At 69.1% G+C, this 53,100-nt stretch carries 59 protein-coding genes and 1 pseudogene (1 of these 60 cut by a window edge); 25 read left to right on the forward strand and 35 right to left on the reverse strand.

Annotated elements, in window-relative coordinates; all coding sequences use genetic code 11:
• Positions 1–378, forward strand: the 3' portion of a protein-coding gene (locus tag ACP96_RS05200; protein ID WP_050032497.1) for a YfcE family phosphodiesterase. Its footprint begins 228 nt before the window's first position; only the last 378 of its 606 coding nucleotides appear in the window; its start codon lies beyond the left edge, outside the window; its stop codon occupies positions 376–378.
• Between the two features lie 107 nt (positions 379–485).
• The gene (locus tag ACP96_RS05205) at positions 486–1,331 is read left to right on the forward strand and encodes a hypothetical protein (RefSeq protein ID WP_050032498.1); all 846 of its coding nucleotides are present in this window, start codon (positions 486–488) and stop codon (positions 1,329–1,331) included.
• Between the two features lie 39 nt (positions 1,332–1,370).
• Here ACP96_RS05205 and ACP96_RS05210 read toward each other — a convergent pair whose 3' ends face one another.
• Both ACP96_RS05210 and ACP96_RS05215 read right to left on the reverse strand, forming a co-directional pair.
• Positions 1,371–2,906: a GAF domain-containing protein gene (locus tag ACP96_RS05210; protein WP_050032499.1), complete on the reverse strand. Its 1,536-nt coding sequence runs from the start codon at positions 2,904–2,906 to the stop codon at positions 1,371–1,373.
• A 2-nt stretch (positions 2,907–2,908) separates the two neighbouring features.
• Positions 2,909–3,697 carry a DUF5806 family protein gene (locus tag ACP96_RS05215; protein WP_050032500.1) on the reverse strand — a complete coding sequence of 263 codons (789 nt, stop codon included), beginning with the start codon at positions 3,695–3,697 and terminating at the stop codon, positions 2,909–2,911.
• A gap of 119 nt (positions 3,698–3,816) precedes the next feature.
• Here ACP96_RS05215 and ACP96_RS05220 point away from each other — a divergent pair, with 119 nt between their 5' ends.
• The 4 genes from ACP96_RS05220 (at position 3,817) to ACP96_RS05235 (ending at position 6,519) form a co-directional block, all read left to right on the forward strand.
• The gene (locus ACP96_RS05220) at positions 3,817–4,185 is read left to right on the forward strand and encodes a universal stress protein (protein WP_050023934.1); all 369 of its coding nucleotides are present in this window, start codon (positions 3,817–3,819) and stop codon (positions 4,183–4,185) included.
• Positions 4,182–4,775 (forward strand): GNAT family N-acetyltransferase, encoded by a 594-nt coding sequence (locus ACP96_RS05225; protein ID WP_050032501.1) that lies wholly within the window; start codon positions 4,182–4,184, stop codon positions 4,773–4,775. The genes ACP96_RS05220 and ACP96_RS05225 overlap by 4 nt, the downstream gene beginning before the upstream one ends.
• A 92-nt stretch (positions 4,776–4,867) precedes the next feature.
• On the forward strand, positions 4,868–5,491 hold the full coding sequence (locus ACP96_RS05230) for an adenylate kinase (RefSeq protein WP_050023938.1): 624 nt from the start codon (positions 4,868–4,870) through the stop codon (positions 5,489–5,491).
• Positions 5,492–5,601: 110 nt separating this feature from the next.
• Positions 5,602–6,519 carry a DUF106 domain-containing protein gene (locus ACP96_RS05235; RefSeq protein ID WP_050023940.1) on the forward strand — a complete coding sequence of 306 codons (918 nt, stop codon included), beginning with the start codon at positions 5,602–5,604 and terminating at the stop codon, positions 6,517–6,519.
• Between the two features lie 529 nt (positions 6,520–7,048).
• Here ACP96_RS05235 and ACP96_RS05240 read toward each other — a convergent pair.
• Entirely contained in the window at positions 7,049–8,416 is a 1,368-nt protein-coding gene (locus ACP96_RS05240; protein WP_050032502.1) for an MFS transporter, read from the reverse strand.
• Positions 8,417–8,565: 149 nt separating this feature from the next.
• On the opposite strand from ACP96_RS05240, the gene ACP96_RS05245 reads away from it, so the two are divergent.
• A complete protein-coding gene (locus tag ACP96_RS05245; RefSeq protein WP_050023943.1) occupies positions 8,566–8,811 on the forward strand; it encodes a hypothetical protein in 246 nt (81 codons plus the stop codon).
• Between the two features lie 24 nt (positions 8,812–8,835).
• On the opposite strand, the gene ACP96_RS05250 is transcribed toward ACP96_RS05245, so the two are convergent.
• Both ACP96_RS05250 and ACP96_RS05255 read right to left on the reverse strand, forming a co-directional pair.
• Positions 8,836–9,489 carry a helix-turn-helix domain-containing protein gene (locus ACP96_RS05250; RefSeq protein ID WP_050032503.1) on the reverse strand — a complete coding sequence of 218 codons (654 nt, stop codon included), beginning with the start codon at positions 9,487–9,489 and terminating at the stop codon, positions 8,836–8,838.
• Between the two features lie 48 nt (positions 9,490–9,537).
• Positions 9,538–10,404, reverse strand: a complete 867-nt coding sequence (locus tag ACP96_RS05255) for an alpha/beta fold hydrolase (RefSeq protein WP_237561615.1) — start codon at positions 10,402–10,404, stop codon at positions 9,538–9,540.
• A gap of 189 nt (positions 10,405–10,593) precedes the next feature.
• Between ACP96_RS05255 and ACP96_RS05260 the strand changes: the two genes are divergently transcribed.
• Positions 10,594–11,451 carry a hypothetical protein gene (locus ACP96_RS05260; RefSeq protein ID WP_050032505.1) on the forward strand — a complete coding sequence of 286 codons (858 nt, stop codon included), beginning with the start codon at positions 10,594–10,596 and terminating at the stop codon, positions 11,449–11,451.
• A 47-nt stretch (positions 11,452–11,498) separates the two neighbouring features.
• Here the strand turns inward: ACP96_RS05260 and ACP96_RS05265 are convergent, their stop codons facing one another.
• From ACP96_RS05265 to ACP96_RS05280, 4 genes and pseudogenes are all read right to left on the reverse strand, one after another.
• A complete protein-coding gene (locus ACP96_RS05265) occupies positions 11,499–12,650 on the reverse strand; it encodes an Mrp/NBP35 family ATP-binding protein (protein WP_050032506.1) in 1,152 nt (383 codons plus the stop codon).
• Between the two features lie 117 nt (positions 12,651–12,767).
• Positions 12,768–13,058, reverse strand: a complete 291-nt coding sequence (locus ACP96_RS05270; RefSeq protein WP_050023952.1) for a hypothetical protein — start codon at positions 13,056–13,058, stop codon at positions 12,768–12,770.
• A pseudogene (nrfD, locus tag ACP96_RS19870) lies at positions 13,055–14,379 on the reverse strand (NrfD/PsrC family molybdoenzyme membrane anchor subunit). Before nrfD ends, ACP96_RS05270 begins: the two are co-directional and overlap by 4 nt.
• A complete protein-coding gene (locus ACP96_RS05280) occupies positions 14,376–15,638 on the reverse strand; it encodes a 4Fe-4S ferredoxin N-terminal domain-containing protein (protein WP_050032507.1) in 1,263 nt (420 codons plus the stop codon). The pseudogene nrfD and the gene ACP96_RS05280 overlap by 4 nt, the downstream one beginning before the upstream one ends.
• A gap of 301 nt (positions 15,639–15,939) precedes the next feature.
• Between ACP96_RS05280 and ACP96_RS05285 the strand changes: the two genes are divergently transcribed.
• Positions 15,940–17,232 (forward strand): AGE family epimerase/isomerase, encoded by a 1,293-nt coding sequence (locus tag ACP96_RS05285; protein WP_050032508.1) that lies wholly within the window; start codon positions 15,940–15,942, stop codon positions 17,230–17,232.
• Positions 17,233–17,272: 40 nt separating this feature from the next.
• Here ACP96_RS05285 and ACP96_RS05290 read toward each other — a convergent pair whose 3' ends face one another.
• On the reverse strand, positions 17,273–18,040 hold the full coding sequence (locus ACP96_RS05290; RefSeq protein ID WP_050032509.1) for a DICT sensory domain-containing protein: 768 nt from the start codon (positions 18,038–18,040) through the stop codon (positions 17,273–17,275).
• A gap of 123 nt (positions 18,041–18,163) precedes the next feature.
• Entirely contained in the window at positions 18,164–18,913 is a 750-nt protein-coding gene (locus ACP96_RS05295) for a competence/damage-inducible protein A (RefSeq protein WP_050032510.1), read from the reverse strand.
• Between the two features lie 155 nt (positions 18,914–19,068).
• Between ACP96_RS05295 and ACP96_RS05300 the strand changes: the two genes are divergently transcribed.
• On the forward strand, positions 19,069–19,923 hold the full coding sequence (locus tag ACP96_RS05300; RefSeq protein ID WP_050032511.1) for a DUF7260 family protein: 855 nt from the start codon (positions 19,069–19,071) through the stop codon (positions 19,921–19,923).
• 741 nt (positions 19,924–20,664) lie between these two features.
• Here ACP96_RS05300 and ACP96_RS05305 read toward each other — a convergent pair.
• Genes ACP96_RS05305 through ACP96_RS05315 form a run of 3 tightly spaced genes read right to left on the reverse strand, consistent with a single transcriptional unit; the run spans position 20,665 to position 23,086 of the window.
• A complete protein-coding gene (locus ACP96_RS05305; protein WP_050032512.1) occupies positions 20,665–21,417 on the reverse strand; it encodes an amino acid ABC transporter ATP-binding protein in 753 nt (250 codons plus the stop codon).
• A complete protein-coding gene (locus ACP96_RS05310; protein ID WP_152663323.1) occupies positions 21,417–22,133 on the reverse strand; it encodes an ABC transporter permease in 717 nt (238 codons plus the stop codon). Before ACP96_RS05310 ends, ACP96_RS05305 begins: the two co-directional genes overlap by 1 nt.
• 2 nt (positions 22,134–22,135) lie before the next feature.
• Complete coding sequence (locus ACP96_RS05315; RefSeq protein ID WP_050032513.1) at positions 22,136–23,086, reverse strand: substrate-binding domain-containing protein; 951 nt, start codon at positions 23,084–23,086, stop codon at positions 22,136–22,138.
• A gap of 237 nt (positions 23,087–23,323) precedes the next feature.
• Between ACP96_RS05315 and ACP96_RS05320 the strand changes: the two genes are divergently transcribed.
• Positions 23,324–24,109, forward strand: coding sequence for a TOBE domain-containing protein (locus ACP96_RS05320; RefSeq protein ID WP_050023970.1), 786 nt, complete (start codon positions 23,324–23,326; stop codon positions 24,107–24,109).
• Between the two features lie 100 nt (positions 24,110–24,209).
• Positions 24,210–24,419, forward strand: a complete 210-nt coding sequence (locus tag ACP96_RS05325; RefSeq protein WP_237561616.1) for a hypothetical protein — start codon at positions 24,210–24,212, stop codon at positions 24,417–24,419.
• A 55-nt stretch (positions 24,420–24,474) separates the two neighbouring features.
• On the opposite strand, the gene infB is transcribed toward ACP96_RS05325, so the two are convergent.
• Positions 24,475–26,268 (reverse strand): translation initiation factor IF-2, encoded by a 1,794-nt coding sequence (gene infB / locus ACP96_RS05330; protein ID WP_050023975.1) that lies wholly within the window; start codon positions 26,266–26,268, stop codon positions 24,475–24,477.
• 212 nt (positions 26,269–26,480) lie between these two features.
• On the opposite strand from infB, the gene ACP96_RS05335 reads away from it, so the two are divergent.
• Both ACP96_RS05335 and ACP96_RS05340 read left to right on the forward strand, forming a co-directional pair.
• Positions 26,481–26,726 carry a PRC-barrel domain-containing protein gene (locus tag ACP96_RS05335; RefSeq protein ID WP_050023990.1) on the forward strand — a complete coding sequence of 82 codons (246 nt, stop codon included), beginning with the start codon at positions 26,481–26,483 and terminating at the stop codon, positions 26,724–26,726.
• Positions 26,726–27,184, forward strand: coding sequence for an NOB1 family endonuclease (locus tag ACP96_RS05340; protein WP_050023977.1), 459 nt, complete (start codon positions 26,726–26,728; stop codon positions 27,182–27,184). Before ACP96_RS05335 ends, ACP96_RS05340 begins: the two co-directional genes overlap by 1 nt.
• A 37-nt stretch (positions 27,185–27,221) precedes the next feature.
• Here ACP96_RS05340 and uppS read toward each other — a convergent pair whose 3' ends face one another.
• A complete protein-coding gene (gene uppS, locus ACP96_RS05345) occupies positions 27,222–28,244 on the reverse strand; it encodes a polyprenyl diphosphate synthase (protein WP_050032515.1) in 1,023 nt (340 codons plus the stop codon).
• A gap of 64 nt (positions 28,245–28,308) precedes the next feature.
• Here uppS and lwrS point away from each other — a divergent pair, with 64 nt between their 5' ends.
• Both lwrS and ACP96_RS05355 read left to right on the forward strand, forming a co-directional pair.
• Complete coding sequence (lwrS, locus tag ACP96_RS05350) at positions 28,309–28,674, forward strand: LWR-salt protein (RefSeq protein ID WP_050032516.1); 366 nt, start codon at positions 28,309–28,311, stop codon at positions 28,672–28,674.
• Positions 28,675–28,739: 65 nt separating this feature from the next.
• Positions 28,740–29,393, forward strand: a complete 654-nt coding sequence (locus tag ACP96_RS05355; protein ID WP_050032517.1) for an HAD family hydrolase — start codon at positions 28,740–28,742, stop codon at positions 29,391–29,393.
• A 40-nt stretch (positions 29,394–29,433) separates the two neighbouring features.
• Here ACP96_RS05355 and ACP96_RS19720 read toward each other — a convergent pair whose 3' ends face one another.
• Positions 29,434–29,568, reverse strand: a complete 135-nt coding sequence (locus ACP96_RS19720; RefSeq protein ID WP_268762283.1) for a hypothetical protein — start codon at positions 29,566–29,568, stop codon at positions 29,434–29,436.
• Positions 29,569–29,791: 223 nt separating this feature from the next.
• Here ACP96_RS19720 and ACP96_RS05360 point away from each other — a divergent pair, with 223 nt between their 5' ends.
• A complete protein-coding gene (locus ACP96_RS05360; RefSeq protein WP_050023992.1) occupies positions 29,792–30,130 on the forward strand; it encodes a PadR family transcriptional regulator in 339 nt (112 codons plus the stop codon).
• 25 nt (positions 30,131–30,155) lie between these two features.
• A complete protein-coding gene (locus ACP96_RS05365) occupies positions 30,156–30,641 on the forward strand; it encodes a CopG family ribbon-helix-helix protein (RefSeq protein ID WP_050023983.1) in 486 nt (161 codons plus the stop codon).
• 26 nt (positions 30,642–30,667) lie between these two features.
• Here ACP96_RS05365 and ACP96_RS05370 read toward each other — a convergent pair whose 3' ends face one another.
• Both ACP96_RS05370 and ACP96_RS05375 read right to left on the reverse strand, forming a co-directional pair.
• On the reverse strand, positions 30,668–31,609 hold the full coding sequence (locus tag ACP96_RS05370; RefSeq protein ID WP_050032518.1) for a rhomboid family intramembrane serine protease: 942 nt from the start codon (positions 31,607–31,609) through the stop codon (positions 30,668–30,670).
• A gap of 9 nt (positions 31,610–31,618) precedes the next feature.
• On the reverse strand, positions 31,619–33,922 hold the full coding sequence (locus tag ACP96_RS05375) for an AAA family ATPase (RefSeq protein ID WP_050032519.1): 2,304 nt from the start codon (positions 33,920–33,922) through the stop codon (positions 31,619–31,621).
• Between the two features lie 105 nt (positions 33,923–34,027).
• Here ACP96_RS05375 and endA point away from each other — a divergent pair, with 105 nt between their 5' ends.
• On the forward strand, positions 34,028–35,218 hold the full coding sequence (gene endA, locus ACP96_RS05380; protein WP_050032520.1) for a tRNA-intron lyase: 1,191 nt from the start codon (positions 34,028–34,030) through the stop codon (positions 35,216–35,218).
• Position 35,219: 1 nt separating this feature from the next.
• On the opposite strand, the gene ACP96_RS05385 is transcribed toward endA, so the two are convergent.
• Together ACP96_RS05385 and ACP96_RS05390 are read right to left on the reverse strand one after the other, a co-directional pair.
• Positions 35,220–35,600, reverse strand: coding sequence for a type II toxin-antitoxin system VapC family toxin (locus tag ACP96_RS05385; protein ID WP_050032521.1), 381 nt, complete (start codon positions 35,598–35,600; stop codon positions 35,220–35,222).
• The gene (locus ACP96_RS05390; protein WP_050032522.1) at positions 35,597–35,854 is read right to left on the reverse strand and encodes an AbrB/MazE/SpoVT family DNA-binding domain-containing protein; all 258 of its coding nucleotides are present in this window, start codon (positions 35,852–35,854) and stop codon (positions 35,597–35,599) included. The genes ACP96_RS05385 and ACP96_RS05390 overlap by 4 nt, the downstream gene beginning before the upstream one ends.
• Positions 35,855–35,970: 116 nt before the next feature.
• Between ACP96_RS05390 and ACP96_RS05395 the strand changes: the two genes are divergently transcribed.
• Positions 35,971–36,573 (forward strand): LURP-one-related/scramblase family protein, encoded by a 603-nt coding sequence (locus ACP96_RS05395; protein ID WP_050032523.1) that lies wholly within the window; start codon positions 35,971–35,973, stop codon positions 36,571–36,573.
• Positions 36,574–36,604: 31 nt separating this feature from the next.
• Here the strand turns inward: ACP96_RS05395 and serS are convergent, their stop codons facing one another.
• The 3 genes from serS to ACP96_RS05410 form a co-directional block, all read right to left on the reverse strand.
• The gene (gene serS, locus ACP96_RS05400) at positions 36,605–37,975 is read right to left on the reverse strand and encodes a serine--tRNA ligase (protein WP_050026544.1); all 1,371 of its coding nucleotides are present in this window, start codon (positions 37,973–37,975) and stop codon (positions 36,605–36,607) included.
• Between the two features lie 97 nt (positions 37,976–38,072).
• Positions 38,073–38,312 carry a hypothetical protein gene (locus ACP96_RS05405; protein WP_050026541.1) on the reverse strand — a complete coding sequence of 80 codons (240 nt, stop codon included), beginning with the start codon at positions 38,310–38,312 and terminating at the stop codon, positions 38,073–38,075.
• 90 nt (positions 38,313–38,402) lie between these two features.
• Entirely contained in the window at positions 38,403–38,975 is a 573-nt protein-coding gene (locus ACP96_RS05410) for a hypothetical protein (RefSeq protein WP_050032524.1), read from the reverse strand.
• A 132-nt stretch (positions 38,976–39,107) separates the two neighbouring features.
• Between ACP96_RS05410 and ACP96_RS05415 the strand changes: the two genes are divergently transcribed.
• Entirely contained in the window at positions 39,108–40,469 is a 1,362-nt protein-coding gene (locus ACP96_RS05415) for a dihydroorotase (protein WP_050032525.1), read from the forward strand.
• Positions 40,470–40,480: 11 nt separating this feature from the next.
• Here ACP96_RS05415 and ACP96_RS05420 read toward each other — a convergent pair whose 3' ends face one another.
• Genes ACP96_RS05420 through ACP96_RS05430 form a run of 3 tightly spaced genes read right to left on the reverse strand, consistent with a single transcriptional unit; the run spans position 40,481 to position 43,848 of the window.
• Entirely contained in the window at positions 40,481–41,407 is a 927-nt protein-coding gene (locus tag ACP96_RS05420) for a DMT family transporter (protein ID WP_050032526.1), read from the reverse strand.
• A 45-nt stretch (positions 41,408–41,452) separates the two neighbouring features.
• Complete coding sequence (gene idsA3 / locus ACP96_RS05425; protein ID WP_050026087.1) at positions 41,453–42,499, reverse strand: geranylfarnesyl diphosphate synthase; 1,047 nt, start codon at positions 42,497–42,499, stop codon at positions 41,453–41,455.
• On the reverse strand, positions 42,496–43,848 hold the full coding sequence (locus tag ACP96_RS05430; protein ID WP_050032527.1) for a ribonuclease J: 1,353 nt from the start codon (positions 43,846–43,848) through the stop codon (positions 42,496–42,498). The genes idsA3 and ACP96_RS05430 overlap by 4 nt, the downstream gene beginning before the upstream one ends.
• Before the next feature lie 299 nt (positions 43,849–44,147).
• Between ACP96_RS05430 and ACP96_RS05435 the strand changes: the two genes are divergently transcribed.
• The 3 genes from ACP96_RS05435 to ACP96_RS05445 all read left to right on the forward strand — a co-directional run bounded on the left by ACP96_RS05435 (position 44,148) and on the right by ACP96_RS05445 (position 45,741).
• Positions 44,148–44,390 (forward strand): LSM domain-containing protein, encoded by a 243-nt coding sequence (locus ACP96_RS05435; RefSeq protein ID WP_008006650.1) that lies wholly within the window; start codon positions 44,148–44,150, stop codon positions 44,388–44,390.
• Positions 44,387–44,563 (forward strand): 50S ribosomal protein L37e, encoded by a 177-nt coding sequence (locus ACP96_RS05440; protein ID WP_050026084.1) that lies wholly within the window; start codon positions 44,387–44,389, stop codon positions 44,561–44,563. The genes ACP96_RS05435 and ACP96_RS05440 overlap by 4 nt, the downstream gene beginning before the upstream one ends.
• A gap of 143 nt (positions 44,564–44,706) precedes the next feature.
• Complete coding sequence (locus ACP96_RS05445) at positions 44,707–45,741, forward strand: LLM class flavin-dependent oxidoreductase (protein ID WP_050032528.1); 1,035 nt, start codon at positions 44,707–44,709, stop codon at positions 45,739–45,741.
• Positions 45,742–45,779: 38 nt separating this feature from the next.
• On the opposite strand, the gene ACP96_RS05450 is transcribed toward ACP96_RS05445, so the two are convergent.
• The 6 genes from ACP96_RS05450 to ACP96_RS05475 all read right to left on the reverse strand — a co-directional run bounded on the left by ACP96_RS05450 (position 45,780) and on the right by ACP96_RS05475 (position 50,776).
• On the reverse strand, positions 45,780–45,995 hold the full coding sequence (locus tag ACP96_RS05450) for a hypothetical protein (RefSeq protein WP_050026080.1): 216 nt from the start codon (positions 45,993–45,995) through the stop codon (positions 45,780–45,782).
• Positions 45,992–46,192, reverse strand: a complete 201-nt coding sequence (locus ACP96_RS05455; RefSeq protein ID WP_050026078.1) for a hypothetical protein — start codon at positions 46,190–46,192, stop codon at positions 45,992–45,994. The genes ACP96_RS05450 and ACP96_RS05455 overlap by 4 nt, the downstream gene beginning before the upstream one ends.
• Before the next feature lie 480 nt (positions 46,193–46,672).
• Positions 46,673–47,776 carry a deoxyhypusine synthase gene (locus ACP96_RS05460; protein WP_050032529.1) on the reverse strand — a complete coding sequence of 368 codons (1,104 nt, stop codon included), beginning with the start codon at positions 47,774–47,776 and terminating at the stop codon, positions 46,673–46,675.
• A gap of 59 nt (positions 47,777–47,835) precedes the next feature.
• A complete protein-coding gene (locus tag ACP96_RS05465) occupies positions 47,836–48,132 on the reverse strand; it encodes a ubiquitin-like small modifier protein 1 (protein ID WP_050026076.1) in 297 nt (98 codons plus the stop codon).
• Between the two features lie 23 nt (positions 48,133–48,155).
• Complete coding sequence (locus tag ACP96_RS05470; RefSeq protein ID WP_050032530.1) at positions 48,156–49,508, reverse strand: cation:proton antiporter regulatory subunit; 1,353 nt, start codon at positions 49,506–49,508, stop codon at positions 48,156–48,158.
• The gene (locus ACP96_RS05475; protein ID WP_050032531.1) at positions 49,505–50,776 is read right to left on the reverse strand and encodes a potassium channel family protein; all 1,272 of its coding nucleotides are present in this window, start codon (positions 50,774–50,776) and stop codon (positions 49,505–49,507) included. The genes ACP96_RS05470 and ACP96_RS05475 overlap by 4 nt, the downstream gene beginning before the upstream one ends.
• A 130-nt stretch (positions 50,777–50,906) precedes the next feature.
• Between ACP96_RS05475 and ACP96_RS05480 the strand changes: the two genes are divergently transcribed.
• Positions 50,907–52,094 carry an NAD-binding protein gene (locus ACP96_RS05480; protein WP_050026072.1) on the forward strand — a complete coding sequence of 396 codons (1,188 nt, stop codon included), beginning with the start codon at positions 50,907–50,909 and terminating at the stop codon, positions 52,092–52,094.
• Positions 52,095–52,131: 37 nt separating this feature from the next.
• Here the strand turns inward: ACP96_RS05480 and ACP96_RS05485 are convergent, their stop codons facing one another.
• Together ACP96_RS05485 and ACP96_RS05490 are read right to left on the reverse strand one after the other, a co-directional pair.
• On the reverse strand, positions 52,132–52,767 hold the full coding sequence (locus ACP96_RS05485) for a uracil-DNA glycosylase (RefSeq protein ID WP_050032532.1): 636 nt from the start codon (positions 52,765–52,767) through the stop codon (positions 52,132–52,134).
• 85 nt (positions 52,768–52,852) lie between these two features.
• Complete coding sequence (locus tag ACP96_RS05490; RefSeq protein WP_050032533.1) at positions 52,853–53,080, reverse strand: TrmB family transcriptional regulator; 228 nt, start codon at positions 53,078–53,080, stop codon at positions 52,853–52,855.
• Positions 53,081–53,100 lie beyond the last annotated feature (20 nt).

Below are 53,100 nucleotides of genomic sequence, written 5' to 3' on the forward strand. Positions count from 1 at the left end.
AACGACGGGGAGTGGGCGGTCCAGTCGACCGTCGAATCGTTCGGTACGTATCTCGGCGAGGCGGGGACGCTCTCGTTCGGCGCCGCCGACGTTGGCGACGCTGGCGACGGCGCCGTCGACGTCGCCGTCACCCACGGTACGAGCGCGGTCGTCGTCGACGCCCTCGTCGACTGCGGGGACTACGACTACGTGTTCCACGGCCACACCCACGCGCACGGCGTCGAGGAGCGCGGCGGCACGGTACGGGTGAACCCCGGCGGGCTCCCCATCCCGGTCGACGGCGCAGACGACGCCTTCCACGTCGCGGTCCTCGACACCGACATCGCCGACGGGTCTGCGGACCCCGACGCGGTGACGCACTGCGAACTCGACGTGTAGGATCGCGAGCGAGCGATCCGAGAGGCCCGTGAGCGGACCCGACAGACGCGCAAACGCGGGTTTGTTCTTTCGTTGACCTTTTGAGGGGCCCGCGCGGAGACACCGTCATGGACAGGCGCGCGTTCCTCCAGCGGGCAAGCAGAGCGGTCGGGGCGATCGGTGTCGGCGGCGGACTCGCCGGCTGTGCGGACCTCGTCGGAGGCGGAGACAAGGGAGGTGTCGCGGAACGCGACCCGCCGGAGCGGCCGGACGAGCTCGGGCCGGAGTCGGTCGCGGAGTACGTCGCCGCGTACGAGGAGATCCGCACGCACAACCGTCACGCCGCGGAGGGAGCCGTCGAGGTGACGGTCGACGCGGTCGCGACTTTCGATCACGCCTCCGGAGACAACCACTACGCGACCGCACAGCACGCCGGATCGGTGTCCCACGAGAACGACGACGGCGACCGGTCCGTGGGCGAACTGCACGGCGACCCGGTCCCGTACCTGGTGACGCCGGACCGGACCCTGCGGCTGGACGTGCGGCGACGTGCGGTCGAGCGCGTCGGTCAGCGCGACGGCGAGGGAACCACCCGCAACGGCAGCGCCACCGACCCCGACGACCGCACTGCTCCCCCGCTCGGCGTCCGTCTCCTCAACGTCACCGACGAGGGGCGCGATCTCGCACTGACCGTGACGCGACGGGCGACGGGCGACGACGGCGGGACCGGGACCGACGAGACGGTCGCCGACCTCGACGTCGGGATCGACCCGGAGACCGCCGTCGAGGTCAGGTCGGTCACCGACGCACGCGGGGGCTACCGCGTCACCGCTCGCATGGAAGACGACGGCGTGACCGGTCAGGGCCGGATCGAGGTCGGGCTCCCGAGCGCTGACCGCGGGGCGAACGTCGACGTCGTGCTCGACGGAAACGGGGTCTCGACGTGGCACCTCCCCTCCTTCGAAGGGGTCTGAGCCGCCGAGACGTGGGGTCGGCTGTCCGGCGCCCGCGTGTCAGGCGTCGGCGTCGACCGTCTCGACCCCGCGGAACTCGAACCGCGCGCCGCCGTCAGTGGCGTCGACGAGGTCGAGCGTCCACCCGTGCGCGCCGGCCACCTCGGCGACGATCTTGAGGCCGAAGCCGGTCCCCTCCGGGTCGGTCGAGACGCCGGCGTCGAACACCTCGTCGCGGCGGTCCGCGGGGATTCCGGGCCCGTCGTCTTCGACGTAGAAGCCGTCGCCGTCGGAGAGGGCGCCGACCTCGATGCGGACCGACTCCCCGACGTGGGCGATCGCGTTGGCGAACAGGTTCTCTACCGCCTGCCGCAGCCGGCTCCTGTCGGCGCGGAACTGGAGGTCGCCGGCGATGACGAGGTCAGCGGCTGTGGTGTCCACGCTGTCCCAGCACTCCTCCGCCAGCGCCGCGAGCGAGACTGACTCGGTCTCGTCGATCGCGGTTCCCTGCCGCGCGAGCGCAAGCATATCCTCCACGAGCGCCTCCATCCGGTCGAGCGAGCGGGCGACGGTGTCGATCTCGGTCATCTCCTCGTGCTCCGCCTGGAGCCGGTCACGGATCAGATCGAGGTTCCCCGTCGCGACGTTGAGCGGGCTCCGGAGGTCGTGGGAGACGAGGCTGGCGAACTCTTCCAACCGGTCCCGCTCGCGGGCGATCTCCTGTTCGCGAACCCGAAGCTGGCGCTCTCGCTCGATCCGGACGAACACCATCGTGACGGTGGCCGCCCAGAGGCGCGCGACGGCGAGGTCGGACTCGTCGAACGCGTCCCGCTCCGTGGCCCCGATGTTGATGAGTCCGTACCGACCCAGCGGGAGGATCAGCTCGCTGCGGATCGGCGAGTCGGAGTTGTGTCGGTCCGGGTCGTCGTACGTGTCCGCCACGTACGCCGGATCGCCGGACTCAAACACGTCCCACGAGATGCTCGCGGAGTCGGGAGCGAACGTCGGGTGGTCGCCGACGAGCTCGTCGGCCGCGTCGGTCCAGACGACCGGATCGAGCAGGTCGCGTCCCTCGTCGTACAGCCAGATCGCCGCGATCGGATGACCGAGCACCTCCTCGACGTACTCGACCGCCGCCTCCGCGGCGAACTCCCGATCGGTCGTCTTCAACAGGTGTTGTGTCGCCTCGTGGAGCGCCTCCAGCGTCCGCGTCCGGCGGTGAAGCTCGGCCTGCTGGGCGCGCTCCTCCCGCACGTCGACGATCGTCACGACGAGGAACGTCTCTCCGTCGTGGTCGAACGGGCCGAGGCTGAGCGTCACGGGCACCTCGGTCCCGTCGGCGCGGCGCGCGCAGAGGTCTAGGCTCGCGGCCATCGAACGCGGCTCGGGGTCGACGACGTAGCGGTGGAGCACCTCGCCGGCTGCGCCCTCGTCCGGGTCGTACACCAGCGTCTCGAAGTCGGTCCCTTCCACCTCCGCCGGAGTGTATCCGAGGATCTCCTCGACGCGCTCGTTGCCGGCTCGGACGACGCCGTCGCTGTCGACGATCACGACGGCGTCAGGGATGCCGTTGAGAGCCTCCGGGAATCGTTCCATCGCTACTCTCCGCTCGGTTCGTGGACGTGTCCGCACTCAGGACACCGGACCTCTTCGCCGCGGAGGTCGGCGGACGAGGCGCGCACCTCGCGCATCACTTCGCTGATTCGGTCCTCTGCCTCCAACTCGTCGGCGACCGCGAGATCGACTCCTTCGACCTCCAAGAGGAACTTCGCGACCTCCGTCACCTCGTACATCATCTCGTCTAAGTCCTCCGCGGTGAAGAATCCGGACATCGCGCCGTAGAGGAACGTCGCGCCCGCCTTCGTCACCTTCTCCTCGAAGGAGTAGCGCGCCTGATTGACCGCCTGCGGCGTGTACGTGTCGGTCATAAACGGGACCAGCTCGGGGAGGTTCTCGCCGATCTTCGTCATCTCGACGCCGGTCTCGGTGCGGAAGTCCGCGCAGAGCCGCGCGATCGCCCACTCGCGGGCCGTGATGTACGTCCGGTCGCGGAGGAACTCGTTGACGCGCTCGTAGCGCGCCCCGTCCATCTTCTTGAACCGCTCGTACTTGCGGACTTCGGGCGGGACCTGTTCCTGGTTCTGCCCCTGCTCCTGTTCCTGCCCTTGCTCCTCCCGCTGATCGGTTTCCTCGGCGTCGTCATCGTCGCCGCGGTTCGCGGCGTCTCCGGCGTCACCGTCGCTCACAGCGCGCTCGTCAGCCTCGTCTTCGAGCGTGTCGCTCTCCGTCTCGTCGACGCCAGATCGAGACTCGTCGGCCGGCTCCGACGCCTCCGCCTCGGCGTCGTCCGATCCCCCGTCCGACGCGGGATCGGTTGGTTCGTTCATGGCTTTAGTAACCATACCCCCGAACAAAAGGGTTGTCGGTGGGCGTCGCGAGCCGGGAGGGTCGGAACCGGCCCGCGATCGGAGATCCATTTTTGTACCGGGGTGCGGACGTGAGACGTATGAAGGTGCTCTGCGGGATCGGCGGCAGCGACGACTCGTTCCGCGCGCTCGATCGGACGGTCGAGCGCGCGGCGGTCGCGAACGACGACCTGACGATCGCCGTGGTGGACAACGAGGACTCCTCGGTGTCGCCCGACAAGGTTCTCGACCGCGCCGAGTCCGCGGTTGACGAGGCGGGGATCGACGCCGAGGTGCGACGCGTCGAGGGCGACCCGGGAAGCCGGCTGATCGAGATCGCCGAGACGGAGGGGTTCGAGGAGATCGTCCTCGGCGGGGGCCACACCAGCCCGATGGGGAAGATCACGATCGGATCGATCGCCGAGTTCGTACTGTTGAACGCCAAGACGTCCGTCACGCTGGTCAGATGAGCGACCGTGGATACCCCGAGGCGGTGGCGGACGAATTCATCGTTCCCCCCACGGAGTTCACCGACCGTGAGGGGCGCACCGTCGAGATTCGTCCCTTCGAGGGCGAGGAGGGGTACGAGGCGCTCGTCGAGATGTACGACGCCTTCGATCCCGCCGACCGCGCGCAGGGGATCCCGCCGGGCGGGGAGAAGCGCATCCGCGAGTGGCTGGACGCGATCCTCGGCGACGACTGCCTCAACGTGATCGCGTGGTGCGGCGACGAGGTCGCCGGGCACGCGACGCTGGTGCCCGACGGCGACGCCTACGAGCTCGCGATCTTCGTCCACCAGGAGTACCAGCGTGCCGGTATCGGCACGCAGCTGATCCGCGGGCTGCTCGGCCACGGGCAGTCCGAAGGGATCCGAAAAGTGTGGCTCACGGTCGAGCGCTGGAACCGCGCGGCCGTCTCGCTGTACAAGAAGATCGGGTTCGAGACCTCCGACGCCGAGAGCTTCGAACTGGAGATGGGGCTCCGACTGAATCCGGACGCGAACTCAGGCGACGATTCGGACGGGCGCGACGACGCCGACTCAGACGCGAACGACGAATAGCATCTCGCCGATTCGTCTGGGTCGCTCCGGACGATCTCGTAGCGTTGGCCGGGATCTTCAAGCCTTTATGTGCGGCGGGCGAGCGCTCCGGTATGAGTCATCGAATTCTTCTGCTGGGAGCGCCGGGCGCCGGAAAGGGAACGCAGAGCGCGAAGCTCGCCGAGGAGTACGGCGTCGAGCACGTCACCACCGGCGACGCGCTCCGCGCGAACAAGGACATGGAGACGGAGTACGGAACGCCGCGCTCGTTCATGGAGGCCGGAGAGCTGGTTCCCGACCCGGTCGTCAACGAAATCGTCCAGGCCGCGCTGGCGGACGCCGACGGGTTCGTGCTCGACGGCTACCCGCGCAACCTCGATCAGGCGGAGTACCTCTCGGAGATCACGGATCTCGACGCCGTGATCTACCTCGACGTCGACGAGGAGGTGCTCGTCGACCGGCTCACCGGCCGCCGAGTCTGCGACGACTGCGGCGCGAACTTCCACGTCGACTTCCAGCCGCCCGAGGAGTCGGGCGTCTGCGACGAGTGCGGCGGCGAGCTGATCCAGCGCGACGACGACACCGAGGAGACCGCCCGCGAGCGGCTCGAGGTGTTCTACGACAACACCGAGCCCGTCATCGAGCACTTCCGCGACGAGGGCGACCTCGTCGAGATCGACGGCGAGGCGACGCCCGACGAGGTCTTCGACCGCATCCGCGGCGTTCTCGACGAGTAACGGTCGGACCGACGAGCAGGGGCCGAGTCGCCGTCGCCGGTCTCGCGGCGACGATCCGGTCGCCGGCGATCCTGCAAGGTTCTTAACCGTCCGCCGACAACCGAGCGGTAATGAGCAAGGTCGAACGGAGAGTTCGCTCGCTGGTCGGCGACGACGGCGAGATGCGAGACGCGGTCGAGGTCGTCCTCGATAACGCCACTGACGGCGAGGTCCAGTGGGTCGACGTCCGCGACGAGATCACGAGCGGCCAGTGGGGCCGGCTTATCGAGAAGGAGATCCTCGTCGACGGCGACACCGGCTTCGCGCTGGCGGACCGCGACGCTATCGAGGCGGGGCTGGAGGACGACGACGACGGCGATCTGACCGGCGGCGGCGACGTCGAGACCCCCGAGACGACCTCGTGGACCAAGTGGGACAAGATCGCCGGGGTCGCGACGCTCGGCGCGTTCGTCGGCTACGCGGTCAACCCGGTTCGGAACGCGATCGCCGGCGCCTTCGACCTCGTGTTGGGGCCGCTTCTCAACGTCGTTCCCTTCTACGTCGTGGTCATGGTGATCGCGCTCGCGACGGGGCTGTACTCGACCCTGTTGCGCGCGGGGCTCATGGACATGGACAAGATGAGCATGTACCAAGACCGGATGAAGGACATCCAGGACCGGCGGAAGGAGGCGAAGGAGCGCGACGACCAAGAGGCGCTCGACGCCATTCAGGAGGAGCAGATGGACGCGATGGGCGACCAGCTCGGGATGTTCAAAGAGCAGTTCCGCCCGATGGTGTGGATCATGTTCCTCACGATCCCGGCGTTCCTCTGGATGTTCTGGGTGATCGGCTACCGCGGCTCCGACGCCGCGTACCCCGCCATCGCCACACAGGAACTCGTGGTTCCGCTCGCCGGCACCGTCACGTGGGACACGGGCATCGTCGGCCCGATCCAGATGTGGATCGTCTGGTACTTCCTGTGCTCGATGGCGTTCACCCAGCTCGTCCAGAAGAGCCTCAACATCGAGATGTCGCCGTCGTCGTCGTAAGCCGCTCTTCCTCGTTCGACAGTTTTGCTCTCACTCCGGTGCGTCAGTACGCCGAAGACCGATTGCTTCCGGGAGTGGGTATATCGAGTTGGGGGTGTGGGTGTTTATAAGCGATCGAGTGGAGTTGCTGTCGGCTGTTTATAAGCGAACAACGACTCTGCGGTGAAGACCTCCAAAGCCCCAGCCGACGAGGCGGGCGCACGCTCGTTGCGGTCCTCAGTCGTTCGCTTCGCTCACTCCCTGCGGTCCTTACGTCGCCTGCGCCCGCCTCGTCGGCTGCCCCTTTGAGTCCCACCCGACCCGCACAGCACCGCACCTCACGCCTCCCCAGCCTCGTCGCTGGCGCCGTCGGCGCCAGCGACTCCCTCGTGCGGGCTGCTCGCGCCCTTATCAGGGCGCTCGCAGGCGCACGCCACCGCACCGTTCTTTATAAGTGATCGTCGCTGTCGCTTATGTCCTTTTAAATGTTCTCTTGCCGCCATCGATCTGCAATACCCACTCCCGCCATCGATCGATACGCTCACCGACCTCACGCGTACGCCTCGAATTCCTCGCCGAAGACGAGGAAGTAGCCGGTGCCGGCGATTCCGATCACGGCGGCAACCGTAAAAGCGACTTCCGGGCTCACGAAGTCCCACAGGTACCCGCCGATCGCGGCGCTCGGGATGACGATCGTGTTCCGGAGCAGGTAGTAGGTCCCAGTGACCCGGCCGCCGGCGCCCCGTTCGGCGGGCCCGACGATCAGCGCCTTATGCGAGGGGAGCCCGGCGAACCGGAGCCCGGAGAAGGCGAAGGAGAGGACGAGCGCCGCCTGAGTCGAGACGACCGGCGAGAGGAGCTCGGGGCCGAAGACGAGGACGACCGGGAACACGCCGTACACGAGGAACCCGAGCGCGACGACCGGCTTGAGCCCGACCCGCTCGGCCAGCTTCGCCGCGGGGACCATCGTGATCAGCGCGACGACCATCTCGACGCCCAGCAGGTACCCGAAGAAGGCCTGTGGCGAAAGATCCACGGCGTAGGAGAACCCGCCGACCGCGACCGTCGTCTCCAGCCCGACCGAGAAGATCCGCGTGACGACGAGCACGAAGAAGACGTACACCATCCCGTTCGCGAACCGGACGAGCGTGTCGCCGATCAACAGCGGCCGGAGCGGGGCCGGCATCTCGCGGAGGTCGTTCCGGATCTGGGCGACGCCCTCGAACCGCCCGCCGCCGACGGTATCGCCGCTCGCGTCGTAGAGGACGTGTTGCGCGAGCGTCCCGACGACGCCGAAGACGACCGCCACCGCGAGCACGTATCGGAAGCTTACGGTGAACGCCGGGTGAAGCCCGATGAGGACCGCGGCGAGGACGGGCCCGATCAGGAACGCGGTGCGGCGGAACGTCTCCGTGCTCGCGAACCCGGCGGCCAGCCGGGACGGGTCCGTCGCCTGCTTGACCACGGCGAAGGTCGCGCCGAGGCCGAACGACTTCCACGCCTGCGCGAGCACGAGCCCGACGAAGACCCAGATCCACGGCTCGATAGTCACGCCCGCGACCGTGACCGCCCCGACGTTCGGGGCGACCAGCCAGACGGCGAAGCCGACGGTCGAGATCAACCCGAAGACAGTCAGCGCGTACCGCGATCCGATGCGATCCGATATCGCACCCCCCGGATACGGGTACAGCGCGGAGATGACGTTGCCGAAGGTGCCGAACAGCCCGACGACGAACCCGGACGCCCCCAGCGCCACCATGTACTCCGGGAGGAACCGGCTCGTCATCTGGAAACCGAGGCTGAACGCGAACATCGCGAGCGAGACCACCAGCACATCGCGCTCCAACGCGAAGAACTGCCGGAACGTCTCCAGCGGACCCGTTTCCTCCGGGTCGGTGGGGGCTTGATCCGTGCTCATCGTGGGAGAGACCGACGCCGCGACATTCGTGTGGGTGTTTTCTCACGCGGACAAATAGGTTCCCACCCGCGCCGTCCCCGAGGCTTACGCGAGGAATGAGAAGTGGACCGACCCGAGTTATATATTCGACGGCGGAGAAGGCGCGATCGATGCCTGCCTTCTCTCCGTTCGGAATCGTCCTGTTCGCCCTCCAAGCCGCCGTGGGATACGCCGCGTACAGGTCGCTGAGCGGCGCCGGCCCGGCCGCCGTCGTCGTTGGCGTCTGCGTGACCCTGTTGGGGGTCGGCGTCCTGTTCGAGGCCGGCTTGATCGCCGCGCTCGTCGTCGACCTCGCCGCTCTCGGGCTCGCTGCGGTCGCCCGCACGCGGGTCGACGCGGGTCTCACCAGAACATGAACGGAGGAGGAGACGAGCGATCCGTCAGTCCTGCTCTCCGGCCGCGACGAATTCGCGGATCACCGCGGCCTCGGCCTTCCGGACCAGCTCGCCGGCCGTGCTCGTCGAGCAGTCGAGGGCCGCGGCGACGTCCGCGACCGTCCCGTCGCGGGGCACCTCGTAGTAGCCCGCCTCGACCGCCGCCTCCAGCGCGGCTCGCTGTCGGTCGGTGAGCCGCGACGGCGACGCCGACCGCTCGAACTCGCGGACCCGCTCGATGGCGACGTCGCGGAGGTCGGCGAGCGACTCTCGGAACGCGCCGAGCGCCGCCGTCTCCCCGACCGCCTCGAACCGCACATCGCCGGTCTCTAGAAAGACGACCGGCGGGAGGAAGACCACGCGTGCGGCCGCGATCGCGTCCAGCACCGCCGGCGCGAACTCGTAGCCGTCCTGCCGGAGGAACGCGTACGTCCCCTCGCCGTCCTCAACGAGTTCGCTGTCGACGAGCGAGTCGACGCCTCGGACGACCGACGCCGTCGCGTCCGCGTCCGCGTCACACCAGAACAGCGTCGTCGCGTCCGCCGTGGGGCTCCACGTCAGCAGCTCGGCGCGGGTGACCGGCCCGGGTTCGATCACCCGCCGGTGTAACGGATGCACGAGCCGGTCCGGATACGTCGCTGAGAACTGGACGCGTTTCATTCTCCCGTCGCACGCCCTTCGGGGAGTCGACGTTTCAAATCCCGTGTTTCAGTCGCTGAGGATCGCGGGGACGGAGCGAAGCAGCGTCCCGAGGTGGTCCGCGCCGTCGAGAACCTCCAAACGGGCGGCGGGGAGCGACGCCTCGAACCGCCGAACCGACTCGATCGGAACGTTCGCGTCGTCGTCGCCGTGCCAGAACCGCACCGGCGCGTCGATCGCGTCGAAGTCGACGTTCCAGTCGCTCGCGATCTGCCCGAACTCGGTCACCGCGCCGCTGCGGTGTCGGTCGAGGGCTTCGAGGAGGTCCGCCCGAACAATCTCGGCCGCGCGGTCTGACACCGCGGCGGTCGGATCCCCGGTAGTGTACTGCGCGACGACGAACGAGGGGTCGCGGCGCTCCGCGACCCACCGCTGGGTGCGGAACAGCGCGGCGAGCACCGGAGGCGCTGTCGACCCGATCCGGCCCAGAATTCGCGGTACTGCGGGGGGATCGTTGATGTACTCCGGCGGGGTCGCTCCGGCGACCACGTCCAGCCGATCGATCCGACTCGGTAGCGTCGTCGCGGCTGCGAACGCATACGGGGCACCGCCCGAGAACGCGACGAGACGCGCGGTATCGATCCCGGCGTGATCGAGCACAGTGCTGACGGTCTGATCGCCGTCCCGTATCGACCGATCGGGCCACGGGTCCGATCGGCCGTATCCGGGACGGTCGGGTGCGAGCAGCCGGACGCCGTTGTCCCGCGCCGACGACTCGAACAGCTCCGCGAGCCGACGCGAGCCAGGAGTCCCGTGGAGAAACACCACCGGTGATCCGGTTTCAGTCCCGTATTCCGCGTACGCGACCCGCCTGTCGTCGTCTCCCTCCATCGTTGCGAACCGCACGTCCTCTCTCGCCGACGATCGCTCCGACACCGGAGGAACCTGCGCCGTCATTGTATCCAGAGACGGGTCCGCCCCCTGTGGAATTAGTGCCGGACTCATCCGGCAGTTTTTAAATGGACCAACCGACCGGCGCTCTGATCGACGCCTGGGCTTTCCTGGGGCGCTACCACGTCCCACGGAACCGCAACGCTTTCCTTCCGTTTTCTTGTCAGGTACGACATGCGACGACGTCGATTCCTCGCGGGCGGAACCGCCCTCCTCTCGGTCGCCCTCGCCGGCTGCGGCCACCCCTCCGTCGTCCTCGATCTGACCGAGGCGACCGCGGACGACATCGCCGACGAGGTGTCAATGAACGCGGATCCCGAGTCGGAGGAGTACGAACTCGTCAGGTCGGCGCTCGAAAATGGGTCGGCCACGCGCCGCGGGCGCTACGAGCTGTTCGACCGCACCGACACCGTTCGAGTCGACGGGGCGTTCTACGAGGTCACGGAGACCCGGGTCGCGAGCAGCGAGGTGACCGTGTACGAGGTGCTCGTCGACCTCGATCCGGAGGACACGACACCCGAACTGGGCGAGATCGCGTTCGACGACCTCCCGGAGACGGACCGGCGGAAACTCGAACCGATCCTCTCCGAGGCGGATCCGCCCCAGGGGGACGGCTACGACATCGGCGCCAGCTACGGGAGCGCCGAGGAGGTCGGGAACGGCTCGGTGTTCGTTCCGGAGCGAGAGTACGACGTGCTCGTCTACGAGGGGGAGCGGTACCGCGTCGCGGTCGACTCGCGCACCGCGCCGGAAGTCGAGTATCGGTACGAGGCGACCGAGGTCGCACCCGACGTGGAGACGTTCGCCGATCAGGTCCGGGACCGGTACCTATTCGTCCTTTCGGGGCTCTCGGACGCCGAGCGCGAGGTCGTCGAAGAGTCGATCGACGGCGCGTACTTCGAGGACGACGACGCCTTCCAGTCGGTGGTCGAGCGGATCCGAGAGCACGAGGGGATCCGGGAGGACGACTTCTACGGGACGTGGCTGCTGGAGTACGAGGGCGCGGAGTACCTCGCCTACGTCGAGTGGTAGGCGCGGTCGGGTCGGTCGGTGGGCGTCCGCCGACTAGGGGGCGCCGGTCACTCCGGCTCCGCTCCGGCGGGGACGCGGTCGGCGGCCTCTCCCTCGTCCCCGCCCTCACCGTCGTCGTCGCCCTCCCACTCGCCGACGCGCTCCGCGACCTGCCGGCGATTCACCTCGCCGACGCGGTCGGCGACCTCGTCGACCATCGCTTCGAGGTCGGCCTGAACCGGGCTGTCGTCGTCGCGGACCGTCGGCCCGTCGGCGGTCTCCGTGTCAAAGTCGGGGTGGACCGGGAGGCTCCCGACCACGGGCACGTCGTAATCGGCGTGGATCTCGTCGGCGCCGCCCTCGCCGAACACCCGGTGGGTGTCGCCGCAGTCGGGACAGTGGAACGCGCTCATGTTCTCGACGACGCCGAGGACGGGCGCGTCGTGGTCCGCGAACAGTCGGAGTCCCTTGCGCGCGTCCGCCACCGCCATCTCCTGTGGCGTCGTGACGACGACGACGCCGGCGATCGGCAGGGTCTGGAGCAGGTTGAGCGAGGCGTCGCCGGTCCCCGGCGGGAGGTCGACGATCAGGTAGTCGAGCTGACCCCACTCGACGTCGTTGATGAACTTCATCATCACGTTGTTCACCATCGGCCCGCGGAGCACGGCCGGGTCATCGCCGTCGGGCAGCAGGTGCTCCGTGCTCATCACCATGACTCCGTCCGAGCGCGGCGGAACGATGTCGCCCTCGGGCAGCATGCCTGGCTCGTTCTCGGTCGGGAGCAGGCGCGGGACGTTCGGCCCGTGTACGTCGGCGTCTAAGATTCCGACGCGGGCGCCGCGCTCCTTGAGCCCCGCCGCGAGGTTGGCCGCGACGGTGGTCTTGCCGACGCCGCCCTTCCCGGAGGCGACGGCGATCACGTTGCGGACGCCGGGCAGCACGTCGGCCTCGAAGCCGTGTTCCTCGCCGAACTGCGCCCGGATCTCGGGGTCGAGGCCGGCGTCGGAGGCGGCGTCGCGGACCGCGTTGCCGATCTCGATCTCGGCGGGCGCGTACGGGGCGTTGAACGCCAGCGACACCTCCGCGGCGTCGCCGTCGACGGTCACGTCGTTCACGAGGCCCATCGAGACGATGTCGTCGTCGTTCCGCGGGTCCTCGACGGTCGCGAGTCGGTCGAGCAGGTCGGATTCGGTCGCGGTGTCGGTGTCTGAGTCGGTCATGGTGGTGTTGGGGTGGCGGCGGTCGATCGGGTGTCTGTGTCGCGGTCGGCGGTCAGTCAGCGGTTCGCGGTCGGCGGTTGGTTGGCGGGCGATACACCTGCAGGGCGGGAGCGGCGTTCAGAAGAACACCGCCCCGATGACCAGCGTCGCGACGAACAGCCCGCCCCACAGTACCGTCGTCAGGCCGGCGAGGTACCCGACTCCGAGCAGGCCCTTCGCGCGGTCGCTCGGGTCGCCGATGAACCACGCGGCGACCATCGCGTACACCGGCGCGAGCACGATCCCGAAGATGAGGTACGTCCCGGGGCCGACGAACGGCAGGGTGTACTCCGGCGAGCCGGCGAGCGGGACCGGGGACGCGGCGAGCGCGAGCGACGCCGCCGCGAGCGCGTTCAGTGCGAGCGTCATGGGTTCACCTCCTCGTGGTCGTCTTCGATCGCGTGCAGCTCGACGACGGGGATCACCTTCGAGACGACGAGGAAGAACAGCACGACGATCCCGATCGTCCCGAGCAGCGCCGACAGCTCGGTGGGCGAGGGGACGTACGCACCGGGAACCCCGTCGTACAGGGCGAAGTGCGCGTGCTGGAGCCCCTCAACGACGAACAGCACCTTCTCGGCGAGGGTGCCGGCGAGCACGCCCACGGAGAGGGCGACCATCGTCCGAATGTCAAACAGGTCCGGGCGCAGCGACGTCGCGAACGCGTACAGCATGGCGAGCGCGACGAGCCCGATCGCGACCAAGTACAGCGGCGTCGAGATCTTCACCTCGGTCGCGTGCTGCAGCGTCGTCGGCGCGGCGAAGATCCCGGTGATCACCTGCTGGAGCTGCAGCCACAGGAAGATGAGGCTGAAGAAGCCGAGCCACTGGCTCAGTCCCTGGAACACCGCGTCAGGGATGAGCTCCTCCCAGCCGTACGCGTACCGGAACGCCGCCGCGATGATGATGATCCCGCTGACCGCGGAGGTCAGCGCGATGGAGAGGAACGACGGCCCCTGGACCCCGCCGGCCCAGCCGGCCATCGAGGGCAGCAGCGCGAACAGCCACGGGATCACCCCCCGTGGAGCAGCAGCGGCGCCATGATGATGATCGCGAACGCGATCCACCAGACCATCCGCTCGACGATCTCGTCCTCCGTCTCGGAGTAGCCGATCATCAGCACGTTGTACAGCGGATCGAGCAGGCTCGGCAGCCGGTCGCGGAGCCGGTGGATGTCGTAGCGGATCGTCAACGCGAGGTACGTCGCGGTCAGCACGAAGTACGCCGTGATGACGGTCACGTCCCACATCAGCGGCGACCACTGGACGCGGGTTGGCCACGCCGGGATCACGCTCGTCACCAGCCGGTCGGGGCGACCGACGTGGATGAGGATGAAGAGTCCGGCGCAGGTCAGCGCCGCGATGGTCAACAGCTCGGCCAGTCGCGCGACCGGCTGGTAGGTATCCATCCCCAGCAGGCGGACCGCCGCCGACAGGATGATTCCGCCGTGAGCGATGCCAACCCACCAGATGAACGCGCCGATGTACAGCCCCCACGGCACGCCGCCGCCGGAGCCCCAGTCGGAGAGGTTGGTGACGATCAGCCCGTGTTGGAGCTGCTGGAGGTAGAACGCCAGCCACACGCCGATCAGGCCGAGCCCCACCGCCAGCGCGGCGAGGTAGCGCTTGGAGAACGACTGGATCGGCCGAACGAGCGTGTCGCGGTCGACGCCCGTCACGTCGACGCTCACGCGCTCTCACCTCCTTGGGTCGCGGACGCCCCCTCGTCGAGCACCTCCTTCCGGTTGTCGGTGAGCCCCACGTCCTCGTAGGCGACGGGACCCTCCACCTGTTCGGCGTGCGGCGACGGCTCGTTGCCGATGAACCGGACGTTCGGCTCGGTGCCGCGCTCCTCCATCAGCTTGAACGTCGAGGCCGTGTGCCCCTTGCGGTTGGGGTACTCCGAGAGGTCGTTCTCCTGCCCGTCCCGGTACTCGTTGAGGTGCTGGTTCGGCGGGCTCTCCGGGTCGTTGAGGTCGCCGAAGTGGACGGCGTCCATCGTACACGCCTCCTCGCAGGCGGTAGTACCGATCTTCTCTTCGCCCATCTGGCCGTCCTGTCGGTCGACGCAGAACGTGCACTTGCCCATGACGCCCTCGGGCGGCCGGGAGCCGACCCACCGGCCGCGGTCGTCGATCTGGTGGTCGTCGTCGACCTCGGACTCCGGCACGTCGGGCTCGCCCCACTGGAAGTAGTTGACGCCGTACGGACACGACACCTCGCAGTACCGGCAGCCGATACAGATGTCGTAGTCGGTGAGCACCAGCCCGTCCTCCTCTCGGGTGTGGCGGGCGCCCACGGGACACACCTTCGTACAGGGGGAGTCCGTGCAGTGTTGACAGGTGCGCGGGAGGAAGTTGGTCTCGTCGCCCTGCCCCTCGTCCTCGAAGGCGAAGACGTACATCCAGTTGGCCCCGCGCGAGAGGTTGTGCTCCTGGTTGCACGCGACCATGCAGGCGAGACACCCGTCGCAGTTGTTGAGGTTGATCGTCATCCCCCAACGGGTGCCCTCGCCCTCGTCGCCGCCGGCCCCGGCGCCGCCTCCCCCTCCGTCGCCCTGGCCCGCGGCGTTCTGCGCGGTTCCCCAGCCGGCGAGTCCCATCGCGCCGGCCGCCGCGGCGCCCTTCTTCATCACCGAGCGCCGAGATTCGTCGCTGTCGGGATCGATCCCCTCCAAGGCGGAGCCGATCCGATCGAGGAACCCCACGTCGTCCGGGTCGGCCTCGTCGGGGTCCGGGAGGTCGATCTCCCGGTCGTCGATGTCGAACTCCTCGACGATCCGGTCGTGGTACCGCCGGTAGAACTCGAGTTCGGAGAGCTCGCCGGCCGACACGCGCTGGGCGTCGCGACCCATCTCTAAGCCGAGCTCCGTGTCGTACTCCGTCTCGTCGAGGAGACGCCTGTTCCGTTCCTCGTCGTCTCCGGATGGTGGTGACTCGTCTGTGCTCATAAGCTTGTGTTCTGGTGATCGTGGTTGTGTCAGCCTCCGGCTGTGGCCCCTGCTCTCAGCGGAGGGACCGGTGTCGACCCCGCGCCGCCGCTCCCGACCGCAACGGGTGTCGGTGTTCGCGGGCTTCGTCTGGCGGCGGACACGGCGTGACGACCCCGTGCCGATCCCACGGGACCAGCCCCGTGAATCGTGATTCGCGTTCCAATCTGTTGAGAAGGCGCCCGAACGAGTTCGCCAAGGTGGTGATAAACGCCGGGCGGGACGCACCGGCTTTACCCGGTGGCGGCCCAATCGGCCGTCGATGAACGAGACCTCGCGCGAGGCGGTCGAAACGCGAGCGCGATCGAACCGGGCGCGACTGCTCTCGGTCCTGCGCGTGCAGTACCCCGACGCGCTGGCCGAGCACGGCTACCGCCTGCTTCACCCGACGACCGGGGACCCGTACCCGGGGGACCGGCGGCACCTCGTCGCGACCTGTCGATCGGTCGCCAACTTCGCGACCGGCGCGCTCGCCGACGGCCCCGACTGGTGTCTCGACGCCGCCGAGCACGGCCTGCGGTTCCTTCGGGAGGCGCACCGCGCCGACGACGGCGGGTACCATCTCGTCGTCGACGCGGACGGCGAACCGGTCGACCGGACGCGGTCGGCGTACGGCCACGCGTTCGTGCTGCTGGCGTACGCCCGCGCTGTCGACGCCGGGATCGAGGGCGCCGAACGCGACCTCGACGCGACCCGCAAGCTGATCGACGACCGATTCCGCGACGACCGGGGGCTCCTCCGGAGCGACTGCGACGCCGACTGGACCGAGCGGGAGCCGTACCGCGGCCAGAACGCGAACATGCACGCCTGCGAGGCGTTTCTCGCCGCCTACGAGGCGACGGGCGATTCGGCGTATCTCGACCGCGCGCGCCACATCGCCGGGGCGATCACGGTCGATCTCGCCGCGAAAACGAACGGCCTGCTGTGGGAGCACTACACCGCCGACTGGGACCACGATTTCGCGTACAACGAGGACGAGCCGCGCCACCAGTTTCGACCGCCGGGGTACCAGCCGGGTCACCACGCGGAGTGGGCGAAGCTGCTCGCGCTGCTCGATCGGTACGAGGCCGGAGTGGACGAGGAGGACGGGAACGGAGAGAGTGAGGAGGATGGGGGCGGAGTGAGCGAGAGTTCGACGGCGACGACCGACTGGTACGTCCGCGCCAGCGAGCTGTTCGACGCCGCCGTCGACCACGGGTGGTCGGAGAACGGGTTCGTGTACACCCACGCGGCCGACGGGTCGCCGATCGTCGAGGACCGCTACGGCTGGGCGCTCGCGGAGGGGATCGGCGCGTCCGCGGCGCTCGCCGAGCGCGCGGCGGCCCGCGGCGACGCCGACGAGGCCGACCGATTCCGGAACTGGCACCGGCGGTTCCTCGTTCGGACCGACCTGTTCCGCGGCCCGGCTGGCGTCTGGTACGAGAAGCGCCTGCCCGCGGACGCCGACGGCGACCGCGTCGCGCCCGAGCCGCCGGGCGTCGAGCCCGACTACCACCCGGCCGGCGCCTTCTTCGAGGGGTGGCGCTCGGCGCAAGGGGAACTACCGGACGCGTGAGGCGGCGAGGTGACGCCGGCTCGACGGCTCGGTCACCCCCTCAAAGCGCCGTCGCGATGTGTCGGTCGATCCGATCGACCAGCGCTGGGCGGAACGTCCAGAACCCGTCCCACACGTTCGGCTCGTCTTCGAGGGCGACGAGCGCGGCGTGGCGGCCGGCATCCGCCTCCTCCGGCGGCGTGAAGACGACGAACCACGACCGCCGGTAGGGGTACGACCGCCCCTGGTGGACCGTCACCGGAAGCGACGACGACGGGTCCGCGTCGCCGACCCCGTAGACGTGGACGTCGACGCCGCTGTTGCCGACGGCCTCGTACACCTCGTGGGTCCCCCGTTCGTCCCGCAGCCGGGAGAGGCGCTGGAAGGAGGCTCGGAGCGTCCCGCCGCCCACCTCGGCCGCGATCCGTTCAATGACGCGGGAGACGACGATCAACAGCAGTTTCTCCTTGTTCGAGTGGGGGTAGCCGCGGAGCCGGAAGGGGACTTCATCGAGCCCGGAGAGCACGTCCGGGAGCGAGACCTCGTCGAGGTCGATCGTGCCGGTCTTGTACAGATCGGAGTTGATGAGGAGGACCGATTCGAGCAGCTCGTCGAGCGTGGAGCGGGCGACCACCTCGCCGTCCTCGACGAGGAGGACGACGTCCGCGTCGGTGTCCGGCAGATCGCGCTCGCTGATCGTGACCGACTGGTCCTCGAGCAGCGAGTCGAGCAGGTTCCGAACCGGCTCCGGCTCGGTCCGGTTGACGACCACGAGCGACCGGCTCGGGGCGTCGATCTCGTCGAAGAACCCGCGCAACGAGTCCGTCATCGCCGTGTGCTCACCGCGGTCTCTGTGGCTCCGCTCGATTCGGAGGCGTGCGTCCTCGACATGGTGGGTCCCAACACCGTTCGAGTGAACGTAGCGGCGGCGAGAGTTATAAATCCCGCACGGTCACTCACCGCCCCAGTCGCGCCGGACCGGCGTCTCGCTGGCGTTCACGTTTGCCAGCAGCCACGCGGTCGCCTCGTCGAGCGCGTTCTCGTCGGTCGCGGTCACCTTCAGGCGGTTGTGCTCCGCCTCGCGGTCGGGGTAACAGCCGACGGCGACGTCGAAGCGCTCGCCCGCCGCCTCCAGCGCGGGGATGATGTCCGACTCGGGCTCGACGGTGTAGAGGAACCGCGAGCGCCGGTCGCCCGCGAACTCGTCGGCGACCGATTCGAACATCGCCTTCAGCTCCTCGGGGATCCCCGGCATGACGTAGACGCCCTCGATCACGCACCCCGGCGCGAGCCCGGGGTCGTTTAAGAGCGCGCGGCTCCCGGTCGGAATCGCGGCCTCGGCGTCGACGTCCACGTCGACGTCGCTGTCGGGGAGTCGCTCGCGGATCTCGGCCAGCCGGCGCTCGACCGCCTCGCGCGTCAGATCGGTCGGGGCCAGCTCGCGGTCGAACGCGTCGGCGACCGCCTCCATCGTCACGTCGTCCGGGGTCCCGCCGATCCCGCCCGTGACGATCACGGCGTCGAACGCGTCGGCGTACGCCCCGACGCGCTCCGCGATGACGGCGCGGTCGTCCGGCACCGAGAGGATCCGTGTCACGGCGACGCCGCGGTCGCTCAGCTCCGCGGCGAGCCAGTTGGCGTTCGTGTTCACCGTGTCCCCCGCGAGCAGTTCGTCGCCGACCGTGAGCAGCGCGACCTCCATCGCCCGACCGTAGGGGCGGCGCACGGATGTGCGTTTCCCGTCGCACCCCACGCCCCGGCTCGCCTCCGGATATCTATTGAGCCCACAGTACCGGTCTCGTGCGCCGCGTACCCCTATTATAAGCGTTTACGGGGGCTGTGCGCGACGGGTGCGGTATGGCAACGACGATCAACCCGACGGACGGGGGCCCGGAGCTGCTGGACGACGCGCGGGAGTCGCTCCGGGTCGAGCGACGACGCGTCGCCGACGAGCGCGAGGCGTTCCGCGCGTTCCGCGGGCGCGTCGCGTCCGTCCCGTCGGAACCGATCCGAACCGACGGCGGCGCGGGACCGGCCACCGGCGGCGGACCTATCGGGGGCACAGGGGCATCCGGAGCGATCGGAACTCCCGGATCCCCCGGATCCTCCGGCTCGGGGCCGCCGGCCGGGTCGGGCCTCGTCGCGGTGAGGAATGCGTATCAAGAGACGGTGATGTCCGTCCCGCACTACGAGGTCGAGTACGACGACACCTACGAACGGAGCGTCGCCGAGGAATTCAGTCCCGAACTCGCCTACACGCTCACCCGGGAGTCACGATTCCATGCCGAGTGCAAGCGCTCCCTGCTCGACGCGATCGAGACCGCTATCGAGGAGCGCGAGCGGTTCGCCGAGACGGTTCGGTCGGAGACGGAGTCGGTCGACCGGGCCGCTTCGCGGCTCGCCCCGATCCGAAGCGAGGTCGCGTCGACCGCGCGGACGGACCTCTCTGAGGACGGATTCGGGACGCTCGACGCGTACCGCGCCCGGACCGAGGCCCTGATCGACGACTGCGACCGAATCGCCGCGCGCCGCCAGCGGGAGCTCGCGTCCCACGAGCGCGACCTCGCGCTCGACGGTGATCTCGACATTCCGACGTACCTCTACCAAGACCTCGACGCGACGTATCCCGTGCTGGCGACGGTCGGCGCGGTCGGCGACCGACTCGGCGACCTGAAGCGCCGGATCGAGCGCGCGATGGCCGACGCGAGCTGATCGGTTCTGTCGAAATTCTCCGCGGGAGAGATGATCTGATCCGGTTAGTGCAGACGCGGCAACGGTTGATATCGAGAGTAGTGTTGCAGATTGTCGGTGGCGATTCAGTATTTATATAGCCATGAGCGACCGCAACGATCGCTTATAAATCAATGAGGCGGTCGGCGCGCGCCTGTGAGCGCCCTTTGGGCGCGAACAGCGCCGCGCGAGGGAGTTGCTGGCGCCGACGGCGCCAGCGACAGGGCGAGAGCGAAGCTCTCGCTTGCAGCCGGACGTAGTCCGGCGACGAGGCTGGGGAGGTATGAGGTGCGGTGCGGTTGTGGGGCGGGACTCAAAGGGGCAGCCGGCGAGGCGGGCGCAGGCGTTCACGAGAGCGGAGCTCTCGTGAGCCAATCAGAACGCAAAGCGTTCTGATGACGACGCAAGCACCGCAACGAGGGAGCGGTAGCGAGCGAGTGAGGAGCGCAACGAGCGTGCGCCCGCCTCGCCGGCTGGGGCTTTGGAAGTGTTCACCGCAGAGCCGTCTGCCACTTATAAACAACCGACAGCAACACCACTCGATCACGTATAAAACAACTACTCCACTGTCTCAATATACCTACTCCCGTAATCGCTTGCCACTGCGCCTATACTGATCACGGCAAGCCAGAGTATGCGATCACGATCTCAATAGAACTGAATCGGCGCCAGAGCGCGATCAGCACCGGATTCCGGCCGTTTTCCGCCTCTCCTCGATGCGCGTCAGTACACCAGTTCGCCCGAGATGAACTTCCGGGTGCGTTCGTCGGACGGGTTCTCGAAGATACGCTCCGTCGGGCCGACCTCCGTGACGCCGTCGTCGAGCAGCACCGCGACGCGGTCCGCGACGCGCTCCGCCTGATGCATGTCGTGGGTCGCCACGACGACGCCGATACCGCGGCTCCGGGCCTCCTCGACGGCGTCCTCGATGACGGCGGTGTTCCGCGGATCGAGGTCGGAGGTGGGCTCGTCCAACAGCAGCACGTCCGGATCGTACGCCAGCGCGCGGGCGAACGACACGCGCTGCGCCTCTCCGCCCGACAGCGAGTCGGCGTGCTGGGTCGCCTTGTCGGTCAGCCCGACGACGCCGAGCGATTCGCGAACCGCGTCGGGTGTGTCGGCGAGCCCCAGCGCCGCGGCGATCCGGTCGCTCCACGGGCTCCGAACGCGGAGCCCGTACTCGACGTTGCGGCCCACGGAGGCGTCGAAGAGGCTCGCCTCCTGAAACACCATCCCGACCCGGCGCCGCAGGGTGAGCCGCTCGGACTCGTCGACGGCCCACGCGTCCGTGTCGCCGAGCGCAACGGTCCCCGAGTTCGGTTCGAGCGAGAGCGCAAGCGTCCGGAGCAGCGTCGTCTTGCCGACGCCGGAGGGCCCGATGACGCCGAGGACCTCGCCGGCGTCCACCGCGACGGAGAGGTCGTCGAACACCCGCTCGCCGCCGAACGACTGCGAGACGGCGGTCGCCCGGAGCATCAGCGATTCACCCCTCCGTCGCCGAAGTGCACGACCACGGCGTTGACGGTCAACACGAGCACGACGAGGACCGCGCCGAGGATCATCGCCGTCTCGTACTGTCCCTGACGGGCCTCGAGTTGGATCGCAGTCGTCAGCGTCCGCGTCTTCGAGATCCCGTCGGCTCCTGTGATGTTGCCGCCGACGATGAGCACGGAGCCGACCTCGCTTATCGCCCGGCCGAAACCGGCGAGGATCGCGGTGGCGATCCCGTAGCGCGCCTCTTTCAGGACGACGAGGGCAGCGTCGAGGCGCGTGCCACCGAGCGCGCGCGCGGCGTCGCGGACGCCGTCGTCGACCCCGGAGACGGCCGCGAGGCTGATCGCCGTGATCGGCGGCGTCGCGAGGACGAACTGCGACATGATCATCGCCTCTCTGGTGAAGACGAGGTTCAGCGAGCCGAGCGGCCCCTGGTTCGAGACCGCGAACAGCACGACGAGGCCGACGACCACGCTCGGGAACCCCATCCCGGTGTTGACGACGGACTTCACGAACCCCTTCCCCGGGAACTCGGAGAACCCGATCAGAACGGCGACCGGAACGCTGAACAGCGTGCTCAGCGCCACGGCAGTGAGGCTCACGTACAGCGAGACGTAGATGACACTGGAGACGTAGCCGTCCCTGAACGGGAGGTCGAGGAGTCCGGGCAGCAGGCCGACGACTGGTTCGATCGGCACGCTCACTCGTCGGACGAGTCGCTACTCCAACCTTCCGGAACGTACTGCTGGAAGTCGGGGTCCTCGGAGACGGCCTCGGGGAAGAACAGCTGTTCCCCGTTCATCTGGTAGTCGGAGATGGCGTCCTGGGTGCCGGGACTCGTGATCCACCCGATGTACGCCATCGCGAGGTCGTAGTTGGCGTTGTCGTGGACGCCGGGATTGACAGCCATGATCCCGTACGGGTTCGCGAGGATCTCCGGGCCGTCCTCGATCGGTCCCTGCACGAGGATCGTGAGGTCGATCTCCGAGCGCTGGGAGATAAAGGTTCCGCGGTCCGAGAGCGTGTAGGCGCCCTGCTGGTTCGCGATGTTCAGCGCTTCGCCCATGCCGGAGCCGGTCTCTTGGTACCAGTCGCCGCCGGGCTCGGTGCCCGCGGCCTCCCAGAGATTGAGCTCCTTGGTGTGGGTCCCGGAGTTGTCGCCGCGAGAGACGAACGACGCCTCCGCGTCCGCGATGGCGGTGAGCGCCTCCGTCGCCGAACTCATCCCCTGGATCCCGGCCGGATCGCTCTCGGATCCGACGATCACGAAGTCGTTGAACATCAGATCGCGGCGGTTGACGCCGTACCCGTTGCGCAGGAACTCGTCTTCGAGCCCGCGGGCGTGGACCATCACCACGTCGCTGTCGCCGTTGCGGGCCGACTCCAGGGCCGCGCCGGTCCCCTGCGCGACGGCGTCCACAGTGACGCCGTACATCTCCTCGAAGTCGGTGTGGATCTCGTCGAGCATCCCCGTGTCGTAGGTGCTCGTCGTCGTCGTGAGCGTGAGCGTCTCGCCGGCCACTGCGGGCCGGTCGTCGCTGCCGCCGCTGCCGCCCTCGCCACCGCCGCCGACGAGCCGAGCGCAGCCAGCGGTGCTCGCGACCGCGCCCGCACCGAGTGCGGTGAGGAACCGCCGTCGATGTATCGGCATAGATACACCGATGGACTGGCGCGGGATATAGCTTCTGCCACGGAGTAACCGCTGTCAGTTACGATCCTCCACGGGGCGGAACCGTGACGATCGCTCACCACGGGAGCGGCGTCCGATCGCGTTCCGAAAGCGTCCAGAGCGAGGGACGTAGCTCTCGGCGATCGGTTACGTCGTCACAGTTGGCGTGCTCAACCGGGGAGGGAAAACGCCAACACCCACCGAGCCGACGGTTTCGGTATGGACGAAAGCGGAGCGGGGAAGGCCGGGGCCGGTGCGGGCCGCGGTCGGGCCGCGCTCATCGAGGGCGACGCCGAGTTCGACGGCCGCGACGCCGCGCTCCTCCGGGCGGTCCACGAGGCGGGATCGGTCGCGGGTGCGGCCTCACAGTTGGGGCGTTCCCGCGCTCGCGCCCTCTCGCGGATCGAGGCGTTGGAGGACGCGTTCGGGGCCCTCGTCGAGCGCCAGCGCGGCGGATCCGGGGGCGGCGGGAGTCGGCTCTCGGCGGGCGGCCGCGACCTCCTCGACCGGTACGACCGCCTGCAGGCCGTGCTGGCCGCGACCGCGCAGGTGCCGGAGACGGTGCTCGACGGGACGGTCGCGAGCGTCGACGGCGAACTGGCCGACGTCGACACCGCGATCGGGCAGGTCCGGGGGCTCCACGGCGGAGTGGACGAAGACGGCGACGACCGCGACGGGGGGGCGGCCGGTGACGGGGCGGCGATCGGCGACGCCGTGCAAGTGCGGATCGGTGCCGACGCGGTGACGATTTATAAGGCCGATGAGCGGGTCGACCCGGATTCGACGAGCGCTCGGAACCGGCTCCGCGGCGAGGTCGTCGGAATCGACCCCGGCGAGACCGTCTCGACGGTGACGATCGAAGTAGAGGGCGTCGCGTTCCGAGTGCTGATCACGGCCGAGAGCGCGGAGCGGCTGGACCTCGACGCGGGCGACGAGGTGGCGATCCGGTGGAAAGCGACCGCGACGCGGGTCGTCAGCCAGTCGGCGACGCCGGGACGCGAGTAGGCGAACGGGGCGATTTGGTATATGTAGGGCGAACTAACGTAACAACGTAGTGCAACTATAACCCGTGAACGAATCAGCAGACGCCTCAACGAGTAAGACAGTGGCCGGAATCGAAACCGAGAACCTCGGGCCCGCAGCGCTGGCGTCCCTAGGCTCCGTCGGCCTCGCGCTGTACTTCTACTACGTCCGCGGCGACAAGCAGCGCGGCCAGTTCGTCGGCCTGTGGCCGGGCACCATCCTCGGGCTCGCCACCTACCTGCAACTAGAGCAGGTCAAGCAGACGCTCGACGAGCACGCCGACGACGACTGAGATCGGCGGCGGACTGCGGCGCCTTTTTCGCCCGCAGACGCCGTGAATCCCCGATTCACTTCCCCCAGAAGGGGTCCCGCTTCCGCTTGGTCTCTAGGTACGCCGACAGCGCCTCGCGCTCGTCGGCCGTGATCTCCTCTTTCAGCTCCTGTTCGAGGATCTTCGCGTGCTTCTCGGGGACCTCGGTCCAGAGCGTGTCGCCCTCCTCGATGTCGCGGCCGACGGTGGGGCCGTCGATGGCGATGCTCACGCGCTCGCCGGCGCGTGCCTCGTCGACGTCGTCGCCCTGCTTCTGGATCCCGGAGAGCTGGCCGGCGCGCTTGAACTCGTTGCCCTCGAAGGCGCCGACGTTGCGGTTGTTCTGGACCGTGCCGGAGATGACCTCGACGCCGACGACCGCGGGGTCGTTCTGCCGGAACGTGTGGTCGGGGAGGATGCGGAAGCGCGCGGGACGGACGACCTTGTCGAGCACCGTCTCCTGCTGAGCGCGCTGTTTCTCCTCGACGTAGGTCTCGTAGTCCTCGATCAGCTGGTAGATGACCTCGTCGGTGAACAGCTTGATGTCCGCGTTCTCAAGCTCCGTCTCGGCGTTCGCGAGCAGGTCGACGTTGAACCCGAGGATCGACTTGTGCTCGTCTTGGTTCGCGGTCTCGGCCACGGCGATGTCGCGCGGCGCGATGTCGCCGACCTCCGCGCGCAGGATGGGGACCTCGGCCTCGCGGAGCGCGTTCGCCATCGCCTCCAAGGAGCCGAGCGTGTCGGCCTTGACGACGACGCCGTCCTCTGCGGTGTCCACCTCGATCTCCGCGAGCTCGGCTTTGACCTCCTCGACGACCTCCTCGAGCGGGCGGTCGCGAACGACTCGCACCGGCGCGCCGGCCATCGCCCGATCGAGGTCGGGCGCGGCGATCTTCACGCCGGCGGCGGCGCCGACCTCGCCCACCTTCTCGAACTTCTTCTCCGTGCGGATCTCCTCGAGAGGCCGCGGCTGGAGCAGCGCCCGGATCTCGGTGACGATCGGCTCCTCCTGCCCGCCGACGACGATCTGGTCGCCGTTGCGGACGACGCCGTCGTACACCACGGTGTCGATGGTGGCGCCGAAGCCGCGCTCGTCTTTCACCTCGAGGACCGTTCCCTCGCCCGCTCCCTGCACGTCGATCGCCATCTCTTCTTTCATGAACCGCTGTGAGAGGCCCATCAGGACGGTGAGCAGGTCGGGAACGCCCTCGCCGGTGATCGCCGAGAGGGGGACGACGCCGATGTTCTTCTGGAAGTCCTGCACGCGCCAGTAGAGATCGGCGGAGAAGCCGGCGTCGGAGAGCTGGCCGATGATCTCGTAGAGGTTCTCGTTGAGCATCGACTCGGCGCGCTCCGACTGCGCCTCCAAGCTCTTCTGGATCGGTTCGCCGTCCTGCGGGTTCCAGCCCGGCGTCGTGTCCACCTTGTTGGCCGCGACGACGAAGGGGGTACCCGTCCGGCGGAGGATGTCGATCGCCTCCTCCGTCTGGGGCTGGAAGCCGTCGTTCACGTCGACGACGAGCACCGCGATGTCGGCGAGCGCGCCGCCGCGGGCGCGCAGCGTCGAGAAGGAGTGGTGGCCCGGCGTGTCGATAAAGAGGAGGCCGGGCAGATCGAAGTCGGTCGGGTCGATGAGCTCGCCCGCCATCCCGGAGATCGTGTCGAGCGGGATGTCGGTCGCCCCGATGTGTTGGGTGATCGCGCCGGCTTCGCCCTCGCTGACGGCGGAGCCGCGGATCTTGTCGAGCAGGCTGGTCTTGCCGTGATCGACGTGGCCCAGCACGGCGACGATCGGCGTCCGAAGGGTGTCCGCGTTTGTATGGTCGGTCATCAGTGATCGCCCCGAAAAGGTCGGTTACCTACCGTTCGGCCCGGACGTCAGTTAAGCCTTTCAAAATGCGCGCGCCCAGAGCGCGACGGCGTCGGCGCCCGAGACCGCCTGCATCTCGTCGCGCTGGCCGACGTCTCTGCGCCGCCGCGACCGTCTGTCACTCGTCCGACGCCCCCGTGGAGTTTAAGACCGTTGCCCCGGACGATGAGGACATGGTCGATATCCTCGCGGAGAACCTCTCCGGGAAGGCGGTGATGAGCGCGGACGGAACGGAGCTTGGGGACCTGTACAACATCACGATGGACATCAAGTCGGGCGAACTCTCCGACCTGCTCGTGAGCCCTCACGAGCACCTCAGCCCGGAGCGCTCTGGCTTCGACGTCGACGAGATGGGTCGCCTGAAAGTGCCGGTTGCGAACGTGCAGGCGGTGAAAGACTACATCGTCGTCGCCCGCTGATGGAAGTCCTCGACACCTCGGCGTTCATCCACGAGTACACCACGGACGACGACGTGGTCTCGGTGCCCGAAGTCCACGAGGAACTCACCGGCGAGGGGGCGCTCCGCTTCGACGCGATGGAGGGCTCCGGCATGACGATCCACGTCCCGGCCCCGGAAGTCCTCGACAACGTGCGACGCGCCGCGCGCGGCTCCGGCGACGCCGCGGAGCTGTCAGACACCGACGCTCGCCTGATCGCGACCGCCCTCGAACTGAGCGCGACGCTCGTCACCGACGACTACGCGATGCAGAACGTCGCCGAACGGCTCGATATCACCGTCGAAGCGATCGCGCGCGACGGAATCTCCGAGGAGCGCGAGTGGCGGTTCCAGTGCGTCGGCTGTAACCGAACCTTCGACGAGAACAAGGACCGGTGCCCGATCTGCGGGAGCGATCTGACGCGGAAGAACCCGGCGTAGCACAGAAAAATTTCGCTTTCTCTTCGGTTTCGAGCCCTTAGTCCGCCGACTCCGGTTCGGTCTCGCGCTCTCCGGTCGCGGTTCGAGCCGCGTTCCCGGCGGCGCTTTCGGACGTGTCGCCGTCTTTGGCTGACCCGTTGGCTGCTTCGGCGTCGCTCGAAAGCGGGGCGGCGAGCGCGTCGGCGTCGAGCCGGGGAACGCGCTCGCGGAGCCGCCCGGCGACGGCCCGAGCCTCGGCGATCTCCACCTCGGCGACCGCCCGGACGAGCGCGGCGGCCCGCTCCGCGCGGGCGCGCTGCCACGACTCCTCGCGCGATTGGTACGTGCGGATGGCGCGGAGGAACTCGCGCTGCGAGAACTCCGGCCAGTACGGCGCACAGAAGTAGACGGCCGCTTCGTTGCCGTTGGCGTGCCAGGGCAGGAAGTTCGAGGTGCGCTCATCGCCGCCGGTCCGGACGATGAGGTCGACGTCGCGGACCGGGCGGTCGTACAGCCGGTCCTCGACGGTCTCGACGTCGACGTCGGCGGGTTCGAGGTCGCCGGCGTCGACGTCGCGCGCGATAGCCGACGCCGCGTCGAGCAGCTCCGTCCGGCCGCCGTACGCCAGCGCGACGTTCAGCGTGAACCGGTCGTTGTCCGCGGTGCGGCGCTCCGCGTAGGCCACCGCGTCGCGCACGCGCTCCGGGAGGCGGTCCACGTCGCCGATGGCGCGAACACGGACCCCCTGCTCGTGGACGCGGTCGGCGTCGGCGAAATCGCGGAGTTTGTCCTCCAGCAGGTCGAACAGCGGCTGTAACTCCTCGTCCGGGCGCTCGAAGTTCTCGGTCGAGAACGCGTACAGCGTCAGCTCCGCGACGCCCAGGTCCGCGCACCAGTCGAGCACGCGCTCGGTGGTGGCGGCGCCGGCGCGGTGGCCGTCGGGCGCGTCGTCGCCGCGTTCGCGGGCGTACCGCCGGTTCCCGTCTTGGATGATCGCGACGTGCGTCGGCACGTCCTCGATCTCTCGCCGGAGGTGGCGGCGGTACGCGCGCTCGATGCGGTCGCGGAGCCGATCCAACATACGTGCGGACGGACACGACCGAGGGGTATGTACTTTTATCCTCTGACAGGACGAGTCGCCGCCGATGGACGCCGCCTACGTCTTCGCCGTCGCGTTCCGGCTCGACCCGGACGGGGCGGCAGTCGACCCCGACCGATTCGAGACGACGATGGAGGTCCCCGCGAGCGAACCCGACACCGAGGGGTGGCTCTTCTTCCGCAACCGCCTCTGGCGCGGCGAGATCGGCGACGAACCCTCGTTCCGGACGCTCGCGGGCGATCGCCTCGGCGTCGAGGTCGTCACCGCCGACTTCCGGGAGCTCCGGACCGACCGGGAGTACCTCGACGCGCTGAAGTCGGAAATCGCCGCGGACCTCGGCCGGTTCAACGCCGACTCGGTCGACGAGGTCCTCCACAAGTACCTCGGGTCGTCGATCCACGTGCGGGGGTGAGGAGCCGGCTCGGAAGCGCTCGCCCCCACAACGCACTTATCGATCGACCGCTTACGGACGGCCCCATGGCCGTCGCCGACTACGACTTCCACCTGTTCGACCTAGACGGGACGCTCGTCGACGCGGAGTGGTCGTACACCCGCGGCGTCTTCGACCGCGTCGGCGACCGGCTCGGCCGCCCCTTCTCCGACCGGGAGGCGTACGTCCTCTGGCACGGGCTCGGCGGCGCCCGCGGCGGCACCCTCCGCGAGCTCGGGATCGACCCCGACGCCTTCTGGCCGGCGTTCCACGCCGAGGAGGACCCGATCGCTCGCGCGGAGGCGACGTACCTCCACGACGACGCCGCCCGACTGCTCGACACCGTCGACGACGCCGGCGGGCCGACCGGGCTCGTCACCCACTGCCAGCGGTTCCTCGCCGAGCCCGTGCTCGACCGGCTCGACCTCGCCGACAGGTTCGACGCGGTGATCTGCTGTACCGACGAGACGGGCTGGAAACCCGACCCGGACCCCATCGAACTGGCGATGACGGACCTCGGGGTCGACCCCCGAACCGACCACGGCTACTACGTCGGCGACGGCGAGAGCGACGTGGGCGCCGCGTGGAATGCCGGCCTCGACGCGGTCCACGTCGAGCGCGTGGGCCACGAGGACCGCGGGCGGTGCGTGCTCGGCGACCGGCGCGTCAGCCGGCTCGACGAACTGCTCGGGCCGACGTGAGGACGCCCCGGTTGCGCACCGCGATCGGTCGCGTTCGACGCTACGAGCCGGTGACGCCGCGGATCCGCTCTTTGCCGCACTTCGTACAGCACTCCACGACTTCGTCGGGATCGACCACGACCGCCCGACATTCGTATCGGTGTCGACAGATCAGGCGTTCGATCGTCGCGTGCATATCGAAACAACCACACGACGAGCGTAATAAATACTGTGTAGTTACGCACTTATACACGTAATATAGGCTCAAACAATCACTTAGTATTCTTCTGAGAGCCCAGATACTGTGTGATATGGTCGAGAAGAAAACGTTCGAACTGTTCGGAAGCGATCACACCCGCCGATCACGACCCCTCGTCCGCGACCGAAACGGTCGTGAGGCGCCGGGCGGAATCGTGTGTATGACGAAGTGGCTCCACAGCGGCCGACGCCGTGACCTGTGTGCGCTGCTGTACGACGCCGGCGAGCTGCGGGCGCAGTCGCTGAAGAGCCGGCTCGAATCGCACTACGACGAGCGGATCGAGCCCCGATCCTTCTACGCCACGCTGACCTCGCTCGTGGAGTCGGGGTTCCTCGATCGGCGGACCGAGGGGCTGGCGGACGTGTACGCGCTCACCGAGGCGGGCGAGGAGGCCCTCCTCGATCACTACGACTGGCTCTCGGCGAGGATCGAAGAGGGTGGATCCGACGGACTCTCGATCGACCGCGCCGGCGCCGGTGGTCCCAACCTCAAGGATTAACAATATCGGTGCGTTCGATTAATATATGACAGTCGTCAGCGTCTCGATGCCAGAGGAGCTGTTGGAGCGGCTCGACCGGTTCGCGGACGAACACGGCTACACCGGGCGCAGCGAGGTCGTCCGCGAGGCCTCCCGGAATCTCCTCGGCGAGTTCGAGGACGCGAAGCTGGAGGACAGGGACCTGATGGCGGTGGTGACCGTGCTCTTCGACTACGAGACCACGAGCGTCGAGGAACGGATGATGCGGCTCCGCCACGAACACGAGGGACTCGTCGCCTCCAACTTCCACAGCCACGTCGGCTCGCGGTACTGTATGGAGCTGTTCGTACTCGAAGGCCGGTTAGCGGACATCTCGACGTTCGTCGGGAAGGTCCGCGCGACGAAGGACACCCTCACGGTCGACTACAGCGTGACGCCCGTCGACGAGTTCGGCGCTGACAACGTGCCCACGGCCGCGGAGGGAGACGGCCACGGACACGGTCACGACGGCGGACGCGAGCCCGACGACTGATCGAGGACCGCCGCCGCCGTACCGCTTCATCTGCCTCCGCGGTCCGCCTCGGCGTCCGCGACCACGCCGACGAACGGTACCACGAACCCGACGACGTAGCCGGCGAGGTGCGCGAACACGTTGCTGCCGAACGGGACGAGCACCAGCGATCCGATCACGCCGGCGGCCGCGACGCTCGCACCCGTGACGTACAGGAGTTCGCGCTCCGGAGACAGATCGAGACCCGCCACCCGCGGGCGACCGACCGCGGCGTACAACCCGACCGCGGCGATCGCCGCGCCGACCGCGAACAGCGACCCCACGGTCGGGAGCGGCGGGAAGTAGCCGGCGCCGCTCGGCGCGAGGTACGCGAGCGCGAGCGACGCGAAGACGGCGACGACCGACCAGCGAGGGTCGACGCCGGCAGAGCCCTCGCCCCGGATCTGATCGCTTTCAGCGGCCAGCGCGGCGAACCAGACGGCGACGAGGTAGCCGAGGAGTGCGCTGTTCACGTCCGAGAAGCCGGCGGTCGGCGCGTCCGTCACGCCGCCGAGCGCGACGACGGTCGCCCACGCGGAGACGAGCGGGACGACCGCGAGGTAGACGGCGGCGGACCCGAGGAGCCGCCGGCGCCAGCCGGCGACGACCGAGAGGGGGTACGCGACCGCGACGAGCAACCAGTAGTTGACGACGTTGTCGGCGAGGTGGGCCGCGTCCGCGTGGACGAAGCTCGATGCGAACGCGGTCCACAGCGCCCATCGGCTCTCGAACACGCCTTCGGTCGCCAGCGAGAACCGCCACGCCTCGACGCCGGGGAGCAGGCTCACGCCGACCAACAGCGCCGGGAGCGGGAGGGCGACGAGCGCCAGCTCCGCCGGCGGCCGGGACCGGACGGCGGCGAGAACGGACGCGAGCAGGCCGCGGAGGGTGGGCGAATCCGAATCGGTGGAGTCGCGGCCGCGCTCACCCCGATCGCCGTCAGCCGACATCCGGCTCCCCTACGGCGTCGCCGGGCGGACGCTCTCGAGCGCCGCCGCGAAGTCGTCGGCCGTGATCGAGACCTCGTCGGCGTGGTCGTTGGCCGCCTCGCCGTGCTCGTCGGCGACGCGCTCGATGGCGATCAGGGCGGCCTCCCGGCACAGCGACGCGATCTCGGCGCCGGAGTATCCCTCGGTCTCGTCGGCGAGGTACTCCAGATCGACGCCCTCGACGAGGGGCTTCGAGCGGGTGTGCACGTCGAGGATCTTCCGACGCGCCTCGCGGTCGGGCTCGGGGACCTCGATGTGGGTCTCCAGTCGTCCGGGCCGGAGCAGCGCGGGATCGAGCGCGTTCCGCCGATTCGTCGCCGCGAGCACGACGAGGTTCGGGTTGTCGCTCGCGCGGTCCAGCTCCGTGAGAAGCTGGGAGACCACGCGTTCGCCGACGCCCGAACTATCTCCGCCGGCCGCGTCGCGGTCGGCCGCGATCGCATCGATCTCGTCGAAGAAGATGATCGCGGGCGCCGCCTGCCGGGCGCGGTCGAAGAGGTCCCGGACCGCCTTCTCGGACTCCCCAACGTACCGATCGAGTAATTCGGGCCCGGCCACCTGAATGAAGTTGACGCCGCTCTCGCCGGCGATCGCTCGGGCGAGGAGGGTCTTCCCAGTGCCGGGCGGTCCGTGAAGCAGGATCCCTGTCGGCGGGTCGGCGTCGGCGGCCTCGAAGAGCGGGCCGTAGGTCAGCGGCCACGTCACCGCGCGCTCCAGCTTCTCTTTGGCCTCCGGGAGCCCGCCCACGTCGGAGAAGTCGGTAGTCGGCTGCTCGGCGACGTACTCGCGCATCGCGCTCGGCTCGACGCTCGCGTGGGCCGCCTCGAAGTCCGCCTTCCCGACGGTCACGTCGTCGAGCGCCTTCGCGTCCGACTCGCGGGCGCGCCGCAGCGCGGTCATCGCCGCCTCCTGCGCGAGCCCCTCGATGTCGGCGCCGACGAACCCGTGAGTCCGAGCCGCGATGCGGTCCAAGTCCACGTCGTCCGCGAGCGGCATCCGGCGCGTGTGCACGTCGAGGATCTGTCGCCGACCGGCCTCGCCGGGAACCCCGATTTCGATCTCGCGGTCGAACCGGCCGCCCCGCCTGAGCGCGGGGTCGAGGGTGTCGACCCGGTTGGTCGCGCCGATGACGATCACGTCCCCGCGGGCGTCGAGCCCGTCCATCAGCGAGAGCAGCTGTCCCACGACGCGGTTCTCCACGTCGCCGCCGTCGTCCCGTTTTCCCGCGATCGAGTCGATCTCGTCGAAGAAGATGATCGCGGGCGCCTCCTCGCTGGCGCGCTCGAACACGTCCCGCAGACGCTCCTCCGACTCGCCTTTGTACTTCGACATGATCTCCGGGCCGTCGACGGTGATGAACGTCGCGTCGACCTCGTTGGCGACGGCGCGGGCGATCAGCGTCTTCCCGGTGCCCGGGGGACCGTGGAGCAGGACGCCCTTCGGCGGGTCGATCCCGAGGCGGGTGAACACGCCGGGCTCCGAGAGGGGGAGTTCGATCGTCTCGCGGACCAGCTCCAGCTCCTCGTCGAGCCCGCCGATGTCCTCGTAGGTCGCGCCCGCGGTGTGCTCTTCCGGAGGCGCGGTGTCGTCGCCGGTCGGTCGTGCGTCGGTTCCGGTGCCGGTCTCGGGGGCGTCGCTTCCGGCCGTCTCGCTTCCGGTACCGCCGCTCCCGGCGGATCGGCCCCTCGGGGTATCGCCGCCCGACCGCGATCCGGAGGCGGTCCCGCGGTCCCTCCCGGCGGCCGCGTCGGACCCCGACCCATCTTCGTCCGCGTAGGTCACCGACACGTCGGTCCGGTTCGTGACGCGGACCGTCCCCGCCGGCTTCGTCTCGGCGACGACGAACCGGATCCCGCCGAGCCGCTCGACGTGAACCGCCTCGCCCTCGGTGACGGGGCGGTCGCGGAGGTCGCGAGCGAGCGCGCGCTCGACCACGTCACGGCTCACGTCGACGTCGGCGAGCTCCGCGGGCGCGGTGAGCACGACGCGGTCGGCATCCTCGACGTCGACGGGGCCGACGGTGACAGTGTCGCCGACCTTCACCCCGGCGTTCGCGCGGGTGTCGGCGTCGATGAGGACGGACCCCTCTCGGGCGTCCGCGCCGCCGGGCCACACCTTCGCGACCGCGGTGCGCTCGCCGCGGATCTCGACGGTGTCGCCGCTGAGGAGGCCGAGTCGCTTCCGGGAGGGTTCGGGGAGCCGAGCGATGCCCCGGCCCGCGTCCCGCTTCTCGGCGGCACGCACCGTGAGCCGGAGGCCGGCGGTGTCGTTCATACGCTCCGTTCCGGCCACTGACCCTTTATGCTTACCCGCCGCTGGTCCCGCTTCCCTTCACCGCCGACCGCAACCCCCTTACCCCGGCCGAACCCGTCGTTCGGTATGCAACCGACAGGGCACCTTCGCGGCGACGCGGTTCACGTCGCCGGTGACGCCCGCCAGCGGTTCCACGACTCCGGCGGCTACGGCCGGCCGCTCGGCGGCGACGAGATCGCGCTCTCGCGGGTCGAGGCCGCGCACCTGCTGTTCCGCGGCGACCTCTCGGGAGTCGCGCTCGAGGAGGGCGCCGGAGAGGTCGGCTTCGAGCGCTTCTTCGTCGAGAGCGCGGCCGCGGCCGACCGGTTCGCGGTGCGCTACCTCGTCTACGCCGACCTGCGCGACCGCGGCTTCTACCTCTCCCCCGCCCGCGAGCCGTGGCCCGGCGGCGACGTCGACGCGCCCGACGCGATCGACTTTATCGCCTACGAGCGCGGCTCGACCCCCGACACCGGGAACGTCGAGTACCCCGTGCAGGTCGTCGGCGAGCGCGAGTCGCTATCGGCGGCCGGGCTCGCTGGGCGCACCCTCGCCGTCGTCGATGAGGAGTCCGACATCACGTACTTCGCGGCGACCGAGGGAGCGATTTCGGGTGCGACCGACTATGAGCCGCCGTCCCGGCTCGACGGCGTCCTCCTCGCCGACCGCGTCGTCGTCTGGGACGCCCCCGAGGGGCTCTACGAACGCGGCTTCTACGGCCAGCCGCTCACCGGTCGCGCCGCGGCGGTCGAGGGCGCGGTCCAGCTCTCCCTCGTCGAGGCCGCGTCGCTCGCGGCGGACGGGGTGCTGTCGCTGTCGGCGTCGGTGGGGACGGCCGGGGACTCGCCCGCGGAGGGGGCGGCAACGCCAGACGGTCCCGCCGCCGCGGTCGTCGCCCGCGGCCGCGACGTGGAGGGCGAGCGGTTCGACCGCCGGCTCGCCGTTTATAAGCGCCTCCGCGAGGCCGACGCCGTGCCGAAGACCGGCTTCAAGTTCGGTGCCGACTTCCGGACCTATCTCGACGTGGAGACAGTCGAGGACCTGCCGCACTCCGAGCACCTCGTGCGCGTCGTCGATGGCGACCACCGGTTCTCGCCGCGCGAGCTCTCGCTCGACGTGCGGCTCGCTGGCGGCGTCCGCAAGGAGATGGTGTTCGCGCTGACGGCGGTTGGCGATGGCGGAGGCGACGGCGGAGGCGGAGGCGACGGGACCACCGAGGGCAACGCGGTCCGCGACGCCGACGTGGAGTGGCTCTCGATCGGACGGCTGACGCCCTAACTCACTCGGGAGTTCGGTCCTCGATCGGCACCCGGTCGTCCGTGACCGCATCAAAGGCGTTGTCGGACGAGATGATCGGGTCGGTATCGGCGTAGGCGAGGTGATACGCGTCGAACGCGGTACGCCCGTGCTGATCCATGTAGTCCGCAGCCTGGAACAACACGGTCTCGTCTTCCGGAATCGACGCGATCTCCAGCGCGTAACTGAGCGCTTCCATCCGGTCGAACTCGAACCGATCGGAGATCACCAGCAGTTCGAGCAGCGTCATCCGTGTGGTGTATATCTCGCCCTCGTACTCGCTCGCGATCGCCGCGGCGCGTTCCTGAAGCCAGTCGTCGTCTTTGACCAAGGCGATGAAAAAGTCGGTGTCCGCGTAGATCATTCGTCTCTCATCGCGTCGCCGACTGCGTCCTCGCGAGCGGCCTCTCGGGCTTCCCGTTTGATCTCCGCGATCGACTCGTCGTCGAAGGCGTCGCCGACGGCGTCGCGGAGTCCCTCGATCGGGTCCGATTTGAGCGGGATCAGTTCCACGCGGTCGTCCAGTTCGACGACTCGATACCTGTCACCGTGCTTTTCGCGGATCTCGTGAGGAATGACGATTCGACCCCGGTCGTCCGCCTCTGCGGTCTTGCTCATACCGCGACCTACCGTGGGAACGAATAAATATATTCCCACGAATTCGGGAGTCTCACCGAGAGTTCGGTATGAAGACGAACAGAAGCCTTTTTCGACCGCTCGCCTTCGTCGCGTCCATGCCGTTTCCCTCCACGTCCGACGCCGAATCGAGCAAGTACGACATCTCCACGGTCGACCTCGACGACGACCGCTACGAGGTGAAGCAGTCGATGGTGCGGAACAAGTACACCGTCCGCGACAGCGCCGGCGACGTCGTCCTGCGCGGGAAACAGAAGATGTTCAAGCTGAAAGAGGAGTTCCCGTTCGTCACCGGCGACGACGAGGACGCCTTCTCGGTGAAGGCGGGCGGGATCATGGACATCGCGGGCAACTACGCCATCACCGACGCGGGCACCGGTGAGGAGGTCGTCGTCCTCGACGAGGACTACTCGCTGTTCATGGAAAACTGGACGATCCGCGACCCCGAGACGGGGGAGGCGCTGGCGACCATTCGATCGAAGAACAAGCTGCTGTCGGGGCTCCGTCACCTCGTCGGCGCCGCGAACCTCGTCCCGAACAAGTACGAGATATTCGACGCCGACGGCGGTCACGTCGGTGACATCGAGGGGAAGTTCTCGCTGCGCGACGCCTACACGGTCACCATCGACGACGCGAGCGACGTGCCGAAGGAGGCCGTGATCGCCGCCGCGTGTATCCTCGACGCCTTAGAGAACCAGTAGCGGCGGTCGCGGGGCGGGTCGACGCTCGGGCTTATTCCCCGCCCAGCTTCGACTCCCCGACCGCGTCGTGGCCCTCGATGACCTCCGTCCCGCCCATGTACGGGCGCAGCGCCTCGGGAACGGTGACGGTCCCGTCGTCGTTCTGGTAGTACTCCAAGATCGCGACGACGATCCGCGGGACCGCGAGCCCCGAGCCGTTCAGGGTGTGGAGGAACTCCGCGGACTCGTGGTGCTCCTCGCGGTACCGAATCCCCGCGCGGCGCGCCTGGAACTCCTCGAAGTTCGAGACCGAGGAGACCTCCAGCCAGCGACCGCCCTGCTTGGGCCCCTCGTCCATGTCGTCGGCGGGCGCCCACACCTCGATGTCGTACTTCTTCGCCTGCGTGAACCCCAGATCGCCGGTGCACATCTCCAGGATGCGGTAGGGGAGTTCGAGGCGGCGCAGCACCTCCTCGGCCTCGTCGACGAGCCCCTCGAAGCGCTCGTCGCTCTCCCCGGGCCGGACGAAGTTCACCATCTCCACCTTGTTGAACTGGTGGACGCGGACGATCCCGCGCGTCTCGGTGCCGTGCTCGCCGGCCTCCTGTCGGAAGTTCGGCGTGTACGCCTGATACTTGAGCGGGAGGTCCTCGCCGAGGAGGATCTCGTCGCGGTGGAGGTTGGTGACGGGCACCTCCGCGGTCGGGAGCAGCCAGAGGTCGTCGTCCTCGTACTCGTCCTCGTTGGTGCCCTCGACCCGGTAGGCGTCCTCGGTGAACTTCGGGAGCTGGCCGGTGCCGCGCATCGACGCGGAGTTGACCGGGATCGGCGGGAAAACGTCCTCGTACCCCTGCTCGCGGTGCACGTCGAGCATGAACTGGATCAGCGCGTGCTCCAGCCGGGCGCCGTCGCCCTTGGCGACGTAGAAGCCGCCGCCGGCGACCTTCGCGCCGCGCTCGAAGTCGAGGATTTCGAGGTCCTCGCCCAGGTCGTAGTGCGGCTCCACGTCGTCGGGGAGCGCCCGGAGGTCGTCGAACCCCTCGCGGCGCCGCTCGACGTTCTCCGATTCGTCTTCGCCGACCGGTACCGACTCGTGGGGGATCTGGGGAAGTTCGAGCAGGGACTCCTCCAGTTCGGCCTCCAGCTCGTCGGCGCGCTCCTCGATCTCCTGGAGCTCCGACTTGAGCTCCTGCGAGCGCTCGATCGCCTCTTGGGCCGCCTCCTCCTCGCCGGCCCCCTTCAGCTCGCCGATCTTGGAGGAGACCTCGTTGCGCTCGTGTCGGAGGTCGTCGCCGCGGCTCTTCAGCTCCCGCCACTCCTTGTCGACGTCGAGTATCCGGTCGAGGTCGACGTCGACGCCCTTGTTGGCGAGCGCCTCACGGACGACCTCGGGGTTTTCCCGGACGAACTGTCGAGACAGCATTTACCGGTGGTACCGCCGGCCGCCCCAAAACCGTATCGGAGCGTCGGCATCGGTTGACACGGGACGGCGCGGCGGCCGACTCGGGCGAGCGAACCCGTCAGGGGAGGATCGCGGAGCTCGCGAACAGCGTGACCAGCGCGAGGCCGGCGACGACGACGCCCATCACGCGCATCAGCAGGATCCGCGTCCCGCTCGGTTCGATCTGTCGCGTCGCGCCGTCGGGACCGCGTATCTGCCACTGGGTCATTCGTCGGGGGAACGCGGCCATCGCCAGCGCGCCCGCGGCGACGAGGAGGGGGACCGCGACGAAGAACAACCGGAGGGGTGCGGGGAACATATCCGGGCGTACGTCGCGCGGATCAACAAAATGTTACGGTGCCGAGTGTCCCCGTCGACCCCCCGCGGCGGTCCCGAGCGAGCGCCGCCGTCAGTACCCGCCGGGGAGCGCCATCCCGATCGCGAGCGCGACCAGCGGCACCGCGGCGACGAGCGCGTACCACAGCCCCGCGGTCACCAGAAGCCCCCACGTTCCCGGCCCGTACCCGGTCGGGTCCCAGTCGACGCCGACCCGCGGGAGGCCGAGCACGGCGAACGCCGGGGCGACGAAGCCGACGATGACCCCGCCGAACAGCGCGGTGTCGAGGAACCCCTCGCTCCAGCCGGGACCTGCCGAGTCGACGAGTCCGACCGTGAGCACGATGCCGACGAGATACGGGACCGAGAGCGCCAGCGCGACGCCGACGTACGAGGGAACAAGCCGACCCGCGGGCGGCAGCGCGACGAAGAGCGCTCGGAACCGCGCCGCGATCAGGAAGGGCGTCCAGAGCGCGGCGGCGACGACTCCGGGGAACGCGAACAGCACGATCGTCCATAGCCACCCGATCGCGGTGTCGACGACGGCCGGGACAATCGGGGCGGACGCGAGCGCGGGAAAGGCGGAGAGCGGCGTGAGGCCGCCGGCGACGACGTCCGAAGCGGTTAGGGCGGAGGGAGGGACCATATTCGAACGGGTTGCGCGCCCGACAAACGCTTTGTGGTGGATCCGAACCCGTCGCCGGTGGTCGACGGAAGCGCTCGTCGGCCGCACCGCCCGAACCACACTGTTTAAGCGGCGCGCCGCGAGCGCGTACCCATGCTCATCACGGGTGCGGAGCTGGCCGACGGGCGGGTCCGCGACGTTCGGGTCCGAGACGGGACCGTCGACGCGGTCGAACCGACGAACGCGGGGATCGACGCCGACGCCGGCGAGCGCGTCGTCGACGCGCGGGGACGCCACCTCCTCCCCGGCGCCGTCGACGTGCACGTCCACTTCCGCGAGCCGGGCGCGAGCCACAAGGAGACGTGGACCTCCGGCTCGCGGGGCGCGGCCGCGGGCGGGGTCACGACCGTCGTCGACCAGCCGAACACCTCGCCGCCGACCGTCGACGGCGACGCCTTCGACGAGAAGGCCGACCTCGCGGCACCCTCGCTCGTCGACTACGGGATCAACGGCGGCGTCACGGGCGACTGGGACCCCGAGAGCCTCTTCGAGCGCCCCCTGTTCGCGCTCGGCGAGGTGTTCCTCGCGGACTCGACCGGCGACATGGGAATCGCCGTCGACCTGTTCGAGGACGCGCTCGCCGAGGCCGCCGCCCGCGACGCCCCCGTCACGGTCCACGCCGAGGACGAGACGCTGTTCGACGAGAGCGCGCTCAGAGGGGATCTCGGCGGGGTCGGCACCGCCGCGAACGCCGACGCGTGGTCCGCCTACCGGACCGCCGAGGCGGAGGCCGCCGCGATCGACCGCGCCCTCGACGCCGGCGCCGCGAGCGACGCGCAGGTGCACGTCGCGCACACGTCGACGCCGGAGGGGATCGACGCAGTGGTCGAGGCGCGGGAGGACGCGATCGAGGACGACGCGAACGGAAATACCTCACCGACCTGCGAGGTCACCCCGCACCACCTCTTCCTGTCGCGCGACGACGCCGGACGGCTCGGCACGTTCGGACGCATGAACCCGCCGCTCCGCTCTGAGAAGCGGCGCGCGGGCGTCTTCGAGCGGCTCCGCGACGGCGACGTCGACGTCGTCGCCACCGACCACGCGCCCCACACGGTCGCGGAGAAGCGGCGGGGGCTCGTCGACGCGCCGAGCGGCGTCCCCGGTGTGGAGACGCTGTATCCGCTCCTCTTGGAGTCGGTTCGAAAGGGGAACCTCTCCTTAGAGCGCGTCCGTGACGTGGTCGCCGCCAACCCGGCGTCGATCTTCGGGATCGAAGGGAAAGGGCGGATCGAGCCCGGCGCCGACGCCGACCTCGTGTTGGTCGACATGACGAACCCCCGCGAGATCGAGGCCGGCGCACTCCACGGCGCGGCCGGCTGGACGCCCTTCGAGGGACTGCTGGGCGTCTTCCCGGAGCTGACGACGGTCCGCGGCGATGTCGTCTACGAGCGCGACCCGGTCACCGGTGCGGAGGCGTTCGGCGAGCCGGCCGGCCGGAACGTGCGGGAGTTGTAGGAGCGGATCTGTTACAACAATCCGCCGACCCGCGAGAGGAGCCGCGGCACCTCGTCGGCGATCGCGTGCCGCTTCAACAGCATGAACCCGACGACGATGACGGCGAAGCCGGCGACCGTCAGCGGCGTCACGGGCTCCGCGAGGAGGACCGCTCCGGCGACGGTCGCGACCACGGGAACGACGTAGGAGACGAGGTTGATCTCGAACGCGCCCAGTCGGCCGAGTAACGTGAAGTAGATGGTGTACGCGACCGCCGAGGATAACACGCCGAGGAACAGCAGTGAAGCGACCGCCGGCAGCGCGGTCGCCGGGAGCTGTTGGGGCTCGCCGAGCCCGAGGCTTAACCCGTGGATGAGCAGCCCGCCGAACAGCATCGCCCACCCGGTAAGCGCGATGCTGGAGAAGCTCGTCTCTACGGTTCGGAGCCCGACGCTGCCGACCGCGACCGCGATCACGCCGATCGAGATGAGCCCGACGCCGATCGTGACGCCCCCGGCGAGGTTCGCGGGATCGGGCTGGGCGACGAGCGCGACCCCGACGAACGCGAGCACCACGCCGAGCGCGCCGCGCGCGTCGAGATCTGAGCCGCCGACCCAGACGGCCGCGACCGCCGCGGTCGCGATGGGAACGAGGCTGTAGGTGATCGAGGCGATCCCGCTCGTCGTGTACTGCTGGCCGACGAACAGCAGGGAGTTGTTGGCGGCGACCGAGAGCCCGCCGCTGAACCCGATCGCGGCCAGATCGCCGCGGGTCCGGGGGAAGGGGCCGGCGTCCGTCAGGAAGACGTACGACACGAGCACTAGCGCCGCCAGATCGAACCGGTAGGCGGCGTACAGCACGGGCGGGTAGTAGTCGAGGCCGACTTCGATGGCGACGAAGGAGCCGCCCCAAAGCAGCGCGAGGGCAAAGAACAGCGCGACGTCTCGGTACCTAGACACGAACGAAGGGAGGAGTTCGGGAAGTAAAGCGGTGTCCGTTTCGGCTCAGTAGCCGCGGACGATCAGGTAGTCCGCGAGGTCGGCCAACAGCTCTCGAGACCCACTTTCGGGGAGAATTTCGAGGTGTTCCTTCGACCGCTCCGTGAGGTCCTCGGCCGTCTCGCGGGCGTACGCGATCGAACCGGCTTCTTCGAGGGCCGTTACCGCGTCGTCGATGGCCTCTTCCGTCACCTCGGCGGGGGTGTCTGCGTCGACCAACTCGTCCACGTCGACGCCCTGTTGGCGGGCGTGGAGGGTGATCAGCGTTTCCTTCCCCTCGACGAGGTCGGAGCCGCGCTGCTTGCCCAGATCCTCGGAGGGGACGGTCAGGTCGAGCACGTCGTCCTGAATCTGGAACGCACGTCCCGAGTCGATCCCGTACTGGTAGAGGGCGTCGACGACCTCCTCGTCCGCGCCGAGCAGGAGGGCCGGCGTCGCGGCCGAGGCGCCGTAGAGGACGGCGGTCTTCAGCTCGACCATCTCCAGGTACTCCTCCGGAAGGATATCATCGCGGCTCTCGAAGGCGACGTCGAGCGCCTGCCCCTCGCAGATCTCCGTGCAGGTGGACGCGAGCATCCGCATCGCTTCCAACCCGTTCTGCGGGTCCGCGCCAGTTTCAGTCATGAACTCGAACGCCTTCGAGTAGAGCGTGTCGCCGGCGAGGATGGCGGTCGAGGTGTCGTACTTCTCGTGGACGGCGGGGACGCCGCGCCGCAGCTCGTCCTCGTCCATGATGTCGTCGTGGATCAGCGTGAACGACTGGATCACCTCGATGGCGACCGCGGCGCGCATCACGTCGACTGTGTTGCCGTCGAGGGCCGCGAACTCGCGGAAGTCGGCGCCCAGCGGGTCGGTGCCGGTCACCGCCTCCGCGGCCAGCGTCGTCACCGTCGGGCGGAGCCGCTTGCCGCCCGCTTCGAGGATGTACCGCGTCGCCTCGTACAGCCGCTCCGGGTGCTGTACCGGCAGCTCCTCGTCGATAGCGGCGTTGACGAGGTCACGCCGCTCGCGGATGGTCTCCAGCACCCGCGCCTCCTTCGTCTCGCTCGTCATTCGACGAGTTGGATGACGCTCCCGTTCTGCGTGACGTGCACGTCACGTCCGAGCTTGTACCCCTGCGAGGTCGCGAGGTCGACGTACGGCGAGCGGCCCTTCAGCGTCTGGTGACCGGGGATGACGTGCTGGGGCTGGAGCGCGTCGAGCATCTCGTAGTGGCCCTCCTCGCGGAGGTGGCCGGAGACGTGGATGTCGTCGTAGAGACGCGCGCCCTGCATCCGGAGGAGCTGTTCGGACTGGTACCGCTGCCCCTCGTTGGTCGGCTCCGGAATGATGCTCGCGCTGAAGACGACCTTGTCGCCGTTCTCGATTTCGTACGGGGTCTCGCCGCGGCCCATGCGAGTCAGCATCGCGCGCGGCTCGCCCTGGTGGCCCGTCACGATGGGGAGGAAGTTCCCCTTTCCCTCCTTCATGATCCGCTTGAACGCGCGGTCGACCGACTTCCGGTGGCCGTACATGCCGACGTCGCCCTGGAAGTCGACGAAGTCGAGTCGTTCCGCGGTGCCCGAGTACTTCTCCATCGAGCGACCGAGCAGGACCGGCTGGCGGCCGATCTCTCGGGCGTACTCGACGAGGGTCTTCACGCGGGCGATGTGGGAGGAGAACGTCGTGGCGACGATTCCGCCCGAGTAGTCCTCCATCGACGTCAGCGTGTCCTCGACGTGCTTCTTGGCGTACGACTCGGAGGGCGTTCGGCCCTTCCGGCCGGCGTTCGTACAGTCCTCGATGTACGCGAGGACGCCCTCGTCCTGACGGCCGATCTCGCGGAACCGGTCCATGTCGATCGGGTCGCCGATGACGGGGTCGTGGTCCAGTCGCTTATCGAGCCCGTAGACGACGGCGCCCTCGGGCGTGTGGAGGACCGGGTTGATCGCGTCGATGATCGAGTGGGTGACGTTGACGAACTCCATCTCGACCTGCTCGGAGTCGCCGATGGCCATCGTGCCGCCCGCCTTCATCTTCACGAGGTCGTTGTCGACCTGGAACTTCCCCTCGTCGTCGATCTGCTGTTTGACCAGTTCGATCGTGTACGGCGAGCCCACGATGGGCGCGTCGTACCGGTGCGCGAGCTTCGGGATGCCCGCGATGTGGTCGAGGTGGCCGTGGGTGGGGACGATCGCTTGGACGTCGCCCTCCAGCTCGCTCATGACGCGGTCGTCCGGGATCGCGCCCATGTCGATCAGGTCGAGGCTGTGCATGCTCTCGGTCTCCACGTTGTCGTGGATGAGGACCTTACTGAGGTTCAGGCCCATGTCGAAGATGACGATGTCGTCGCCCGCTCGGACCGCCGTCATCTGTCGACCGACCTCTTCGTAACCGCCGAGTGTCGCAATTTCGATTTCCATGGTTTGTGGTTCGAACGCCGTGGTAGGCGTCCATCACTGAAACCCCGCAAGGAGCCGTCAGCGCTACGTTGATCCGCGCGTCGTTGAGGCCCCGCTACGGCCGAGCCGACGTCGACTCACCGTGTCCCGCGGGAGTGTGGTACTCGGAGGTACAGCAGCCCGTCTTAAAAACACCCGGGTTCGAGTGTGACATCTGCGATCCTCAGACCGTGGCTCACGGGGACACGTCTCGCAGTGAGCGCCGACGAGCCCCCTGCGTCCCGGTATTTTTATTAGTGCGACGGGCGGCGATACGGACAATGAGTGGACGACCCCTCGACGTGCTCGAAGCGTCGCTCGAGGAGCCCGTGACAGTTCACCTGAAGGACGGAACGACCTACTACGGCGTCCTCGCCGGCTACGACCAGCACATGAACGTCGTCATCGAACCCGAGTCCGACGTGGACGATCGCGTCGACGACGACCTCGACGGCGAGTTCGCGGTCGCGATCGAAGACACAACGATTATACGCGGCGATAACGTCGTCACCATCAAAGCATGACCGGCTCCGGAACGCCCTCTCAGGGGAAGAAGAACAAGACGGTTCACGTGAAGTGCCGCCGCTGCGGCGAGAAATCCTACCACGTCAAGAAGGAGCGCTGCTCCTCGTGCGGCTTCGGCGACTCCGCCTCCCGCCGCGACTACGCCTGGCAGTCGAAGACCGGCGACAACTGACGACCGCGCCCTCTCTTTCGACGCTTTCGTTTCTCAGTTCTCCAGCCGTTGCGCCGCGGACAATCAACCGTGAGCCGCTTCCGATCCCCCGACGCGACCGCCGGGAGCCCAACCGTTAACGGTGGCTGTCGCCGACAGCGAATATGGACCTCTCGATCGTCGACCTCTCGCCGGTCCCCGCGGGCGGGACCGCCGCCGACGCGTACGCGAACACGGTCGCGGCCGCGGAGCAGGCCGAGCGGCTGGGCTACTCGCGGTTCTGGGTCGCCGAGCACCACGGAATGGGTGATCACCTCGCGGGGACGACCCCGGAGGTGTTGCTCGGGCGGCTCGCGGGCGCCACGGACTCGATCCGGATCGGCTCCGGCGCCGTCCTGCTCAACCACTACAGCCCGTACAAGGTCGCGGAGGCGTTCGGAACGCTCGACGGGCTCGCGCCGGGACGGATCGACGCCGGCCTCGGCCGGGCGAACGGCTCGCCGGCCTCAGACCGCGCGCTCGGCACGGATCGTCGCGTCGAGAACCCCGACGAGGACCACGAGGAGCGCATCCGCGCGGTCGTGAACCACCTGTACGACGCCTTCCCCGACGACCACCCGTACGCCGACCTGACGGTCCCGCGCTCCGGTGCGGCGCCGCCGGTGCCGTGGGTGCTCGGATCCAGCCCGTCGAGCGCGGCGATCGCCGGGAAGCTCGGCGCCCGATTCTGCTTCGCGGCGTTCATCCGACCGAACCTCGCCGAGCGCGCCTTCGAGACCTACCGCGAGCAGTTCGAGCCCGCAGAGATCGGCGATGGCCCCGAGGAGCCGTACGGGATGGTCGCGGTCAACGCGGTCGCGGCCGAGACGGACGCGGCCGCGGCGCGGCGTCGCGCGCCTGCGGAGGCGACCTTCAAGCGGATGCAGCGCGGCGTGGTGGGGTCGATCCCCTCGGTCGAGGAGTCGATCGCGGAACTCGGCGGTGCCCCCGAGCCGACGCCCGCGACCCTCGACGCCGACGAGTGGCCGCGAGCGATCTCGGGGAGCCCGGAGACGATATCGGGCCTGCTCGAACAGCTCGCGGACCGGGTCGGCGCCGACGAGATGATGATCCAGCATACGGTGCCCGACCACGGGGACGCGCTGGAGTCGCACACGCTGCTCGCGGAGGCGGTCGGATTGGAGGGCGTCGATCGCTGAGGGGACGGCAGACGTTCTCGCGGTCGTGAGTGCGGCGTTCACCCGGCCTGCGGCGGGTTCCAGAACAGCCCGTCGACCATCGGCAGACAGCCGGCGATCGCGGCGACCGCGGTCGCGGCCGCCCACGCGTCGAAGGCCACCGCGCCGAGGGCGTAGCCGCACACGAACAGCAGCGGCATGCACGCGAGTATCAGGTCCGCCCGCGAGAGCCTCTCGGGCAGCTCGACGGCACGGTTTTCGGCGGTTCGGGTCACTCCATGTACCCCAAGTCCCGGAGCTTCTGGCCGATCCGTCGGGCCTCCGCCTCGCTGATCTCGTCGTCCGACTCCATCTCCTGGACGACGACGTGTTTCACGAACTCCTTGACCGAGCCGAACGGCTCGTCGTCGATGTACTCCTCGACGTCCGCGACGAACTCCTTGCGCAGCGAGATAGTGGTGTAGTCGCTCATTACATCGGGTCACGCGCTTCGGCCTGAAAAATTTAATTACATGTAATTACTGTCTGTGGCGGTGCCGTTTCGGCGGTGACCACCGCCGAAGCCCCAGCCGCTCGCTTATAAATAGTTGCTGACGGCAGATCGACGGTGACCACCGCCGAAGCCCCAGCCGCGACGACTCGCGCGCTTTGCTGCGCTCCTCACTCGCTCGCTAGCGCTCCCTCGTTGCGGTGCTTGCTGCAGCGTGCTTCGCCCTCACGGCTGCCCCTTTGAGTCCCGCCCGACCGCTCCGCACGGCCTCACGCCTCCCCAACCTCGCGGTTCGCGCTCTCCGAGCGCTCACCGCGTCCCTCGCGCGGTGCTGTCGCCGGCGCTTCGCGCCGGCTGCCAGAGGGACCGAAGGTCCCTCCTCGCTCGCGGGCCGATGGCCCGCTCGCAGGCACGCGCCACCGCAGACCGGTTTATAAATAAACGTCTCCGTCGCTCGGAGCGCTACTCCACGCGCTCCCGGGCGGCCGCGATCAGCATCGGGAGCATCACGGTCGCGTCGCCGTGGACGGAGGCGTTGCGCGCGTCCTTCTCCAGTTTCCCCCACGACCGGGCCTCCTCTAAGCTGGCGCCCGAGAGCCCGCCGGTCGCCTCCGGGTCCATCGTGATCTGGACCGCGTAGTCGTAGGCGCGCGGGGTCACGAGCATCGTCTGGAGCGTGAAGTTCTTCGGGACGCCGCCGCCGACGAGCAGGCAGCCGGCGTCGTCGGCGTCGAACGCGAGGTCGGTCAGTTCGGTCATGTCGTCCAAGGCGTCGAGCGTGAAATCGGCGGTCTGGGCGTACATCCACGCCTGCAGTCCGAGCACGGAGTCCTGCACAGCGGGACAGTAGACGGGCACGTCGCACTCGTAGGCCGCGGCGGCGACGCCGGGGTCCTCGGCCACGTCGTCGCGCTCGTTGACCGCGGCGTTGGCGCGCCCGAGCTCTCGGGTGAGGTCGGCGATGCCGACGGCGCCGGTTCCGTCAGCGTCGGGGTCGGCTTCGAGCGCCGGGAACACCTCCTCGCGCAGGTGGCCCTCGAAGGCGGCGAAGTGCTCCTGCGGGAGGTAGACGTTGTAGATGCGGTCGACGCCCTCGTCCCGGAGCCCCTCGTCGTGCTCGCGGAGGCTCTTCTCCGGGTCGTGGGTCCGACCGTGGTGGTGTTTCCCGCCGATCGCCTCGATGGCGTCGTGGGTGAGGTTCGCGCCCGTCGTCACCAGGGCGTCGACGTAGCCGTCCCGGATCAGATCGGAGACGATCCGGCGCATCCCCGCGGGCACCATCGCGCCCGCCAGCGAGAGGAAGACGGTGCAGTCGTCGTTCGCGAACATCTCCGCGAGCACGTCGCCCGCCTCGTTGACCGAGGCCGCGCCGATCCCCGCGTCGCCGTACCCCTCGACCAGCTGTCCGACCGTCATGTCGGCCGTCGCGCGGGTGTGCCCGACCGGGTCCTCGTGGAACTCCTCGCGCGGCGGGTCGCCTCCGGCGTCTTCCGGTTCACGGTTGCCGTCGCCGTCGCCGCCGGACTCGCGGTGCTCGGTCCCACCGTCGTCGTCGCTGTCGGTCATGCCGAGAGGTGCGGCGCGCGACCGTTTGAAACGACCGATCCGTCGACCGCCGGCCGGTTCTATCGATCGCTCTCCCGCCCGAGGGCGCCGCCGCTCACGGGCGGAAACAGCGCGAGTTCGTCGCCCGCTTCGAGGGTCGCGTCCATCCCGCCGTCGTGGCGGACGTTCTGACCGTTCCGGAGGACGTTGATATGGTCGGCGACCTCGCCGTCGTCGAGCACCCGGTCGCGGAGGTCGGGATGGGCCTCCAACAGCGCGTCGAGTGCGTCGCCGACCGTGTCTCCCGGCCCCGCCGCTACGTCGATCTCGCGTCCGCCGGCGATCTCCGCGAGGTCGGCGAACAGCTTCCACTCCATACGCGAACTCCCGCGCGGACGACTCAAGAGCGTTGCGTCCCGTCCGCGCGGTCGGGGCTCTCGGTCGCGTCGGTGTCGCCGTCAGCGGCGTCGTCGCCGCTCCCGCCGTCGCCGCCCGCCCCGTCTCCCCCGTCCGCAGACGGTGTTTCGGCTCCCGCCGCGGCGGCCGCCTCGAACCGCCGGATCGCGTCCGGGCGACCGACGAGGTACACGAGGTCGCCGGCGCCGAACGCGTACGCGCGCGGCGGGATCGGCTGGACGGACCCCTCCCTCGGCCGGACCGCGGCGACGACGGTACCGACTTCGCCGACGGTGCTACCGTCGAGGTCGCTACCCGCCTCGACGGTCACGGAGGCCATCGTCTCGTCCGCGTTCCGCAGCAGGGAGGCGAACTCCCGGTCCGCCTGCGGTTCCGCGGGGAGCGTCACCAGTCGATACCCCCCCTCGTCGGCCAGGCGCTCGGCGTCCGACTCGTCGACCGCGACGGTGACGGCGTCGTCGGCGACGCCGCGAAGCTCGCCGGTCACGACGCGCTTCGGTTCCGGGTCGTCTCGCCACAGCTGGACCGTGTCGCCGGCAGTGGCGTTGTTCGGCGGGTCCGCCGCCACCGCGATCGCCGCGGATCCGGGCGCGAGCGTCGGTCCGAGCCCGGCGGCGCGGGAGCCGACCGCGAAGTACTCCACCGTCCCGTCCGCGTCGAGATCGATATCGACGTAACCGACGCCGTACTCCTCTTTGAGCCGCGAGACGAGCCGTTGGCGGAGGTCCTCTTCCGAGAGCTTCCGCGGGAAGAGCAGCGTCGTCTCCGCGAGTTCCGCCTTCTTCTCCGGCGAGACGGGGTCGTACGTGTCCATATCGCCGATCTCCTCGACCGCTGGAAGCGTCACCGCCGTGAACCGACCCACCGCGCGCACGATACCGGTCAGTTCGCCGTCGAGCTGCTTGGCCCCCGAGAGCGCGAACACGTCGACCGCGAGCCGGTCGCCCGCGTATCGGCCGACGGGCGCCATCACCGCCGCGACGCCGATCGAGACGAGGTTGAAGAACACGCTTTCAGGTGCTAACAGCGCCGGGTTGTCGCCAATTGCGACCGATCCCAGCGAGGTCGTGTTGAGGTACAGCGCGACGACGGCGACGCCGAGCAGACCGGTCACCCCCTCGGGGATCTCCGTGCGGAAGTACCAGCGGTAGGCCAGCGCCGCGCTCCCCGCGACGAGCGCGGCGACGACCGCGAACGTGACGAGGGTGACCGCCGCCTGCCGCGGCCGCGCGAAGCCGACGTCGACGGCGGTCGCGGTGACTGCGGTGACGCTCGCCGGGTCCGCGCTCGCGGTCGCTGCCTCCGCGACGGCGACTGCGGCGGCCGCGAGGGTCACGCGGCCACCTCCGCGAACCGGTTTATGGCGTCGCGACTCCCGACGACGAACAGCTCGTCGCCGGCCGACAGCGACTGCGACCCGCTCGGCGCGATCGTCCACGAGTCGTGGCGCGCGGCGAGGACGGCCACGTCGTACGCCTCGCGGATCTCGGCCTCGCCGATAGTGTGCCCGTCCAGTGGGCCGCCGGCGACCACCGAGACCTTCCGGAACCGCTTGCCGGTCCGCCGCAACAGCGCCGTGAGCTCGTACTCGCGCCGGGTCCCCCGCGACAGCACCAGCACGCGTCCCCGGTCGGCGCGCAGGAGCCCCCTCGCCTCGGAGTGGTCGACGGCGACCGTCACCCGCCCCTCACCGCCGGTCGTCGTGGGCGCGGTCGCCGCCGGCGGAGAGGCGACGGCCTCTGCCCCGCCGTCGGTTCGGGCGTCGTCGTCCGGTTCCGGCGCGTCGCCGCCGGCGGAGGCGGCGGGGTCGGGCGCCGCGGCGGCTCCCGGTTCCGGCTTTCCGCTCGACCGCGCGGCGAGCACGGCCCCCTCGACGGAGAGGTCCGGAGTGACCACGCGGACCACGTCGCCGCGGGCGACGCCGGTCGGCACGAGCGCCGAGACGGACACCGCGCGCTTCCCGGCCGGGACCCGCTTCGAGAGCGCCCCGGTCGGCGGCGCGGCCGACACCGTCGCGTTCGCCTGCTCGTCGATCCGGACCGCCACGTCGGCGAGGTCGAGCTCGGTCTGGAGCCGCTCAGCGAACCGCTCTTCCAGCTCCGCGAGCGGGAGGTCGGCCGGGAACGTCCAGTCGCCGTCGAGGATCGCCCGGCGCGTCTCGGCCGGCAGCGGGGGGTACCCCTCCATATCGCCCACCTCGCCGGTCACCTCGACGGAGACCCGGCCGCGGCCGCCGACGAGCTCGATCACGTCTGTCGAGAGCGTCCGGTCCCGGAGCTGTTTGAGCGAGATCCGCTTCGGGACGCTGGCGCCGAGCCGGTCGCCCTGCGCGTGGGCGTACATCGAGAGCATCAACACCACGACGATCGCCGTGATGATCGCCGGGGCCCGCTCCGACGACCGGATCGTCTCGTCGTTGAGCGCGAGCAGCCCGCCGTTGACGCCGGCGATCGCGAGCGACAGCACGACGACCCCGAGCCCGGGGATCGTCACGTCGGTGACGTACTTGAACACGAACCCGAGGACTCCGGCCACCAGCGCGGGGACGATCCCGGTGATGACGCCGAGGTAGATCCCGAAGACGATCTCGACCGGCAGTGACATACGCCTCTCAACCGGCGGCGGATTTATACGTGTGTCGGCGTCCGTGGCGCCACGGGCCGTCAGTCACGCCTTCGGAGACGCCGTCGACCTCGCTCGCGAGGTTTAAGTTCGCCGTCGGCGACCACCTTCCATGGAGCTGACCCGCGATTGGGTGACCGTCCGGGCGTCGATCCTCCTGACGTTCGCGGTCGCGGTGCTGTCGATCCTCGCCGGGCTCGCCCAGATCGGCGGGCTGGGAGTCTCCGGTCCGCTCGCCCCGCACGTCCCCGACTTCGTCCGACAGACCGTCGGGTTCACCGGGACGATCACGGGCTTCGCGATGCTCGGGAGCGGCTTCGCGCTGCGGAACGGGTATCGGGTCGGTTGGTACTCCACGGCGGTCCTGCTCCCGTTGACCGCCCTTCAGGGACTGATGCAGGCGTCGGTGCTGTCGTTCCCGCTCGTCGCGCTGTCCGTCCTCTCGGTGCCGACGCTCGTGGTTAACCGGAGTCGGTTCGACAGGTCGTACTCCCCTTCTCCGACACAGCTCGCGGCCGGCGCTGCGCTGGTGACGGCTGTCTCCTACGGGACGGTCGGCACGTACGCGCTCCGCGATCAGTTCAACGGGGCCGAAACGATCGTCGACGCGTTCTACTTCACCGTCGTCACCGCCTCCACGGTCGGCTACGGAGATATCAGCCCGGCGACCGACATCGCGCAGCTCTTCGCGCTCTCCTCGCTCGTGATGAATGTCGCCGCCTTCGCGGTGGCGCTCGGGGTCCTCCTCACGCCCGCCATCGAGGCGCAGCTCTCCAAGGCGCTCGGAAAAATGACTGACAGACAGATAGACCTCCTCGACGACCACGTCCTCGTCCTCGGCTACGGGGACCTGACGGAACCGATCCTCGAAGAACTCGACGCCCGCGACGGGACCGAGTACGCGGTGGTGACCACCGACGAGACCGCCGCGAGGCGGCTCAGCGAGCGCGACGTGCCGGTGTTCACCGCGGACCCGAGCGACGTCGACCCGCTCGAACGGGTCAACATCGGCGGTGCCCGCGCCGTCGTCGTCGCGACGAACGACGACGCGCGAGACGCGCTCGCGATCCTCACCGCCAGACAGCTCAACCCCGACGTGCGGATCGTCGCGGCGGTGACCCAGCGGGAGAACGTCAACAAGCTCCGGCGAGCGGGCGCGGACCAGGTGATCTCGCCCACGACGCTCGGCGGGCACATCCTTATCGACTGCGCGTTCGGCGCGGACAGCGAGGACGCGACGACCGACCTCCTCGGCGGCGCGATCGACGACGTGGAGGACCTCGACGACTCGCCCGCTTGACGACCTGCTCCCTACCCTCACCCCGAAACGAGCGCGCTCAGCGGCTCCGACGACCCTTCGTCTGCCGGTAGTCCCGGCTCAACACGTTCTCGCGCATGTGCTCTCGGAACCCGTCGGCCTCGGCCGCCGTCATCTCGGCCGGCTCCTTCATCGGCACCAGCTCGAACCCACGCCCGCGGATCGTCGTCGCGTGCTCGGCGTCAACATCGAACGAGTCCGGCCGCCGGGTGGTGTACGCGACCGCGAGCTCACGGAGCGGTCGCTCACCGACGGGTACGATGATCTGCGGGTTGATCATCCGTATCTCGGCGTTGAGGAACGGTTCGCAAGTCTCGACCTCCCGGTCGGTCGGTTCCCGCTCGGGGTGGCGACACCGCGTCAGATTCGTGAAAAAGACGTTCTGTACGTCGGGCTCCGTCGCGTCCGGCGCCGACCGGACGAACCCGAGGTCGGCGAAGATCGACTGCACCCGCTCGCCGGCGCCCGCGCCGGTGAAGGGGACGCCGTTGGCCTCGGCGCCCGCGCTCGGGCGCGAGCCGACGACGAGGAACTCGCCGCCCACGTCGCCGTAGCCGTGGACGACGCGGTCGCGGGCGTCGCACAGCTCGGGACAGTTCTCGCAGTCGGCGTCCATCCCGAACGGGTTCCGGAGTTCTTTCTGGTTCGCGTCCACGGACTCACTGGGTCCCGCGCGCTGGTAAACGCTCCGCTGGCGGGTCGGAGACGATCGAGAGCGAAGCCGCGAAGCAGCCGAGCCGTCAGTTCAGCGCGTACGTGTCGCCGTCGCAGTCGACCATACCCTCCTTCCGGAGGGTCTTCAGAATGCTGTACAGCGAGAGCTTCTTCATGCCCAGCGAGTCGCCCATCTCCGAGACGGTGGCGTCGCCGTTCGTCGTCAGGTACAGGTACACGAGCTTCGCACGGGGAGACTGCAGCTCCGGCGGCAGGGCCGGCGCCGCGGTGCGTGCGGTCTGCGTCTCTAACATCTTGTCCGGTTCAACGCATT

Origin of the sequence: Halorubrum halophilum, from assembly GCF_000739595.1 — an archaeon.
Lineage (GTDB): Archaea > Halobacteriota > Halobacteria > Halobacteriales > Haloferacaceae > Halorubrum > Halorubrum halophilum.

Excerpts from the sequence above, each read along its gene's own strand:
- ACP96_RS05235 (WP_050023940.1), top strand. The coding sequence starts at position 5,602 with ATGAGCAAGGTCGAACGGAGAGTTCGCTCGCTGGTCGGCGACGACGGC.
- ACP96_RS05320 (WP_050023970.1), top strand. The coding sequence starts at position 23,324 with ATGGACGAAAGCGGAGCGGGGAAGGCCGGGGCCGGTGCGGGCCGCGGT.
- ACP96_RS05440 (WP_050026084.1), top strand. The coding sequence starts at position 44,387 with ATGACCGGCTCCGGAACGCCCTCTCAGGGGAAGAAGAACAAGACGGTT.
- ACP96_RS05490 (WP_050032533.1), bottom strand. The coding sequence starts at position 53,080 with ATGTTAGAGACGCAGACCGCACGCACCGCGGCGCCGGCCCTGCCGCCG.
- ACP96_RS05315 (WP_050032513.1), bottom strand. The coding sequence starts at position 23,086 with ATGCCGATACATCGACGGCGGTTCCTCACCGCACTCGGTGCGGGCGCG.
- ACP96_RS05405 (WP_050026541.1), bottom strand. The coding sequence starts at position 38,312 with ATGTTCCCCGCACCCCTCCGGTTGTTCTTCGTCGCGGTCCCCCTCCTC.
- ACP96_RS05210 (WP_050032499.1), bottom strand. The coding sequence starts at position 2,906 with ATGGAACGATTCCCGGAGGCTCTCAACGGCATCCCTGACGCCGTCGTG.
- ACP96_RS05340 (WP_050023977.1), top strand. The coding sequence starts at position 26,726 with ATGGAAGTCCTCGACACCTCGGCGTTCATCCACGAGTACACCACGGAC.
- ACP96_RS05245 (WP_050023943.1), top strand. The coding sequence starts at position 8,566 with ATGCCTGCCTTCTCTCCGTTCGGAATCGTCCTGTTCGCCCTCCAAGCC.
- ACP96_RS05370 (WP_050032518.1), bottom strand. The coding sequence starts at position 31,609 with ATGTCGGCTGACGGCGATCGGGGTGAGCGCGGCCGCGACTCCACCGAT.
- ACP96_RS05260 (WP_050032505.1), top strand. The coding sequence starts at position 10,594 with ATGCGACGACGTCGATTCCTCGCGGGCGGAACCGCCCTCCTCTCGGTC.
- endA (WP_050032520.1), top strand. The coding sequence starts at position 34,028 with ATGCAACCGACAGGGCACCTTCGCGGCGACGCGGTTCACGTCGCCGGT.
- ACP96_RS05225 (WP_050032501.1), top strand. The coding sequence starts at position 4,182 with ATGAGCGACCGTGGATACCCCGAGGCGGTGGCGGACGAATTCATCGTT.
- serS (WP_050026544.1), bottom strand. The coding sequence starts at position 37,975 with ATGCTGTCTCGACAGTTCGTCCGGGAAAACCCCGAGGTCGTCCGTGAG.
- ACP96_RS05430 (WP_050032527.1), bottom strand. The coding sequence starts at position 43,848 with ATGGAAATCGAAATTGCGACACTCGGCGGTTACGAAGAGGTCGGTCGA.
- ACP96_RS05240 (WP_050032502.1), bottom strand. The coding sequence starts at position 8,416 with ATGAGCACGGATCAAGCCCCCACCGACCCGGAGGAAACGGGTCCGCTG.
- ACP96_RS05455 (WP_050026078.1), bottom strand. The coding sequence starts at position 46,192 with ATGAGCGACTACACCACTATCTCGCTGCGCAAGGAGTTCGTCGCGGAC.
- ACP96_RS05410 (WP_050032524.1), bottom strand. The coding sequence starts at position 38,975 with ATGGTCCCTCCCTCCGCCCTAACCGCTTCGGACGTCGTCGCCGGCGGC.
- ACP96_RS05270 (WP_050023952.1), bottom strand. The coding sequence starts at position 13,058 with ATGACGCTCGCACTGAACGCGCTCGCGGCGGCGTCGCTCGCGCTCGCC.
- ACP96_RS05355 (WP_050032517.1), top strand. The coding sequence starts at position 28,740 with ATGGCCGTCGCCGACTACGACTTCCACCTGTTCGACCTAGACGGGACG.
- uppS (WP_050032515.1), bottom strand. The coding sequence starts at position 28,244 with ATGTTGGATCGGCTCCGCGACCGCATCGAGCGCGCGTACCGCCGCCAC.
- ACP96_RS05295 (WP_050032510.1), bottom strand. The coding sequence starts at position 18,913 with ATGGAGGTCGCGCTGCTCACGGTCGGCGACGAACTGCTCGCGGGGGAC.
- ACP96_RS05335 (WP_050023990.1), top strand. The coding sequence starts at position 26,481 with ATGGTCGATATCCTCGCGGAGAACCTCTCCGGGAAGGCGGTGATGAGC.
- ACP96_RS05475 (WP_050032531.1), bottom strand. The coding sequence starts at position 50,776 with ATGTCACTGCCGGTCGAGATCGTCTTCGGGATCTACCTCGGCGTCATC.
- ACP96_RS05385 (WP_050032521.1), bottom strand. The coding sequence starts at position 35,600 with ATGATCTACGCGGACACCGACTTTTTCATCGCCTTGGTCAAAGACGAC.
- ACP96_RS05280 (WP_050032507.1), bottom strand. The coding sequence starts at position 15,638 with ATGAGCACAGACGAGTCACCACCATCCGGAGACGACGAGGAACGGAAC.
- ACP96_RS05290 (WP_050032509.1), bottom strand. The coding sequence starts at position 18,040 with ATGACGGACTCGTTGCGCGGGTTCTTCGACGAGATCGACGCCCCGAGC.
- lwrS (WP_050032516.1), top strand. The coding sequence starts at position 28,309 with ATGGACGCCGCCTACGTCTTCGCCGTCGCGTTCCGGCTCGACCCGGAC.
- ACP96_RS05230 (WP_050023938.1), top strand. The coding sequence starts at position 4,868 with ATGAGTCATCGAATTCTTCTGCTGGGAGCGCCGGGCGCCGGAAAGGGA.
- ACP96_RS05465 (WP_050026076.1), bottom strand. The coding sequence starts at position 48,132 with ATGGAGTGGAAGCTGTTCGCCGACCTCGCGGAGATCGCCGGCGGACGC.
- ACP96_RS19720 (WP_268762283.1), bottom strand. The coding sequence starts at position 29,568 with ATGCACGCGACGATCGAACGCCTGATCTGTCGACACCGATACGAATGT.
- ACP96_RS05445 (WP_050032528.1), top strand. The coding sequence starts at position 44,707 with ATGGACCTCTCGATCGTCGACCTCTCGCCGGTCCCCGCGGGCGGGACC.
- ACP96_RS05375 (WP_050032519.1), bottom strand. The coding sequence starts at position 33,922 with ATGAACGACACCGCCGGCCTCCGGCTCACGGTGCGTGCCGCCGAGAAG.
- ACP96_RS05480 (WP_050026072.1), top strand. The coding sequence starts at position 50,907 with ATGGAGCTGACCCGCGATTGGGTGACCGTCCGGGCGTCGATCCTCCTG.
- ACP96_RS05205 (WP_050032498.1), top strand. The coding sequence starts at position 486 with ATGGACAGGCGCGCGTTCCTCCAGCGGGCAAGCAGAGCGGTCGGGGCG.
- ACP96_RS05265 (WP_050032506.1), bottom strand. The coding sequence starts at position 12,650 with ATGACCGACTCAGACACCGACACCGCGACCGAATCCGACCTGCTCGAC.
- infB (WP_050023975.1), bottom strand. The coding sequence starts at position 26,268 with ATGACCGACCATACAAACGCGGACACCCTTCGGACGCCGATCGTCGCC.
- ACP96_RS05285 (WP_050032508.1), top strand. The coding sequence starts at position 15,940 with ATGAACGAGACCTCGCGCGAGGCGGTCGAAACGCGAGCGCGATCGAAC.
- ACP96_RS05220 (WP_050023934.1), top strand. The coding sequence starts at position 3,817 with ATGAAGGTGCTCTGCGGGATCGGCGGCAGCGACGACTCGTTCCGCGCG.
- ACP96_RS05365 (WP_050023983.1), top strand. The coding sequence starts at position 30,156 with ATGACAGTCGTCAGCGTCTCGATGCCAGAGGAGCTGTTGGAGCGGCTC.
- ACP96_RS05415 (WP_050032525.1), top strand. The coding sequence starts at position 39,108 with ATGCTCATCACGGGTGCGGAGCTGGCCGACGGGCGGGTCCGCGACGTT.
- ACP96_RS05435 (WP_008006650.1), top strand. The coding sequence starts at position 44,148 with ATGAGTGGACGACCCCTCGACGTGCTCGAAGCGTCGCTCGAGGAGCCC.
- ACP96_RS05395 (WP_050032523.1), top strand. The coding sequence starts at position 35,971 with ATGCCGTTTCCCTCCACGTCCGACGCCGAATCGAGCAAGTACGACATC.
- ACP96_RS05360 (WP_050023992.1), top strand. The coding sequence starts at position 29,792 with ATGACGAAGTGGCTCCACAGCGGCCGACGCCGTGACCTGTGTGCGCTG.
- idsA3 (WP_050026087.1), bottom strand. The coding sequence starts at position 42,499 with ATGACGAGCGAGACGAAGGAGGCGCGGGTGCTGGAGACCATCCGCGAG.
- ACP96_RS05215 (WP_050032500.1), bottom strand. The coding sequence starts at position 3,697 with ATGAACGAACCAACCGATCCCGCGTCGGACGGGGGATCGGACGACGCC.
- ACP96_RS05305 (WP_050032512.1), bottom strand. The coding sequence starts at position 21,417 with ATGCTCCGGGCGACCGCCGTCTCGCAGTCGTTCGGCGGCGAGCGGGTG.
- ACP96_RS05250 (WP_050032503.1), bottom strand. The coding sequence starts at position 9,489 with ATGAAACGCGTCCAGTTCTCAGCGACGTATCCGGACCGGCTCGTGCAT.
- ACP96_RS05300 (WP_050032511.1), top strand. The coding sequence starts at position 19,069 with ATGGCAACGACGATCAACCCGACGGACGGGGGCCCGGAGCTGCTGGAC.
- ACP96_RS05390 (WP_050032522.1), bottom strand. The coding sequence starts at position 35,854 with ATGAGCAAGACCGCAGAGGCGGACGACCGGGGTCGAATCGTCATTCCT.
- ACP96_RS05460 (WP_050032529.1), bottom strand. The coding sequence starts at position 47,776 with ATGACCGACAGCGACGACGACGGTGGGACCGAGCACCGCGAGTCCGGC.